At 71.8% G+C, this 53,400-nt stretch carries 50 protein-coding genes and 1 pseudogene; 31 read left to right on the top strand and 20 right to left on the bottom strand.

Features of this window, described 5'->3' with window-relative positions:
- The 5 genes from PKF00_RS41905 to PKF00_RS41885 all read left to right on the top strand — a co-directional run.
- Positions 1–269: carbohydrate-binding protein (locus PKF00_RS41905; RefSeq protein ID WP_369011200.1), on the top strand; the 269-nt coding region annotated here is incomplete at its 5' end.
- Between the two features lie 337 nt (positions 270–606).
- Entirely contained in the window at positions 607–2,922 is a 2,316-nt protein-coding gene (locus tag PKF00_RS41900) for a phosphoketolase family protein (RefSeq protein ID WP_271223350.1), read from the top strand.
- Positions 2,923–3,033: 111 nt separating this feature from the next.
- The gene (locus PKF00_RS41895) at positions 3,034–3,987 is read left to right on the top strand and encodes an LLM class F420-dependent oxidoreductase (RefSeq protein WP_271223349.1); all 954 of its coding nucleotides are present in this window, start codon (positions 3,034–3,036) and stop codon (positions 3,985–3,987) included.
- Positions 3,988–4,070: 83 nt separating this feature from the next.
- Entirely contained in the window at positions 4,071–5,252 is a 1,182-nt protein-coding gene (locus PKF00_RS41890; RefSeq protein ID WP_271223348.1) for a zinc-dependent alcohol dehydrogenase, read from the top strand.
- A gap of 81 nt (positions 5,253–5,333) precedes the next feature.
- Positions 5,334–5,807 carry a hemerythrin domain-containing protein gene (locus PKF00_RS41885; protein WP_271223347.1) on the top strand — a complete coding sequence of 158 codons (474 nt, stop codon included), beginning with the start codon at positions 5,334–5,336 and terminating at the stop codon, positions 5,805–5,807.
- A gap of 175 nt (positions 5,808–5,982) precedes the next feature.
- Here the strand turns inward: PKF00_RS41885 and PKF00_RS41880 are convergent, their stop codons facing one another.
- The 5 genes from PKF00_RS41880 to PKF00_RS41860 all read right to left on the bottom strand — a co-directional run bounded on the left by PKF00_RS41880 (position 5,983) and on the right by PKF00_RS41860 (position 11,284).
- Positions 5,983–6,270, bottom strand: a complete 288-nt coding sequence (locus tag PKF00_RS41880) for an iron-sulfur cluster assembly accessory protein (RefSeq protein ID WP_271223346.1) — start codon at positions 6,268–6,270, stop codon at positions 5,983–5,985.
- A gap of 81 nt (positions 6,271–6,351) precedes the next feature.
- Positions 6,352–7,740 carry an FAD-dependent oxidoreductase gene (locus PKF00_RS41875; RefSeq protein WP_271223345.1) on the bottom strand — a complete coding sequence of 463 codons (1,389 nt, stop codon included), beginning with the start codon at positions 7,738–7,740 and terminating at the stop codon, positions 6,352–6,354.
- Positions 7,741–7,843: 103 nt separating this feature from the next.
- Positions 7,844–9,103: a sensor histidine kinase gene (locus tag PKF00_RS41870; RefSeq protein WP_271223344.1), complete on the bottom strand. Its 1,260-nt coding sequence runs from the start codon at positions 9,101–9,103 to the stop codon at positions 7,844–7,846.
- Between the two features lie 86 nt (positions 9,104–9,189).
- Positions 9,190–10,371 (bottom strand): MFS transporter, encoded by a 1,182-nt coding sequence (locus tag PKF00_RS41865; RefSeq protein WP_271223343.1) that lies wholly within the window; start codon positions 10,369–10,371, stop codon positions 9,190–9,192.
- A gap of 154 nt (positions 10,372–10,525) precedes the next feature.
- Positions 10,526–11,284: a DeoR/GlpR family DNA-binding transcription regulator gene (locus PKF00_RS41860; RefSeq protein ID WP_271223342.1), complete on the bottom strand. Its 759-nt coding sequence runs from the start codon at positions 11,282–11,284 to the stop codon at positions 10,526–10,528.
- Between the two features lie 56 nt (positions 11,285–11,340).
- On the opposite strand from PKF00_RS41860, the gene PKF00_RS41855 reads away from it, so the two are divergent.
- On the top strand, positions 11,341–12,342 hold the full coding sequence (locus PKF00_RS41855; RefSeq protein WP_271223341.1) for a helix-turn-helix transcriptional regulator: 1,002 nt from the start codon (positions 11,341–11,343) through the stop codon (positions 12,340–12,342).
- 39 nt (positions 12,343–12,381) lie between these two features.
- Here the strand turns inward: PKF00_RS41855 and PKF00_RS41850 are convergent, their stop codons facing one another.
- On the bottom strand, positions 12,382–12,783 hold the full coding sequence (locus tag PKF00_RS41850; protein WP_271223340.1) for a VOC family protein: 402 nt from the start codon (positions 12,781–12,783) through the stop codon (positions 12,382–12,384).
- A 176-nt stretch (positions 12,784–12,959) separates the two neighbouring features.
- Between PKF00_RS41850 and PKF00_RS41845 the strand changes: the two genes are divergently transcribed.
- The 15 genes from PKF00_RS41845 to PKF00_RS41775 all read left to right on the top strand — a co-directional run bounded on the left by PKF00_RS41845 (position 12,960) and on the right by PKF00_RS41775 (position 29,695).
- Positions 12,960–13,520, top strand: a complete 561-nt coding sequence (locus PKF00_RS41845; protein WP_271223339.1) for a GNAT family N-acetyltransferase — start codon at positions 12,960–12,962, stop codon at positions 13,518–13,520.
- A gap of 624 nt (positions 13,521–14,144) precedes the next feature.
- Positions 14,145–14,603: a nuclear transport factor 2 family protein gene (locus PKF00_RS41840; protein WP_271223338.1), complete on the top strand. Its 459-nt coding sequence runs from the start codon at positions 14,145–14,147 to the stop codon at positions 14,601–14,603.
- Between the two features lie 149 nt (positions 14,604–14,752).
- The gene (locus PKF00_RS41835; RefSeq protein WP_271223337.1) at positions 14,753–15,985 is read left to right on the top strand and encodes an epoxide hydrolase family protein; all 1,233 of its coding nucleotides are present in this window, start codon (positions 14,753–14,755) and stop codon (positions 15,983–15,985) included.
- 279 nt (positions 15,986–16,264) lie between these two features.
- Positions 16,265–19,027, top strand: a complete 2,763-nt coding sequence (locus PKF00_RS41830; RefSeq protein WP_271223336.1) for an ATP-binding protein — start codon at positions 16,265–16,267, stop codon at positions 19,025–19,027.
- A gap of 153 nt (positions 19,028–19,180) precedes the next feature.
- Positions 19,181–19,879, top strand: coding sequence for a LysE family translocator (locus PKF00_RS41825; protein WP_271223335.1), 699 nt, complete (start codon positions 19,181–19,183; stop codon positions 19,877–19,879).
- Complete coding sequence (locus PKF00_RS41820) at positions 19,876–20,619, top strand: alpha/beta fold hydrolase (protein ID WP_271223334.1); 744 nt, start codon at positions 19,876–19,878, stop codon at positions 20,617–20,619. The genes PKF00_RS41825 and PKF00_RS41820 overlap by 4 nt, the downstream gene beginning before the upstream one ends.
- Positions 20,620–20,655: 36 nt before the next feature.
- A complete protein-coding gene (locus PKF00_RS41815; protein ID WP_271223333.1) occupies positions 20,656–21,534 on the top strand; it encodes a helix-turn-helix domain-containing protein in 879 nt (292 codons plus the stop codon).
- Positions 21,531–21,941, top strand: a complete 411-nt coding sequence (locus PKF00_RS41810) for a VOC family protein (protein WP_271223332.1) — start codon at positions 21,531–21,533, stop codon at positions 21,939–21,941. The genes PKF00_RS41815 and PKF00_RS41810 overlap by 4 nt, the downstream gene beginning before the upstream one ends.
- 90 nt (positions 21,942–22,031) lie before the next feature.
- Positions 22,032–22,379 carry a VOC family protein gene (locus PKF00_RS41805; RefSeq protein ID WP_271223331.1) on the top strand — a complete coding sequence of 116 codons (348 nt, stop codon included), beginning with the start codon at positions 22,032–22,034 and terminating at the stop codon, positions 22,377–22,379.
- Positions 22,380–22,523: 144 nt separating this feature from the next.
- Positions 22,524–24,005: a mannitol dehydrogenase family protein gene (locus tag PKF00_RS41800; RefSeq protein WP_271223330.1), complete on the top strand. Its 1,482-nt coding sequence runs from the start codon at positions 22,524–22,526 to the stop codon at positions 24,003–24,005.
- Positions 24,006–24,148: 143 nt separating this feature from the next.
- Positions 24,149–25,612: an extracellular solute-binding protein gene (locus PKF00_RS41795; RefSeq protein WP_271223329.1), complete on the top strand. Its 1,464-nt coding sequence runs from the start codon at positions 24,149–24,151 to the stop codon at positions 25,610–25,612.
- A complete protein-coding gene (locus PKF00_RS41790) occupies positions 25,613–26,548 on the top strand; it encodes a carbohydrate ABC transporter permease (RefSeq protein WP_271223328.1) in 936 nt (311 codons plus the stop codon). It begins immediately after the preceding gene.
- The gene (locus PKF00_RS41785) at positions 26,545–27,495 is read left to right on the top strand and encodes a carbohydrate ABC transporter permease (RefSeq protein ID WP_271223327.1); all 951 of its coding nucleotides are present in this window, start codon (positions 26,545–26,547) and stop codon (positions 27,493–27,495) included. The genes PKF00_RS41790 and PKF00_RS41785 overlap by 4 nt, the downstream gene beginning before the upstream one ends.
- A 7-nt stretch (positions 27,496–27,502) precedes the next feature.
- Positions 27,503–28,531, top strand: coding sequence for an NAD(P)-dependent alcohol dehydrogenase (locus PKF00_RS41780; protein ID WP_271223326.1), 1,029 nt, complete (start codon positions 27,503–27,505; stop codon positions 28,529–28,531).
- A 42-nt stretch (positions 28,532–28,573) separates the two neighbouring features.
- The gene (locus PKF00_RS41775) at positions 28,574–29,695 is read left to right on the top strand and encodes an ABC transporter ATP-binding protein (RefSeq protein ID WP_271223325.1); all 1,122 of its coding nucleotides are present in this window, start codon (positions 28,574–28,576) and stop codon (positions 29,693–29,695) included.
- Between the two features lie 27 nt (positions 29,696–29,722).
- Here PKF00_RS41775 and PKF00_RS41770 read toward each other — a convergent pair whose 3' ends face one another.
- The 3 genes from PKF00_RS41770 to PKF00_RS41760 form a co-directional block, all read right to left on the bottom strand.
- A complete protein-coding gene (locus PKF00_RS41770) occupies positions 29,723–30,880 on the bottom strand; it encodes an MFS transporter (protein ID WP_271223324.1) in 1,158 nt (385 codons plus the stop codon).
- 91 nt (positions 30,881–30,971) lie between these two features.
- A complete protein-coding gene (locus tag PKF00_RS41765; RefSeq protein ID WP_271223323.1) occupies positions 30,972–31,748 on the bottom strand; it encodes an SDR family NAD(P)-dependent oxidoreductase in 777 nt (258 codons plus the stop codon).
- Positions 31,749–31,776: 28 nt separating this feature from the next.
- Positions 31,777–32,244, bottom strand: coding sequence for a MarR family winged helix-turn-helix transcriptional regulator (locus tag PKF00_RS41760; protein WP_271223322.1), 468 nt, complete (start codon positions 32,242–32,244; stop codon positions 31,777–31,779).
- Between the two features lie 117 nt (positions 32,245–32,361).
- Between PKF00_RS41760 and PKF00_RS41755 the strand changes: the two genes are divergently transcribed.
- From PKF00_RS41755 to PKF00_RS41745, 3 genes are all read left to right on the top strand, one after another.
- Positions 32,362–35,622: an efflux RND transporter permease subunit gene (locus PKF00_RS41755; protein ID WP_271223321.1), complete on the top strand. Its 3,261-nt coding sequence runs from the start codon at positions 32,362–32,364 to the stop codon at positions 35,620–35,622.
- Between the two features lie 144 nt (positions 35,623–35,766).
- Complete coding sequence (purB, locus tag PKF00_RS41750) at positions 35,767–37,197, top strand: adenylosuccinate lyase (RefSeq protein WP_271223320.1); 1,431 nt, start codon at positions 35,767–35,769, stop codon at positions 37,195–37,197.
- A 69-nt stretch (positions 37,198–37,266) separates the two neighbouring features.
- Positions 37,267–38,016, top strand: coding sequence for a GNAT family N-acetyltransferase (locus PKF00_RS41745; RefSeq protein WP_271223319.1), 750 nt, complete (start codon positions 37,267–37,269; stop codon positions 38,014–38,016).
- Positions 38,017–38,091: 75 nt separating this feature from the next.
- Here the strand turns inward: PKF00_RS41745 and PKF00_RS41740 are convergent, their stop codons facing one another.
- Positions 38,092–38,586 (bottom strand): Lrp/AsnC family transcriptional regulator, encoded by a 495-nt coding sequence (locus PKF00_RS41740; protein ID WP_271223318.1) that lies wholly within the window; start codon positions 38,584–38,586, stop codon positions 38,092–38,094.
- A 114-nt stretch (positions 38,587–38,700) separates the two neighbouring features.
- Here PKF00_RS41740 and PKF00_RS41735 point away from each other — a divergent pair, with 114 nt between their 5' ends.
- From PKF00_RS41735 to PKF00_RS41725, 3 genes are all read left to right on the top strand, one after another.
- Complete coding sequence (locus PKF00_RS41735; RefSeq protein ID WP_271223317.1) at positions 38,701–39,114, top strand: DUF2000 domain-containing protein; 414 nt, start codon at positions 38,701–38,703, stop codon at positions 39,112–39,114.
- Positions 39,115–39,181: 67 nt separating this feature from the next.
- Positions 39,182–39,832, top strand: coding sequence for a LysE family translocator (locus PKF00_RS41730; RefSeq protein WP_271223316.1), 651 nt, complete (start codon positions 39,182–39,184; stop codon positions 39,830–39,832).
- A 119-nt stretch (positions 39,833–39,951) separates the two neighbouring features.
- Complete coding sequence (locus PKF00_RS41725; RefSeq protein WP_271223315.1) at positions 39,952–40,623, top strand: LysE family translocator; 672 nt, start codon at positions 39,952–39,954, stop codon at positions 40,621–40,623.
- Positions 40,624–40,697: 74 nt separating this feature from the next.
- On the opposite strand, the gene PKF00_RS41720 is transcribed toward PKF00_RS41725, so the two are convergent.
- A complete protein-coding gene (locus tag PKF00_RS41720) occupies positions 40,698–41,162 on the bottom strand; it encodes a MarR family winged helix-turn-helix transcriptional regulator (protein WP_271223314.1) in 465 nt (154 codons plus the stop codon).
- Positions 41,163–41,278: 116 nt separating this feature from the next.
- On the opposite strand from PKF00_RS41720, the gene PKF00_RS41715 reads away from it, so the two are divergent.
- A complete protein-coding gene (locus PKF00_RS41715; RefSeq protein WP_271223313.1) occupies positions 41,279–42,034 on the top strand; it encodes a DUF2071 domain-containing protein in 756 nt (251 codons plus the stop codon).
- Between the two features lie 85 nt (positions 42,035–42,119).
- On the opposite strand, the gene PKF00_RS41710 is transcribed toward PKF00_RS41715, so the two are convergent.
- The gene (locus PKF00_RS41710; protein WP_271223312.1) at positions 42,120–43,277 is read right to left on the bottom strand and encodes a hypothetical protein; all 1,158 of its coding nucleotides are present in this window, start codon (positions 43,275–43,277) and stop codon (positions 42,120–42,122) included.
- A 344-nt stretch (positions 43,278–43,621) separates the two neighbouring features.
- On the opposite strand from PKF00_RS41710, the gene PKF00_RS41705 reads away from it, so the two are divergent.
- Positions 43,622–43,894, top strand: a complete 273-nt coding sequence (locus tag PKF00_RS41705; protein ID WP_271223311.1) for a GlsB/YeaQ/YmgE family stress response membrane protein — start codon at positions 43,622–43,624, stop codon at positions 43,892–43,894.
- 195 nt (positions 43,895–44,089) lie between these two features.
- Here PKF00_RS41705 and PKF00_RS41700 read toward each other — a convergent pair whose 3' ends face one another.
- On the bottom strand, positions 44,090–44,896 hold the full coding sequence (locus PKF00_RS41700) for an SDR family NAD(P)-dependent oxidoreductase (RefSeq protein ID WP_271223310.1): 807 nt from the start codon (positions 44,894–44,896) through the stop codon (positions 44,090–44,092).
- A 265-nt stretch (positions 44,897–45,161) separates the two neighbouring features.
- Here PKF00_RS41700 and PKF00_RS41695 point away from each other — a divergent pair, with 265 nt between their 5' ends.
- A complete protein-coding gene (locus tag PKF00_RS41695) occupies positions 45,162–45,686 on the top strand; it encodes an O-acetyl-ADP-ribose deacetylase (RefSeq protein WP_271223309.1) in 525 nt (174 codons plus the stop codon).
- Between the two features lie 6 nt (positions 45,687–45,692).
- Here PKF00_RS41695 and PKF00_RS41690 read toward each other — a convergent pair whose 3' ends face one another.
- The 7 genes from PKF00_RS41690 to PKF00_RS41660 all read right to left on the bottom strand — a co-directional run bounded on the left by PKF00_RS41690 (position 45,693) and on the right by PKF00_RS41660 (position 52,491).
- Positions 45,693–46,535: an LLM class F420-dependent oxidoreductase gene (locus PKF00_RS41690; protein ID WP_271223308.1), complete on the bottom strand. Its 843-nt coding sequence runs from the start codon at positions 46,533–46,535 to the stop codon at positions 45,693–45,695.
- Between the two features lie 169 nt (positions 46,536–46,704).
- Positions 46,705–48,963, bottom strand: a complete 2,259-nt coding sequence (locus PKF00_RS41685) for a heavy metal translocating P-type ATPase (RefSeq protein ID WP_271223307.1) — start codon at positions 48,961–48,963, stop codon at positions 46,705–46,707.
- 30 nt (positions 48,964–48,993) lie between these two features.
- On the bottom strand, positions 48,994–49,950 hold the full coding sequence (locus tag PKF00_RS41680; RefSeq protein WP_271223306.1) for a DUF8832 domain-containing protein: 957 nt from the start codon (positions 49,948–49,950) through the stop codon (positions 48,994–48,996).
- Positions 49,947–50,159, bottom strand: a complete 213-nt coding sequence (locus PKF00_RS41675; RefSeq protein WP_271223305.1) for a heavy-metal-associated domain-containing protein — start codon at positions 50,157–50,159, stop codon at positions 49,947–49,949. The genes PKF00_RS41680 and PKF00_RS41675 overlap by 4 nt, the downstream gene beginning before the upstream one ends.
- A 74-nt stretch (positions 50,160–50,233) precedes the next feature.
- On the bottom strand, positions 50,234–50,515 hold the full coding sequence (locus tag PKF00_RS41670) for a metal-sensitive transcriptional regulator (RefSeq protein ID WP_271223304.1): 282 nt from the start codon (positions 50,513–50,515) through the stop codon (positions 50,234–50,236).
- Positions 50,516–50,626: 111 nt separating this feature from the next.
- Entirely contained in the window at positions 50,627–52,063 is a 1,437-nt protein-coding gene (locus PKF00_RS41665) for an MFS transporter (protein ID WP_271223303.1), read from the bottom strand.
- A gap of 146 nt (positions 52,064–52,209) precedes the next feature.
- Positions 52,210–52,491, bottom strand: coding sequence for a heavy-metal-associated domain-containing protein (locus tag PKF00_RS41660; protein ID WP_271223302.1), 282 nt, complete (start codon positions 52,489–52,491; stop codon positions 52,210–52,212).
- 654 nt (positions 52,492–53,145) lie between these two features.
- Here PKF00_RS41660 and PKF00_RS41655 point away from each other — a divergent pair.
- A pseudogene (locus PKF00_RS41655) lies at positions 53,146–53,400 on the top strand (hypothetical protein); the annotation flags it as partial.

Here is a 53,400-nt window from a genome sequence, read left to right as displayed (position 1 = left end):
TGAACGTGCGCACCGTCGGCAACGCCAAGGAGGCCACGTTCGACTTCGTGGCCAACTTCACCGGCACGCCGTCGCCGAGCCCCACGATCACCCCGACCGGGAGCCAGAGCCCGAGCCCGACCGTCGGCGGCACCTGGCAGGCCGGCGCGAGCTACCGGGCCGGCGACCAGGTCAGCTACGGCGGGTCGAACTACCGCTGCCTTCAGGCCCACACCGCCTACCCGGGCTGGGAGCCGCCGAACGTCCCCGCCCTGTGGCAGCGCGTCTGACGCGCTCGCGCGTCAGGACCGGCATCCGCTGACGGCGGGTGCCGGACACCCGGACCGGCGCACCGTGGGGTCGGTGCCGCGCGGACCGGGGCGTGGGGTGGTTGTGCCGCCCCCGCGGCGGCACCGGCCTCCGCTCGCCGTACGGGAACCTCGCCGTCACCGCGCCCGGCGGGCGTTCCGGTGGCCCGGTGAGGGAACGGGCCGGCGAGCCGAGGCCGGTGTCACGTCCATGGACGACGACGTCACGCGGGGATGTGACATCGGCCGCCTCCCTCCGCGACCGGCACGCGGGTCCTCCTCGACGGTTTGAATCCCTCTCCTGAGGAACTGTCGGAGTATGGACGCACTCGCGCACGTCGACGCCTACTGGCGGGCGGCGAACTACCTGTCGGTCGGGCAGATCTACCTGCTGGACAACCCGCTGCTGACCGAACCGCTGGCTCCCGAGCACATCAAGCCCCGGCTGCTGGGCCACTGGGGCACCACTCCGGGGCTGAACTTCTGCTTCGCGCACCTGAACCGGGTCATCGCCGAACGCGACCAGGACATGATCTACATCGCCGGTCCCGGGCACGGCGGCCCGGCCGCGGTCGCGCACGCCTGGCTGGAGGGCACCTACACCGAGACCTATCCCGCCGTCACCCAGGACGAAGAGGGGATGCGGCGGCTGTTCCGGCAGTTCTCCTTTCCCGGCGGGATCCCCAGCCATGTGGCGCCGGAGACGCCCGGCTCGATTCACGAGGGCGGTGAGCTGGGCTACAGCCTGGCGCACGCCTACGGTGCGGCGTTCGACAACCCCGGCCTGGTGGTGGCCTGCGTGATCGGGGACGGGGAGGCCGAGACCGGGCCGCTGGCGGCGAGCTGGCATTCCAACAAGTTCCTCGACCCGCTCCGGGACGGGGTGGTGCTGCCGATCCTGCACCTGAACGGCTACAAGATCGCCAACCCCACGGTGCTGGCCCGCATCCCCGAGGCCGAGCTGGTCAAGCTGATGGAGGGCTACGGCCACCGGGTGCACATCGTGGCGGGCGACGACCCCGCGACCATGCACGCCCTGATGGCCGAGACCCTGGAGGAGGTCTTCGCGGAGATCGCCGCCTACCGGGACGGGCGGGACGGCCGGCTGCCGATGATCGTGCTGCGCACCCCGAAGGGGTGGACCGGGCCGCGCGAGGTGGACGGGGTGCCGGTGGAGGGCACCTGGCGCGCCCACCAGGTGCCGCTGTCCGGGGTGCGCGACAACGCCGAGCACCGGGCGATGCTGGCCGAGTGGATGCGCTCGTATCGGCCCGAGGAGTTGTTCGACGCCCAGGGGCGTCCGGTGGCCGAGATCACCGCCACGGTGCCGGCCGGCGGCCGCCGGATGAGCGCCAACCCGCACGCCAACGGCGGTGAGCTGCTGCGGCCGCTGAGGCTGCCGGACTTTCGCGACTATGCGGTCGAGGTCAAGGCGCCGGCCGCCCAGGCGAGTGAGCCGACCCGGGTGCTGGGGACGTTCCTGCGTGATGTCATCGCCGCCAACCCGGACAACTTCCGGCTGCTGGGGCCGGACGAGACCGCCTCCAACCGGCTGCAGGCCGTCTTCGACGTCACCGGCCGGGCCTGGAACGCCGAGACGCTGGCGACCGACGAGCACCTCGCTCCGGGCGGGCGGGTGATGGAGGTGCTCAGTGAGCATCTGTGCCAGGGTTGGCTGGAGGGTTACCTGCTGACCGGCCGGCACGGCCTGTTCAACTGTTACGAGGCGTTCATCCACATCGTGGATGCGATGTTCAACCAGCACGCCAAGTGGCTGGAGGCGTCCAAGAAGATCGGCTGGCGGCGGCCGGTGGCGTCGCTGAACTATCTGCTGTCGTCGCACGTGTGGCGCCAGGACCACAACGGCTTCAGCCATCAGGATCCGGGGTTCCTGGACGTGGTGGTCAACAAGAAGGCCTCCGTGGTGCGGGTGTATCTGCCGCCGGACGCCAACACGCTGCTGTCGACGGCCGATCACTGCCTGCGCTCCCGCGACTACGTCAACGTGATCGTGGCGGGCAAGCAGCCGGTGCTGGACGTGTTCACCATGGACGAGGCCGTCGCGCACTGCACCCGCGGGCTGGGCATCCTGGAGTGGGCGGGCAACGAGGACGGCGGCGAGCCCGACGTGGTGCTGGCCTGCGCGGGTGACGTGCCCACCCTGGAGACCCTCGCCGCCGCCGCGCTGCTGCGCGAGCACCTGCCCGAGCTGCGGGTGCGGGTGGTCAACGTGGTCGACCTGATGCGGCTGCAGCCGCCGTCGGAGCATCCGCACGGCATGTCCGACGCCGAGTTCACCGCGCTGTTCACCCCGGACAGGCCGATCGTCTTCAACTTCCACGGCTACCCGTCGCTGATCCATCAGCTGACCTACCGGCGTGCCAATCACGGCAACCTCCACGTGCGCGGCTACAAGGAGGAGGGCACCACGACCACGCCGTTCGACATGGTCATGCTCAACGACATCGACCGCTTCCACCTGGTGATCGACGTGATCGATCGGGTGCCGCATCTGGCGGTGCGGGCGGCGGGGCTGCGGCAGCGGATGGTCGACGCCCGGTTGCGGGCGCGGGCGTACACCCGTGAGCACGGTGAGGACGTCCCCGAGATCCGCGACTGGACCTGGCCCGCCTGACGACCGGCCGTGCCGGGCTGCGGAGAACGGGGCCCGGCACGGAAATCCCGTTTGAGCCGTCCAGCACGGGTATGGAGAACGTCTCTGCAGCTCACGGCCGAGGAGGCGGCGATGACCAGGTTCGGATACTTCCTGTCCAGCGAGGAGCACGGCCCACGGGAGCTGGTACGGCAGGCCGAGCTGGCGGAGCGGGCGGGCTTCGAGGGGCTGTGGATCTCCGACCACTTCCACCCGTGGCTCGACGTCCAGGGCAACAGCCCGTTCGTCTGGTCGGTGATCGGCGCGCTGGCCGAGGCCGTCTCGCTGCCCGTCACCACCGCGGTCACCTGCCCGCTGGTCCGCGTCCATCCGGCGATCGTCGCCCAGGCCGCCGCCACCAGCGCCGTGCTGACCGGCGGCCGGTTCCGGCTCGGTGTCGGCACGGGGGAGGCCCTCAACGAGCACATCGTCGACTCCCGGTGGCCTCCGCTCTCCGAGCGCCTCGAGATGCTGGAGGAAGCGGTCGAGCTCATGCGCGAGCTGTGGAGCGGCTCGCTGGTGACCTTCCGCGGCGCCCACTACGACCTCGACACCGCCCGCCTCTACACGCTGCCCGACGAGCCGCCGCCCGTCTACATGTCCGGCTTCGGGGAGAAGTCGGTGCGGCTGGCGGGACGCATCGCCGACGGCTACATCTCCACGGGGCCGAGCGCCGAGATGGTGAAGCTGTTCCACGACTCGGGCGGCCAGGGAAAACCAGCCCAGGGCGGCCTGAAGGTCTGCTACGCCGCGGACGAGGCCGCCGCGCGCAGGACCGTCCACCGGCTCTGGCCCACCCAGGGCGTCAAGGGGGAGGCGGCCCAGCTGCTGCCGCTGCCCAGGCACTTCGAGGAGCTGGCCGAGACGGTCACCGAGGAGGAGGCGACCGCCTCGACGCCGTGCGGCCCCGATCCCGAGGTCCACGCCCACGCGATCAGGGAGTACGTCGACGCGGGCTTCGACGAGGTCTACATCGGTCAGATCGGCGGGGAGCAGGACGCCTTCTTCGACTTCTACGGGAAGGAAGTCCTGCCCCGGGTGCGCTGACCGCGGCCGCCGCGGCGCGGCGGGGCCGGACCCGAGGCCGCGACCGCCGCCCGGATCGTTCCATACCCGAACAGGAGAAGACGATGAAGGCTCTCACCTGGCACGGCAAGCGTGACGTACGGGTCGAGGAGGTCCAGGATCCCATGATCAAGGAGCCGACCGACGCGATCGTCAGGCTGACCACCACCGCGATCTGCGGCTCCGACCTCCACCTGTACGAGGTCCTCGGCCCGTTCATCGCCGAGGGCGACATCCTCGGCCACGAGCCGATGGGCGTCGTCGAGGAGGTCGGCGCCGAGGTCTCCCACATCAAGCCCGGCGACCGGGTCGTGATCCCGTTCAACATCGCCTGCGGACACTGCCACATGTGCGGGATGCGGCTGTTCGCCCAGTGCGAGACCACCCAGGTCCGCGACCACGGAATGGGCGCGGCCCTGTTCGGCTACACCAAGCTGTACGGCGAGGTTCCCGGGGCGCAGGCGGAGTACCTGAGGGTTCCGCAGGCCCAGTTCGGCCCGATCAAGGTCCCCGAGGGGCCGCCGGACGAGCGGTTCGTCTATCTGTCGGACGTGCTGCCCACCGCCTGGCAGGCGGTCCGCTACGCCGACGTCCCGGACGGCGGCACCGTCGCGGTCTTCGGTCTGGGGCCGATAGGCCAGATGGCCGCCAGGATCGCCAGGCATCTCGGTTACCGGGTGATCGGCGTCGACGGCGTCCAGGAACGGCTCGCCATGGCCCGCAGACACGGGGCGGAGGTGCTGGACGCCTCCGTGACCGGCGACGTGCCCGAGGCGATCCGCGAGCTGACCGGCGGGCGGGGGCCCGACTCGGTCATCGACGCGGTGGGCATGGAGGCGCACGGCTCGCCGGTCGCCAAGTTCGCCCAGACCGTGACGGGCGTCCTGCCCGACGTGATCGCCGCCCCGCTGATGTCGACCGCGGGCGTGGACCGGCTGGCCGCGCTGAACCAGTCCATCGAGACGGTGCGGCGCAGCGGCACGATCTCGGTCGTCGGCGTGTACGGCGGCATGGCCGATCCGATGCCGATGCTGAGGATGTTCGACAAGGGCGTCACCCTGCGGATGGGACAGGCTCACGTCAAGCGGTGGATCGACGACCTGATGCCGCTGGTCAGCGATGACGCCGACCCCCTGGGAGTCATGGATCTGGCGACCCACAGGCTTCCGCTGGACCAGGCCCCGAAGGGCTACGAGATCTTCCAGAAGAAACGGGACGGAGCGATCAAGGTCCTGCTCACCCCGTAGAGCGGGGAAGGCTCCGCGCCGCCCGCACCGTCCACGGAAACCCGCACAGAACTCATTGGTTACCCGAAAGAAAGGAAGCCCATGGACGCCATCGTGCTCCTGAAGGACGACCACAAGACCGTCGAGAAGCTGTTCAAGGAGTTCGAGAAGGCCGGAGACCGGGCGTACCGGAAGAAGCGGGAGCTCGTCGACCAGATGATCAAGGAGCTCACCACCCACGCCTACATCGAGGAGGAGATCTTCTACCCGGCCGCCAGGGCGGGCGTGCCGGAGACCGCCGACCACGTCCTGGAGAGCGTCGAGGAACATCACGTGGTGGTCTGGATGCTCTCCGAGCTCCGGGAACTCGACCCGGAGGACGAGCGGTTCGACGCCAAGGTGACCGTGCTGATGGAGAACGTGCGCCACCACGTCGAAGAGGAGGAGGACGAGTGGTTCCCGCAGGTGCGGGAGACCATGGGGCGCAAGGAACTGCAGGAACTCGGCGAGCGGATGGCGAACGCCAAGACCGAGGCGCCGGCCGACCCGCTCATGGTGGGCAGCGCGAGGAAGTGATCTCCGAGCCCGCTCCCCGTCCTGGACGGCGGGGAGCGGAGGTCACCGGCCGTCCGCCGTGCGGGGGCGGCCGGTGACGGGTGCGCTCCGCGCGTGAGCCCCCGGCTCGCGCGGCGGGCGGCACGGGGCCCCGGCCGTCCGACGGCCGGGGCCCCGCCGGGGGTTCACGCCCCCGTCACTGGCTCTGCTCGGTGACGAGAAACGCCACCGCCCCTCCCTCGTCGATGTCCGCGTCCAGGGACTTGTCGTCGAGCATGTCGGCCGCCGTCGGATCCAGGAAGATCCGAGCCCCGTCCGTCTCGACCACCTTGTCGTCCGTTTCCGGACCGTCCACGACCGACAGCAGCAGCGAGCCCGTGCCGTCCGTCTGGGACGAGATGCGGACGCCGGTGTCCGTCGAGTCCGCCACCTGAGAGCTGAGGTCCCGGATCACCTGGGCAGCGGTGTCCGTCAATGTAAGCATTGTGACTCCTTGTCGGGATCGGGGTTGGATTCTTCGCCCTTGCCCGCTCTGAAGTCGCCCAACCATGCTGCCCTCCGCTATTTACCCCCCTGCGCGCCCCCCGCGGAGCCGCTCGACGCGTTCGGCCGCCTTGCGCGCCGCGATCAGCACGGGGTCCCACACGGGGGCGAACGGGGGAGCGTAGGCCAGGTCCAGACCGGTCATGTCCTCCACCGTCATCCCGTGCCACACGGCCAGGGCCAGGGCGTCGATCCGCTTGGCCGCCCCCTCCTTCCCGACGATCTGCGCGCCGAGCAGCCTCCCGGTCCCGCACTCCGCGATCACCTTGGTCTTCATCCGGCGGGCGCCGGGGTAGTAGCCCGCGCGGGTGCTGGACTCCACGATCTCCTCGACCGTCTCGAACCCGGCCTCCGCGGCCTCGGCCGTCGTCAGGCCGGTGCGCGCGACCTCGTACTCGCAGATCTTGGAGATCGCCGTCCCCACGACGCCGGGGAAGGCGGCGTAGCCGCCGCCGATGTTGATGCCCGCCGCGCGCCCCTGCTTGTTGGCGTGGGTGCCGAGCGCGATCGCGACCGGGCGCCTGGAGACCAGGTGGAAGGTCTCGACGCAGTCGCCTGCCGCCCAGACGCCCTCGACCGGGGTGCGCATCCGGCGGTCGGTGCGGATTCCCGAGGTCTCGCCGACGGGGATGCCCGCCGCGGCGGCCAGCGCCGTGTTCGGACGGTTGCCCAGGCCGAGGACGACCAGGTCGGCGGGCACCTCCCGGCTCCCGGCGCGGGCGGCGGTGACCCGTCCGCCGGACTCGGAGAACCCCTCGACGCCCTCACCGAGGAACAGCTCGATCCCCAGGTCGCGCAGGGCCTCGGCGACCAGGGCGCCCATGTCCGGGTCGAGCGTTCCCATCGGCTGTTCGCCCGCGTCGACGAGCGACACCCGCAGGCCCCGCCGCACCAGCGCCTCGGCCATCTCCAGCCCGATGTAGCCGCCGCCGACCACCACGGCGTCGCGTGGGCGCGCCGACTCGACGGCCCGCAGCAGCGCGACGCCGTCGTCCAGGGTCTGCACGCCGTACACCCCCTCGGCCTGCGCTCCGGGCAGGTCCGGGCGGTGGGGCAGGGCGCCGGTCGCGACGACGAGCTGGTCGAACGGCTCCCGGTACCGGCCGCCGTCGCGGTGGTCGAGCACGGTCACCGCGCGCCGGTCCAGGTCGATCTCGACGACCTCGTTGCGCAGCCGCAGGTCTATGGCCAGCTCGTCGCGGAAGACCTCCGGCCGCCTGGCGACGAGATCCTCCACGTCGGCCACCTCGCCGCCCACCAGATAGGGGATCCCGCAGGCCGAGTACGAGGCGTGCCCGCTCTTCTCCAGCGCCACTATCCGCAGGTCGTCGGGGCCGCGCCTGTTCCGTGCCTGGGAGGCCGCGCTCAGCCCGGCCGCGTCGCCGCCGATCACCACCAGTCGTTCCGTCATCGTCGTCCCCTTCCCGGAAAGACGCCCCCGGCACCTGCTCCCGCCGGCATGCTCCCCGACGGGAAGGCGGCGGGCGGGAGCGGCCTCCCGGCGGACGCTCCGCTCAGCCCGCCGGTCGCCTGGCGGGCGGGGACGCGGGCTCCTCCCCGCTGCGCAGCGGCAGCCGCGCTCTCACCCGCCACTCCCCGTCGACGGCCCCGGCCTCCAGCCCGCCGCCGAGCAGCGTCACCCGTTCCCGCATGCCCGCGATTCCGCGTCCCCCGGCGCGGCGCGGCCGCTCCGCGAGCGCGTTGCGCACCTCCAGTTCGAGGAGGTCCCCCCGTACGGCCGCCACCAGCCTGACCGCGCCCGAACCGTGCCGCATCGCGTTGGTCAGCGCCTCCTGGACGATCCGGTAGGCCTCCCGTGACACCAGCGCGGGCAGCGCGGCCAGATCGCCGGCGATCTCGACGCCCGCACCGGTCGAGCGGACCAGTTCGGGCAGGTCGTCCAGGTTTCTGGACGGGCTTCTCGACCGGGCGTCGTCGTCCTCCTCCGCACGCAGCACGCCCAGCACGTGGTCCAGGTCCTCCAGCGCGGCCCGCGCCGACTCCTCGATCGCCGCCAGCGCGGTGCGCGCCGCCTCCGGATCGCGGTCGAGCACCCGTCCGGCCGCGCCCGCCTGGACGGTCACCACGCTGAGCGCGTGCCCGACCGAGTCGTGCAACTCGCGGGCGAGCCGGTTGCGCGTCGCCAGCCGCCGGGCCCGCTCCTCGAGAGCGGCCATCCGGTCGGCCGGCGACGGCCCGAGCAGCGCCGGGGCCAGCCGCGACAGCAGGGCCCCCGCGCCTGCCGCCGCGTACACCAGCAGCGCCAGCGTCACCGCGGCCGCCGCCGGTCCCCACACGCCGCTCCATCCGGCGGCGAAAGGCGTGCCGAGAAACCCGAGCCGGTCACCCAGCAGGGGCAGCAGGGCCAGCCAGACCGCGAACGGCACCAACGCCAGGGTCGTCCCCGCCACCACGGCCCCGATCCCGAGATGGAGGGTGAACCACGCCGCGGTGCGGCGGCGTTCCGGCCAGGTCCGTCCGGGACGCGCGGGAGGCGAGTCGATCCCGACGCCGAGGAGGCCCCGCGCGGCGGTCAGCTCCAGCGCGCGGATCGGCAGGAACAGCCCGGTCAGCGCGATCAGCGGAAGCACGCACGCGAAGATGACGGGTTCGGGGGACAGCAGGTCCTGGCGCCCCGGCTCCGACAACCCCAGCACCCCCACCGCCAGCGTGCCGACCATCATGTACGGCATGGCCAGCGCGCCGCCCAGAATCAGGCAGGTCCACCTGAGGTAGGTGACCCCGTCGGTCAACGGAGCCAGGAGGCGTCTCACCTGACCGATCCTCGCAGGGGCGGGACGGGGGCGCCTCCCGCTCAGGTGGGGAGTCTCTCTCCCCCCACAGGGGGAGAGATGTCAATTCACTTTGTAAAGGAAGCAGGTCGCAGGGCTGACGCGGCAAGCCCTACGAAAGCCGCCAGCAGGACGGGAAGGAACAGCGCGCGCGGCAGGCCGATCATCTCGGCGACACCGCCGATCAGCACGGGACCGCTCAGGAAGCCCAGGTAGGCCAGGCTCGCCACTCTGGCCAGCGCCTGCCCCGCCCGCGCCGGATCGCGGCGGCCCGCGGCGGAGAAGACCTGCGGCACGATGCAGGACAGGCCCGCGCCGAAACACCCGAAGCCGACGACCGCGGCGACGGGATGGCCGACCAGCAGCGCCGCCCCGAGCCCCACCGCGGCCAGCGCGCCACAGCCGCGTACCAGCGCCACCGGTCCCAGCAGGGCCGTCAGCCGGTCTCCTGCCAGGCGGCCGGCGGTCATCGTCGCCGAGAACGCGGCGTAGGCCGCCGCCGCGAACCCGGCCGAGCTGCCGAGGTCGTCGCGCAGGTGGACCGAGCTCCAGTCCGCCGCGGCGCCCTCTCCGATCATGGTGAAGGCGCCCAGCACGCCCAGCAGCAGCAGGCCGCCTCCCCCAGGAGGGGCGTCACCGGAACCTCTCTCCCGGCCGGGAGCCGCGGCGGGGGCGGCGGGGGCCAGCGCCCAGAGGGCGGCCCACAACGCCAGGACCTCGACGACGGCGGCCAGGGCGACGAAGGTGGCCGCGGGGCTGAACCCGGCGTGCGCGAACGCCCCGCCCGCGGCGGCGCCGAGGAAGCCGCCGATGCTGAACAACGCGTGGAAGGAGGACATGATCGGCCTGCCCGTCGCCCGCTCGACCTCGACGGCGTTGGCGTTCATCGCCACGTCGAGTGTGCCGTGCACCACGCCGAAGGCGAACAGCGCCAGGGCCAGCCCCGCCAGGTTCGGCGCGTGGGCGGGAAGGACCAGGACGACGCCCTGGGCGAAGGCCATCGGCAGCATCACCCTGACGCTGCCGTAACGGTCGATCAGCCTGCCGACCGCCTGCATGCCGGCGAGCGCTCCCGCCGCGATGCCGAGCAGTGCGAGGCTGAGCTGGCCGTCGCCCAGCCCGAGATCCTGTTTGATCGACGGGATCCGTGCCGTCCACGTGCCGATGGCCATGCCGGACAGCAGGAAGAGCAGGCAGACCGCGATCCGGGCGCGAAGGAGCGTCGGCCTTCCCGGGGTGGTGACGTGCATGGGCGGACTCCAGTCGGACGGCGCGCCGGGGCGGCGCGGGCGGGCCGCGCGCGTGGGCGGCGCGTGCGGGGGAGGCGCGCGGTCGGTTCGCGCCGAGGGCGTGCCCGGCCCGCGCACAGCCGATGCGCTCGGCCGGCGCGTTCGGCGGGTGTGTTCAGACGGTGCGGACGATGACGCCCGCCGCCGTGAGAGCGTCGTGTTCGGAGGGGGAGAGCCCGGTGTCGGTGACGACCGTGTCGAGGTGGTCGAGGGGGCAGACGGCGCCGAAGGCGGTGTGGGTGAACTTGCCGGAGTCGGTCGCGGCGACGACGCGGGTGGCCGAGGCGATCGCCGCCTGTTTGACGGCGACGTCGGCCAGGTCGTGGGCGGTGAGCCCGTGCTTGGCGGACAGGCCGCAGCAGCCGATGACCGCGGTGTCGAAGCGCAGGGAGCGGATGGCGTTCTCCGTCAGCGGGCCCGTGAAGCTGAGCTCGCCGGGGCGGACCTCGCCGCCGGGGAGCACCAGGCGGATCCGCGGGGCCGTGCTCAGCTCGGCCGCGGACTGCAGGGAGAGCGGCAGGACCGTCATGCGGCGGTCGCGGATCGCCCTGGCGACCTCCAGCCCGGTGGTGCCGCCGTCGAGCAGCACCGCCTCGCCGTCGACGAGCAGCGCCGCGACCTCCGCGGCGATCCGCCGTTTCGCCTCGACCGCCTCGCGCTCGCGGACCCCGAACGGGGGCTCCTCCCCGCGCAGCAGAAGGCTCACCGCACCGCCGCGCACCCGCCTGACCACGCCCTGCTGGGCCAGCTCGTCGAGATCGCGGCGGATGGTCATCTCGGAGACGGCGTGCTCGACGGCGAGATCCGTCACCGAGACGGCATCGTTGACGCGCAGCGCGGACATGATCGCTCTTATTCGATCAGAACCTTCCATGTGTTCATTTGAACATGAAAAATGTTAGTTCGGCAAACATGCGGGACAATGACCCCATGCGTGCGAGTCGTCTGCTGTCACTGCTGCTGCTCCTGCAGACCCGGGGGCGGATGACGGCCACCGAGCTGGCGCAGGAGCTCGAGATCTCCGTCCGTACGGTCTACCGGGACGTGGAGGCCCTGTCCTCCGCGGGGGTCCCGGTGTACGCCGACCGCGGGCCCGCCGGCGGATACCGGCTGCTGGACGGCTACCGCACCCGCCTCAACGGCCTGACCGCCGAGGAGGCGTCCTCGCTGTTCCTCGCCGGGCTGCCCGGCCCCGCCGCGCAGCTGGGGCTGGGGGAGGTCGCCGCGAACGCCGAGCTGAAACTGCTCGCCGCGCTGCCGCCGGAGCCGCGTTCCCACGCGGCCCGGATGCGCGAGCGCTTCCACCTCGACGTCCCCGGTTGGTACGGCGACGGGGACGAGGCGCCCTTCCTCGGCGACGTCGCCGAGGCGGTGTGGGACCAGCGCCCGATGCGCATGGTCTACCGTCGCTGGGGGCCGCGTGAGGTCGAACGCCTCACCCATCCCTACGGCCTGGTGCTCAAGGGCGGGGCGTGGTACCTCGTGGCGGCCGTCGACGGGGGAGACCCGCGCACCTACCGGGTCTCGAGGATTCTGGCGGCCGAGATCCTCGACGGCCGGTTCGAACGCCCCCAGGGCTTCGACCTGGCCACGTACTGGGCGGGCTACGCGGCGGACTTCCGCGCGCGCATGCACACCGGTGAGGCCCTGGTGCGGGTGGCGCCGGGCGCGGAGGGGATGCTGCGTTACGCCGTCGGCGCGGAGATCGTCGACGCGGCCCTGGCCGAGGCGGGCCCGCCCGACGAGCACGGCTGGACCGCGATGCGCCTGCCGACCGAGTCGACCAGACACGCCCGGTGGCTGCTGCTGCGTCTGGGGGCCGACATCGAGGTCCTGGAGCCGCCCGAGCTGCGTGCCCTGATGGCGGCCACGGTCGCCGAACTCTCCGAGCTGTACGGCGCGCCCTCCGGGGACGCCCAGGGAGAGCGCTGACCTGAGGAGGGCGCGGCCGGGCAGGAGGGGCGGACGGTCTCAGCGCACGGGCTGGCCGACGCCGAGGAGGTTCCCCTCGCTGTCGCGGAACCAGGCGGCTCTCTCTCCGACCCCCGCCGACGGGTAGTTCCCCTCGACGTAGGCGATGCCGTCGACCGTCCTGAAACCGGGGAGGTCGACCTCCTCGAACACCACGCCCCTGTCGCGCAACCGCTCGACCACGGCCTCGATGTCGTCGACCTCCCACGCCATCTGGGTGTGGTCGCCCGAGGGCGCGCCCGCCGACTCGAACAGCGCGAACCGCCCGCCGCCGCACCGGTAGAGCAGGCCGCCGGGACGCTCCTCGACGGGTTCGAGACCGAGCTTGTCCGCGTAGAACGCCCTCGCCCGGCCCAGATCCTGGGCCGGCAGCCGGGTCGCGACATGACTGTCGTTCAACATCTGACATCCTCCATGCCCGAGGGGCGGTGTCGGCTCCCGGCCGGGGCGTCCGGCACGGGCCCCCTGACCGACCCTGTCACGCCCCGGGCCGCCATGCCACGCCAGGGGCCGTCATGCCACGCCAGGGGCGTCAAAACACCTCGCCCGTCGTCCGTGGGGTGCCCTAATCTGTCCAGATGCTGAAACCGTCCTACCCGATCCGCACCGAGCGCCTGATCCTGCGCCCCTTCGCCTCCGGAGATCTGGACGAGCTGCACGCCATTCAGTCTCTTCCCGAGGTCACCCGCTACCTGTACTGGGAGCCGCGAGAGCTCGAGCAGGTCGCCGAGGCTCTGGAGACCAGAATGAAGCAGTCGGCGCTGACGGAGGAGGGGCAGGCGCTCGCCCTGGCGGTCGAACTGGCCGCGACCGGCGAGCTGATCGGTGACAGTGTGCTGTTCTGGCACAGCGCCCAGCACCGGAGCGGGGAGATCGGCTACGTCTCCCACCCCCGCCACCACGGCAGGGGATACGCGGCCGAGGTGGCCCACGTCCTGCTCGAACTGGGCTTCGACGGCCTTGACCTGCACCGGATAGTCGGCCGCCTCGACGGCCGCAACGCCGCCTCCGCCCGGGTCCTGGAACGCCTCGGCATGCGTCGCGAGGCGCATCTGGTGGAGAACGAGATGGTCAAGGGCGAATGGGTCGACGAGATCGTCTACGCGATCCTGCAGCGCGAGTGGCGCGCCCGTCGCTGACCCGCGGCCGTCCCGTTTCACCCCCACGGCACAGGACGAAAGAGGGTGCACTGTTCGATCTCGGCGGTGACATGCATTAGCGAATCCGGCATTCACTGCGGCACTACCTTGACGGAGCGCCGGGGCGTGGAAGCCCGATGAACCGCTGCCGACACCTGGTCAGACCTGCGAAGTGACTTCGTCCGGTGGCACCGAGCCGATCGAACGACTCCGCTGCGGGGACCAGAAGCCGCCGCGGCGATCTCACCGGCCTCAAGAGGCCGGGCTGCCGGCGCAGGCCACGGATGAACCGTTGCGAGCCGTCGGCCATCCGATCGGTTCTTCAGCCGATGCCGATCACCTTCGCCGGATCAGGCACCCGACAGAACCCGGGGGATCACCGGTCGACTCCCTGGGGTGACGCTCATCCCCGGCCGGGCGCGGTGGCCACAGGGAACGCGGCGGCGGTGGGCCCCGCATCCTCATGCCGGGTGCCACACCAGGGACCCGGCCAGTGACTCACCCTGGTCTTTCCCGCGCCCGGTCCGGCGAGGGTGGTCGATGTGGCCGCAGGGGCGGCGTCGCGGCTTTTGTGCGGCGCCGGCGGGATGTCCGTCCACATCACCGGTAGAGGAATGATCGATTATGGATGCCATCGAGCGTCTGAGCGTTACCGAGGAACTGCGTCGTCTGATGGCTCGCTACGTCCGTTACGCGGATCATCAGCGCTGGCAGGACCTGGCCAATCTGTTCACGCCAGACGGCACGTTCACTCCGCACAAGCCGGACGGATCGGTTTGGTTCCGCATGGAGGGCCGGGAAGGGATCGCCGCCACGGTCGGCGCCAGCGGCGGCCCCGGCGTCACCCTGGTCCACCACCTGTTCTCCGACGAGATCGACGTCGACTCGGCGACCGCCGCCCACGGCGTATGGGCGATGGAGGACATCATCACCCGGCCTGAGGACGCCGACGTGTCCGAGGACATCCCTTTCAGGGGCATGCACGGCTTCGGCCACTACCACGCACGCTTCGTCAAGACGAACGGTTCCTGGTACATCGCCGAGCTCAAGCAGACCCGGGTCCGCCTGGAATTCACCGGCTGACGCCGCCTGCGGCCTTCTCGCGCCTTGCCCGGCGGCCGGTCACACCCGGCCGCGGCGCGATCGGAACACCGGCAGGCGGCGGCACCCGTCTGCCGGACAGCGACTTCTCTTCCACCACTCTTCCACCATTACGCGAAAGCAGCCTTGCCGTGAGCGACAACAAGCCCAGCACGCTGGAACCGTACAAGATCGACGTCCCCCAGGAGACCTTGGACGACCTAAAGGACCGTCTGAGGAAGACCCGCTTCTTCGACGACCTGGACAACGAGGAGGAGTACTACGGGATCAGCACCGCCTACCTCAAGCCGCTCGTGGAGTACTGGGCGGACGGCTTCGACTGGCGTGCGCAGGAGAAGCGGCTGAACGCCTACGACCAGTACAGGGTCGAGATCGACGGCACGCCCGTGCACTTCTACCACGTGCGCGGCAAGGGCCCGAACCCGGTCCCGCTCGCCGTTCACTCCGGCTGGCCGTGGTCCAGCGGGTTCAGCCTCCCGCTCATCGGCCCGCTGACGGACCCCGCCGCCCACGGCGGTGACCCGGCCGACTCCTTCGACGTCATCATTCCCGACCTGCCCGGATTCGCCTGGTCCACCCCCGTCGGCAGAGGCGACCTGAACTACTGGAAGATCGCCGACATCATTCACAAGCTCATGACCGAGGTCCTGGGCTACGAGAAGTACGCCGCGGCGGGCTCCGACTACGGCGCTCTCGTCACCAGCGCGCTCGGCCACAAGTACGCCGACAGCGTCATCGGCCTGCACTACGGTCACGACCTGCCTCCGGGCCCGTTCGAGAACGAGCGGTTCTGGGACCTGACCGACGGCGCCAGGATTCCCGAGGACGCCACGCCGGAGCTGCGGGCGGGCCTGGAGAAATTCGTCAGCACCTACGTCTCCCACGTCGCGGTCCACATGCTCGACGCGTCGACCCTCACCCACGGCCTGAACGACTCCCCCATCGGCATGCTCGCCTGGCTCCTGGGGCGGTGGAAGAAGTGGAGCGACAAGAGAGGTGACTTCGACAGGAACTTCCCCCGCGACTTCATCCTCGCCGAGGCCACCGCCTTCTGGGTGAACCAGGCCATCGGCTCCTCCATCCGCATGTACCGCAACGCGACGCGCTACCCGTGGGTGCCCTCCCACGACCGCCGGCCCGTCGTCGAGCCGCCGGCCGGCTTCACCTTCCTCCTCGGCGACGCCTACCCGCCCGGCGTCAACACCGTCGAAGGGCGTATCGCCGCCTTCGAGAACGGCCCCACTCGCGGCTCCTTCAACGTGATCAACGTCAACGCCCACATGAAGGGCGGCCACTTCGTCCACTACGAGAACCCCGAAGCCTTCACCGACGACATCCGGGAGACCTTCCGAAAGCTGCGCTGACCATGTAGCCGGTGGGCCTCCTGCTCCGTTCCAAGAGCAGGAGGCCCACCGCCGTCCACCGGCGGCCCGTCTCCCGAGGCCGCTCACACCCCACACGCGATACGACGAACGCGCTCACTTCCTCCTCGGCGCCGTCACTCCGGCAGCTCTGGTCATCTGGCTCCGAACGCGATTCAAGAGACAACCCTCAGCCGAGGGCCGCGAGCACGGGTTGGCCGGTCGGCACGGCGCTCGGGACCGGGAGGCGGATCCGGAAAAGGGAAACGATAGCCTGATCGAGTGAGCGGAGATCCCCTACCTGGACTGCGTGGCCGGCACCGCGAACGCGAAACCCTGGGCCGGCTGGTGGAGGGCGTGCGGACCGGCCAGAGCGGGGTCCTGGTGCTGCGGGGGGAGGCGGGCATCGGCAAAACCGCCTTGCTGGATCATCTGTGCGACCGTGCGTCCGGGTGCCAGGTCGCGCGGGCGGCGGGTGTCGAGTCGGAGATGGAGCTGGCGTTCGCGGGTCTGCACCAGCTCTGCGCGCCGTTTCTGGACCGCCTGCCACAGCTGCCGGACCCGCAGGCGGATGCGCTGCGGACCGCTTTCGGCCTGCGGGGCGGGGCTGCTCCCGACCGGTTCCTGATCGGCCTGGCCGTACTGACGCTGCTGTCCAAGGTGGCGGAGGAACGGCCGCTCATCTGCGTGGTCGACGACACGCAGTGGCTGGATCGGGCCTCGGAGCAGGTGCTGGCCTTCGTGGCCCGGCGTCTGGCCGCCGAGTCGGTCGCGATGGTCTTCGCCGTGCGGGAGCCCGGCGACGACAAGAACCTCGCCGCTCTGCCGGAGCTGACGGTCCGCGGCCTGGGGCCCGACGATTCACGAGCACTGCTGGAGTGGGCTCAGCCCGGCCCTCTGGACGAGCGGGTGCGCGACCGGCTCGTGGCCGAAACGCGCGGGAATCCGCTCGCCCTGCTGGAGCTGCCGCGCGGTCTGCCGGTCGAAGAGCTGGCGGGGGGCTTCGGGCCGGCCAGGTGGCCGGAGGTCTCGGCCGGAATCGAGGAGAGCTTCCGCCGTCGCATCGAGGCGTTCCCTGACCAGACCCAGGCACTCCTGCTGGTGGCGGCGGCGGACCCGCTCGGTGATCCGCTGCTGCTGTGGCGCGCGGCGGACCGGCTGGGCATCGGGCCCGCGGCGGCGGATCCGGCCAGGACCGACGGGCTGCTGACGATCGGCGAGCGCGTCGTCTTCCGTCACCCCCTCGTGCGTACGGTGGTGTACCGGTCGGCCCAGGCGGCGGACCGGCGGGCGGCGCACCTGGCGCTGGCCGAGGCGACCGGCCGGGACACCGATCCGGCCCGTCGGGCCTGGCATCTCGCCGCCGCGGCGGAGGGCCCGGACGAGGAGGTCGCGGCGGAACTGGAACGCTCCGCGGGTCAGGCACAGGCCCGTGGCGGCCTGGCGGCGGCGGCTTCCTTCCTGCGGCGCGCGGTGACGCTGACGGCCGATCCGGCCCGGCGGGCGGACCGTGCGCTCACCGCCGCCGAGGCGAGCCTGCAAGCGGGTGTCTTCAATGCCGCGCTGGGGCTGCTGGCCACGGCAGAGGCCGTGCCGCTCGAGGACCTGCAGCGCGCCCGCGTGAACCTGCTGCGCGCCCAGGCCCAGTACTGGCAGAGCCGCGGCGGCGAAGGCCCCCTGCTGCTTCTGCGCGCGGCGGAGACGCTTGAGCCGCTTGATCCCAGGCTCGCGCGCAAGACGTACCTCGACGCCTGGAGCGCGGCGCTGTTCGCGGGTGCCATGACACGCGGCACGAGCCTGGCTGAGATATCGCGCAAGGCACTTGCCGCCCGCCGTCCTGAGGGTCCTCCGCAGGCCGCCGATCTTCTCCTGGACGGCCTTTCGCTCGCCCTCACCGATGGACGTGACGCGGCGGCGCCGCTCCTTCGGCGCGCGGCGGACAGCTTCGGCGACGGGAGCGCGGCCACGATCCAGGAGGTGGTTCGCTCCACCGCGGCGGCCGTGATGGTGTGGGATTACGAGGCCTGGGTCACCCCCCTGACTCACCAGGTCCGGGTCGCTCGCGAATCGGGTGCGCTCAGCGTGCTGCCCGTCGCCCTCGACGTCCTGGCCCAGGCTCTCTGCCTGGGCGGGGATCTCAGGGGTGCGGCCCTGCTGACCGCCGAAGCCGGTGCGGTCACTCAGGCGACGGGGTCACAGGTCGTCTCGTACGGAGGGATCATGCTCGCGGGTCTGCGGGGGCGCGAAGCCGAGGCCCGCAGGCTGATCAACGCGACGATCCCGGAAGCCACGGCCGCCGGGCAGGGGTGCGCGGTGCAGTACGCCCGGTGGGCCACCGCGATTCTCTGCAACGGCCTTGGCCGGTACGAGGAGGCGCTGACAGCGGCCCAGCAGGGCGGCGACGACGCGCCTGAGCTGTTCGTTTCCGACTGGACCACGATCGAGCTGGTCGAGGCGGCCGCCAGGGCCGGCCGTCCGGAGGCGGCACGCGCCGCCCTTGAGCGGCTCGCCGAGGGCACCGCCGCTGCGGGCACCGACTGGGGACTCGGCGTCGAAGCGCGCCTGCGCGCGCTGCTGAGCGACGGAGCGGCCGCCGATCGCCTGTACCGCGAGGCGATAGAAAGGCTGTCGCCGACGCGGGTGCGCCCAGAACTGGCCCGTGCGCACCTGCTCTACGGCGAGTGGCTGCGGCGCGCCAACCGCCGTGTGGCCGCGCGGGATCACCTGCGGCTCGCACTCGAGATGTTCGGTGAGATCCGCATGGACGCGTTCGCCGAGCGAGCCCGCCGGGAACTGGCCGCCGCCGGGGAACGGGTGCGGCGGCGCAGGGTCGACGCGTTCGACGAGCTGACCGCCCAGGAGGCGGAGATCGCGCTGCTTGCCGTAGCCGGGCGCAGCAATCCCGAGATCGGCGCCCAGTTGTTCCTCAGCCCGCGGACCGTCGAATGGCACCTGCGCAAGGTGTTCATGAAGCTCGGCGTGAGCTCACGCCGAGAGCTGGCCAGTGCGCTGAACGAGACCGGCCGCGCAGCCGAATCAGCATGAGCCGGATGAACAGGTCCACCAGCGAGTCGGCGCTCTCCGCCCGCCGCACGGATCCCCTCGCGTCTCCTCGTGGTCTGATTCGTCCGGTGAAGGCGGGCGGCGCGCCGGGTTAACCGATTGCGGGGGCCGGAGCCACCCGGGCACGATGACGACATGTTCCTTCTCGCCTTCGTCGGCTCCTGCTTCCTGATCGCCATGATCCCGGGGGCCAGCACCGCGGTGATCCTGCGGCAGACCCTGCGCGAGGGGCGCGGTTCGGGCATGGCCGCGACGCTGGGCAACGAGACGGGCATCCTGCTGTGGGGGCTCGCCGCCGCGTTCGGCCTGTCGGCGCTCGTCCTGGCCTCCGAGGTGGCCTACGACGTCATGCGGGTCGCGGGCGCGGCCTTCCTGGTCTTCATGGGGGTCCAGTCGCTCAGGAACGCCTGGCGGACGGGACGGGACAGCCCGGAACGGGACGGCTCCGGAGGGGGCGACGCGGGACCGGGCGGAGGGAGGGCCGCGGCCGTCGCCGGGCAGGAGACGGGCGGCGGGCCGGGGGAGGAGCGCGGCGGACGGCGCCGGTCCTACCTGCTGGGATTCAGCACCTGCCTGGCCAACCCGAAGGCGGCCGTGTTCGCGATGTCGTTCCTGCCGCAGTTCGTTCCCGGCGGAGCGAACGTGCCGCTGACGCTGACCCTGCTGGCGGTGGTCTGGGTGCTCGTGGACATCGTCTGGTACGCCGTGTTCGTCTGGATGGTGGCGCGCGCTAAGTTGATCTTCAACAGGGCGGTCGTGCGCCGCCGCCTGGAGGCGGTCTCCGGCGTGCTGTTGATCGGTTTCGGTCTGCGACTGGCGGTGGAGGCCCGATGACGCTGGTGTTCGACGACGAGGGCACGGGAAGCCCGGTGGTGCTGCTGCACTCCAGCGCCGCCGACTCGCGGATGTGGGACCCGCAGTGGGAGGCTCTGACGGCTCGCTTCCGGGTGATCCGTCCTGACCTGCGGGGATACGGCCGAACGCCGTACGCCGCGGAGAAGCCGTACTCCGATCCCGGCGACGTCGCCGAACTGCTCGCCGCCCTCGACCTGAGCCAGGTCGCCCTGGTCGGCTCCTCCTACGGCGGGCGCGTGGCGCTGGAGCTGGCGACCGCCCACCCCGGCCTGGTCACCCGGCTGGTGCTGCTCAACGCGGGCTGCGGGCTCGAGGCCACCCCCGACCTGGAGGAGTTCGGGGCCGAGGAGGACCGGCTGCTGGAGGCGGGGGAGGTCGAGGCGGCGGTCGGGCTGAACGTCCGGACCTGGCTCGGTCCCGAGGCGGACGAGACGACCCGCGCCCGGCTGGGGGAGATGCAGCGTCACGCCTTCGAGGCGCAGCTCGCCGCCGACCCCGAGCCGTCGCAGCTGGAGCAGGAGATCGACCTGGCGGTGGTGACGGCGCCGGCGCTGGTGGTGAGCGGGGCGCACGACCTGCCCTACTTCCGGGCGTCGGCTCGTCACCTGGCGGCCGCGCTGCCTTCTGCGACGCCGGTCGAACTGCCCTGGGCGGGGCACCTGCCCGGCATGGAGCGGCCTGAGGAGATCACCGCCCTCATCCTCGGTTTCCTCGCCTGATCCGCGTGAAGAAGGCTCGCCGGGAGGGAGCGCCGAATGGCCGAGAACGCCCCGGACGGCTCCACGGCCGAGTCCGTCGTCCGGAAGCCGCCGCCCGAGCTGCGGCCGTTCGTCGTCCGGTACACCGGTTACCGTGAGACGGGGATGCCGCCGGGCCGCCACCGCGGACTGCCCTCGCCGTACCTCACGCTGATCGTCACCCTCGACGACCCGCTCGTCCTCGCCGTGCGCTCCGACGGGCGGCCGGGCCCGGTCCGCTACGACGCGCTCGTCGGCGGACTGCACACCACACCCGCGCTGATCACCCATGACGGGTCCCAGTCCGGTGTCCAGCTCGCGCTGACCCCGCTGGGCGCGCGGGCCCTGCTCGGCCTGCCCGCCGGGGAGCTCGCCGGGGCCGACCTGCACCTGGCGGACGTGGCCGGGCCGCTGGCCGAGCGTCTGCGCGGGCGCGTGCTCGAGGGCGGAGGCTGGGCCGGGCGGTTCGCCGCGCTCGACGCCGTGCTGCTGGAACGCCTCCGCGCGGAGTCCGCGGTGCCCGCCGAGGTGGCGTGGGTCTGGGAGCGCCTGCTGGCGACCGGAGGCGTCATGCCTGTGTCCGAGCTGGCCCGCGAGGTCGGCTGGAGCGGCCGTTACCTGAGCCGGAGGTTCACGGCCGAGATCGGCCTGCGCCCGAAGGAGACGGCGCGGGTGGTGCGCTTCGACCGGGCGCGGCGGCTGCTGCAGCGGTCGGCCGCCTCAGGGGGCGGCCTCACCCTGGCGGAGCTGGCCGCCAGGTGCGGCTACTACGACCAGGCGCACCTGGCCAGGGAGTTCGGCGCGCTCGCCGGATGCCCGCCGAGCCGCTGGCTGGCCGAGGAGTTCCGAAACGTCCAAGCCATGGCCGCCGTCCTGGCGGAAGACTCGCAGGCATGACGGACAACACACCATCACCCCAGGTCTGGCCCGCCCTGCGCGCCCACGACGCCCGCGGCCTGATCCGTTTTCTCGTCGAGGCCTTCGGCTTCGAGGAGACCGTGGTCCACGGCGACGGCGACCGGGTCGACCACGCGGAGCTGTCATGGCCGCAGGGCGGAGGCGTCATGCTCGGCGGCGTGCGCGACTCCGAGGACGACGCGTGGCCGCTGAGCCCCGGCACGTTCGGGGCCTACGTCGTGACCGACGCCCCCGACGAGGTCTTCGCCAGAGCGGTCGCCGCGGGGGCGCGTCCGGTCCGCGAGCCGTACGACACCGACTACGGCTCACGCGACTTCGTCGTGCGCGACCCCGAGGGCAACCGGTGGTCCTTCGGCACCTACCGGGGACATCCGCGCAGGGGCTGACGCCTGTCAGGAGGGTGTTCACGGCGGCCGGTGCGCCGTGGCGCTCCCGGGGAGCCCGGGAGCGACGTCTGTTCTCACTCGGAGGTGTCGATGACTGTTCGCCGCGTCGTGCCCAACGTCCGGTCCGAGGCCGTGCGGGAGAGCCGGGACTTCTACGGCCTGCTGGGCTTCGAGGAGGTCATGAACCACGGCTGGATCATGACGCTCGCCTCGCCGTCCGCTCCGGCGGCGCAGATCAGCTTCATGGCCGCCGACAGGACCGCGCCGGTCACCCCTGACCTGAGCGTCGAGGTGGACGACGTGGACGCGGCCTACGCGGTCATGCGGGACGGTGGCGCGGAGATCGTGTTCCCTCCGCGGGACGAGGAGTGGGGCGTGCGCCGGTTCTTCGTGCGCGACCCCGGCGGCCGGGTGGTCAACGTGCTGGGCCACCGCTGACGCCCTTCGCACCCGGGCCGTGGAGGGGGGCTTACCGGGGGAAGGGGATGCCGTGCCGAAACTTTGGGTCTCCGGAACTGCCGGAGCCGGTCATGCTGGGCGTAGAGACGAAGCGGGAACGCCTCTGGGGAGGAGACCGGTGACGTGATCGCGCTGACGCAGGAAACAGCAGGAGCCCTTCCCGTGGAGGTCGCGGCCCCCTCCTACGACCGCTCGAAGCTCACGGTCGGCATCGTCCACTTCGGGGTGGGCGGGTTCCACCGCGCGCACCAGGCGATGTACGTCGACCGGCTGATGAACGACGGCCTGGCGCACGACTGGGCGATCTGCGGTGTGGGGCTGCTGCCCGGCGACGCGCGGATGCGGGACGCGCTGGCCGCCCAGGACGGGCTCTACACGCTCGTGCTGAAGCACCCGGACGGCACACGTGAGGCCCGCGTCATCGGGTCGATCGTCGAGTACCTCTTCGCCCCGGACGACCCGGAGGCGGTCCTCGAGAGGATGGCGGACCCGGGGGTGCGGATCGTGTCGCTCACGGTGACCGAGGGCGGCTACGCCATCCACCCCGTCACCGGGGAGTTCGACGCCGACGACCCCGGCGTCCGCGCCGACCTGGCGCGGGGCGCGGTCCCGGCCACGGTCTTCGGGTTCGTCGCCGAGGCGCTGCGCCGCAGGCGCGCCAGGGGGGTCGCCCCGTTCACCGTCATGTCCTGCGACAACATCCAGGGGAACGGGGACGTCGCGCGCCGCGCCTTCACGGCGTTCGCCAGGCTCGCCGACCCCGATCTCGCCGCCTGGATGGAGGACGCCGTCGCCTTCCCCAACTCCATGGTCGACCGCATCACCCCCGTCACCACCGACCAGGACCGCCAGGCCGTGGCCGAGCGGTTCGGCGTCGAGGACGCCTGGCCGGTCGTCTGCGAGCCGTTCACCCAGTGGGTGCTCGAGGAGGGCTTCCCCGCGGGACGCCCGCCCTTCGAGGAGGCGGGGGTGCAGGTCGTGGCGGACGTGGAGCCGTACGAGCTGATGAAGCTGCGCCTGCTGAACGCGGGTCACCAGGCGCTGTGCTACTTCGGCTACCTCGGCGGGTACCGCTACGCGCACGAGGCGGCGTCCGACCCCGCGATCGCGGCCTTCCTCCTCGACTACATGGACGTCGAGGCCACGCCGACCCTCATGCCGGTGCCGGGCATCGACCTGGACGTCTACAAGCGAACCCTCGTCGAGCGGTTCTCCAACCCCGAGGTGCGCGACACGCTCGCGAGGCTGTGCGCCGAGTCGTCGGACCGGATCCCCAAATGGGTGCTTCCCGTCGTGCGCGAGCGGCTGGCCCAGGGGGGCGAGGTCACCCGGGCGGCCGCCGTGGTGGCCAGCTGGGCGCGCTACGCCGAGGGGACCGACGAGGCGGGGGAGCCGATCGAGATCGTCGACCGGCTGAAGGACCGGTTGACGGCCGCGGCGAAGGCGCAGCGCGAACGTCCGACGGCGTTCGTCGAGAACCGGGACCTCTTCGGAGACCTCGCCGACGACGGGCGGTTCGTCGCGCCGTACCTCCGCGCGCTCGGGTCGCTGCACGCCGACGGCGCTCTCGCGACGGTGCGGGAACTCGTGCGGGAACGTCCGTGAGCCGGTGATTTTCACTCGCCGAATAAAGCCAAAACTTCGTATTTTTTTATAGAAAATATCACATATACGTTTACATTGTTATTTCTGCGAGATAAATCTGTTTTCGTTGCCCTTACCTGCGATGTCAGGAGGTGCAGTGGACAGTGGACTGCCATTCATCCCAGCCGAGCAGGCGCGACTTCCTTCGCGGAGCGCTGGCCACGGGGGCGTCGTTGACCCTGACCGCGGGCCTGAGCTCCTGCGCGTCACGGGGCGACGCGCCGCAAACCGTCGGCGTCGACCAGTGGCGCCAGTTCAGGGGCGCCACCCTGAACTTCATCTCGGAGAACACCGCCCCCACCGCGGCCATCGCCGCTGACCTGAGCCCGTTCACCGACCTGACGGGGATCAACGTCAACATCGTGACGCTCGAGCTGACCGCGCTGGTCCAGCGGGTCGCCCTGGACCTGGCCTCGGGGCGGGCGCAGTACCAGGTGATCTACGCCGACCCCTACCAGGTGCTCGCCCCCTACCAGCGGGGGCTGGTGGACCTGCGCACACTGCAGGCCGATCGGAACCTGCCCGATCTGCCCGGCGGCGTCGGGGACTTCATCCCCACCCAGCTGGACGCCGCGGGCCGGTTCGTCGAGCCGGGGCCGATCTACGCCCTGCCGTACGACGCGCCGACGATGATCTGGCAGTACCGGCGCGACCTGTTCGACAAATACCGCGACCGCATGGCGAACGACCTCGGGTTCGACCCGACCCCGGGCGGTGACAGAACCTGGGAGGAGTACTACGGGATCGCCCAGTGGTTCAACAAGAACGCCAAGGCGGACGTCCTGTACGGCACCGGGCACCAGGCGCGTCAGCACGACTCCCTGATGAACGACTTCAGCAACGTGCTCTGGTCGTACGGCGGCGACTACTTCGACAACGGCCGGCAGGTCGGGCGGATGGGGTCACGGGATCCCGGGCCGAGCAGGCTCGACTCCGCGGCCGCGATCGCCGGCGCCGAGTTCTACCAGCGGCTGCTCGCCATCGCCGACCCCGGCTCCACGACGTGGGACTGGGACGGCGTCGGTGCGGCGTTCCGCGGGGGCAGGCTCGCGATGTGCCCGAACTGGCACGAGTTCGCGGCCAGCAACGAGCAGGTGCTGCCCGGCAAGGTCGACTACGCGCCGCTGCCGAAGGGGCCCGCGGGCACGGCCAACATGTACGGCGGCACGGGGGTGGGGATCAGCGCGAACACGCTGTCCCACGAGCGCGGCGCGGCCTGGCTGTTCCTCGTCTGGGCGACCTCGCCGCAGACGCAGCTGACCAACCTCAAGAGCAAGGCGGGCGGGGGCACGCCCACGCGCACCTCGGTGTACGAACTGCCGGAGGTCCGCGCGGCCGAGAAGCGGCCCTCGACGATGCCCAACATGCTCACCGCCGCCGCGGTGCGGCAGGCCTGGCAACCTGACAAGATCGGGCTCCGCCCCAAGATCCCGATGTGGAACGAGTGCAACACCGCGATCTTCACCCAGCTGTCCCGGATGCTCACCGAGCGGGTCTCGCCCGAGGAGGCGATGCGCTCGATGAAGGAGCGGGTGGACCGGATCGTGGCACGAGGGTGGGTGGCCTAGATGACGCACGTCGCGGATTCCTCACCGGTGCTCCGCAGACCCGCGGGCCCGGAGAGTCTCGCCCCCAGGGAGCCGAGGTACGGCTTCGAGGGCAGGATGATGACACCCGGCCTGATCCTGCTGGCCGCGCTGTCGATCGTGCCCTTCTTCGCGTTGATCGCGATGAGCTTCTCACGGGTCCGGCTGCTGGGCGGGGTGCGGCTCGACGCGGTGGGCCTCGCCAACTGGGTGCGCTTCCTCACCGACGCCGACATGTGGATGTCATGGTTGCGCACGGTCGTCTACTTCGTGCTGACCGTCGGGCTGGAGATGGTCCTGGGGGTGGGCATCGCCCTGTGCCTGTACCGGGTGCTGCGCGGCCGCAACATCCTGCTCAGCCTCCTGCTGCTGCCGATGTTCGCCGCGCCGGTGATCGTCGGCCTGCTGGGCCGTTACCTCACCGACTCCACCTTCGGCCTGTACGCCTGGGTGCTGCGCTCCCTCGGCTACACCGGCGACATCCTGGGCAGCCCGACCAGCGCCTTCGCCGCCGTCGTGCTGATGGACGTGTGGGAGTGGACCCCGCTGATCGCCCTGATCACCCTGGCGGGCCTGTCGAGCGTGCCGCAGTCGGTGCGCGAGGCGGCCGCGGTCGACGGCGCACCGGCCTGGATGACGTTCCGGTACATCATCTTCCCGGCGATCTCCAACGTGCTGCTCGTCGCGCTGCTCATCCGTTCGATGGACGCCATCCGCTACTTCGACATCATCTGGGTCACCACGAACGGCGGCCCCGCGGACGCGACCAAGATCGTTCCCATCCGGCTGTACGAGACGGCGTTCCGCTTCTTCGACTTCGGGTACGCCGCCGCCATCGGTCTGGCGATGCTGGCCTTCTCGATCTTCATCGCCCGTACCTTCGTCAGGCTTCTGGACACCAGGGGGTTGACCCGATGAGCACCTCCATGACTCCACCGTCGTCCGCGCACCAGCGGACCACCGCCGACCAGGCCGTGCGGGGAAACGGGCGGGCGGTCACCGCCGCCCCGCCGGGAGTGCCGCAGTCCCCGCTGGAGGCCAGCAGCAAGCGCTCCCGGTGGACGGTGGCGATCCTGCTGGCCGTCGCCATGCTCTGGACGCTGATTCCCCTGGTGTGGATGCTGCTGTCGTCGTTCAAGAACCGCTCGGACGTCACCGCGGCCACGCCGCAGGTCCTGTTCGCGCCGACCCTGGACAACTACCGCAACCTGTTCAGCGGGCCGAACAACCTCGGGCCCTACATCTGGCACAGCGTGCTCGCCGCCGGGATCTCCGCGCTGCTCGCGCTCTTCCTGGGCGCGCTCGCCGGCTACGGCCTGGCCCGGACCAGGATGCGCGGCAAGAAGCACCTGGCCTTCTGGATCATCTCGACACGCATGGCGCCCATCGCGGCGATCGTGGTCCCGCTGTTCCTCATCTTCCGCGGGCTCGGCCTGATCGACTCCATTCCCGGTCTGGTGCTGGCCTACCTGACCTTCAACCTGCCCTTCGCCATCTGGCTGATGAGCGCCTTCTTCGCCGAGGTGCCCCCCTCCCTGGAGGAGTCCGCGCTCGTCGCGGGCTGCACCCGCTGGCAGGCCTTCCGCACGGTGATCCTCCCGCTGACCAAGTCGGGGCTGGTCACCACCTTCGTGCTGTGCCTCGTCTTCGCCTGGAACGACTACGCCTTCGCCGTCGTCTTCTCGGGGCCGAACTCCCAGACGCTGCCCATCGCCGCCTCCCAGCTGGTCACCCAGACGGGCATCGACTGGGGGCAGCTCACCGCGATCGGCACGATCGTGGTCGTGCCGATGATGCTCGCCGGTCTCGCCGTGCGCCGCTGGCTGGTCACCGGCCTCACCCTCGGCGCCGTCACCGGAGAGTAGGGGCGCCATGACCGGACCTGCCATGCGCGCGGCCGTACTGCACGGCGTGGGGAAGATCACGCTGGAGGAGCGGCCCAGACCCGAGCCGGGCCCCAGGGAGGTGCTGGTCCAGGTCGCGTCCGTCGGCACGTGCGGCTCCGACGTGCACTACTACGAGCACGGGAGGATCGGCGACTTCGTGGTCGAGTCCCCGCTGGTGCTCGGCCACGAGCCTTCGGGGACCGTGGTCGCCGCCGGGGCCGAGGCGGGACGGCACCGCGGGGGAACGCGGGTCTCGCTCGAACCGGGGGTGCCCGACTTCACCTGCCCGCAGTGCCGGGCGGGGCGCTACAACCTCTGCCCGCGGATGCGCTTCTTCGGCACCCCTCCGATCGACGGGGCCTTCTGCGAGTACGTCGCGGTGCGTGAGGAGTTCGCCCACCCCGTTCCCGACGCCATGTCCGACGACGCCGCCGCCCTGATCGAGCCGCTGTCCGTGGCCGTGTGGGCCTGTGAGAAGGCGCGGGTCGGACCCGGCGCCCGGGTGCTCGTCACCGGCGCGGGCCCGGTCGGGCTGCTCTGCCTGCAGGCGGCGCTGGCCTTCGGCGCGACCGACGTCATGATCACCGATGTCAATCCCGTACGGCTCGCGCTGGCCCGCGACCTGGGGGCGAGCGTCGCCCTCGACGTGGCGGAGAACCGCCTGGCGGACACCGCCTTCGACCCCGACGTGCTGCTCGAGTGCTCGGGGCACCCCGCCGCGACGGGGGAGGCCGTCAGGCAGGTGGGGCGGGCCGGGCGGGTCGTCCTCGTCGGCATGGGCGCGGACGAGGTCCCGCTGCCGCTGTCCCATGTCCAGACGCGTGAGCTGGAGGTGACGGGCACCTTCCGCTACGCCAACACCTGGCCCGCGGCCATCGCCCTGGCCTCCTCGGGACGCGTCCGGCTGGACGCCCTGGTCACAGGCCACTACGGCCTGGCCGAGGTGGAGCGGGCGCTCACCTCGGGCGCCCGCGACCCCGGGCTGGTCAAGGCGGTGGTCCGGCCACGGGAATGACCTCCAAGGAGACCCAGAGGAGACACGGAAGGAGACACGGCAATGGCCAAGGTCCTCTACGAGGAGGCGACGCGCGTCTACCCGGGAACCGAGCGGCCCGCGGTCGACGCCCTCGACCTCGACATCTCCGACGGTGAGTTCCTGGTCCTCGTCGGCCCCTCCGGCTGCGGGAAGTCCACCTCCCTGCGCATGCTCGCCGGACTCGAAAGGGTGGACGGCGGCCGCATCACCATCGGCGAGCGTGACGTCACCCATCTGCCGCCGCGTGACCGGGACATCGCGATGGTCTTCCAGAACTACGCGCTCTACCCGCACATGTCGGTGGCGGACAACATGGGCTTCGCCCTGCGGGTGATGAAGGCGCCGAAACAGGAGCGCGACCGCAGGGTCCGCGACGCCGCCCGGCTGCTCGACCTGGAGGAGTACCTCGACCGCAGGCCCAAGGAGCTCTCCGGCGGGCAGCGGCAGCGCGTGGCCATGGGACGGGCGATCGTGCGCGAACCGCAGGTGTTCCTCATGGACGAGCCGCTGTCCAACCTGGACGCCAAGCTGCGCGTGCAGACCCGCACCCAGATCGCCGCCCTGCAGCGCAGGCTCGGGGTGACGACGGTCTACGTCACCCACGACCAGGTGGAGGCCATGACGATGGGCGACAGGGTCGCCGTCCTCAAGGACGGGCTCCTCCAGCAGGTCGACACCCCGCTGCGCCTCTACCAGCACCCGGCCAACGTCTTCGTCGCGGGCTTCATCGGCTCGCCCTCGATGAACCTGGCCGAGTTCCGCGTCGAGGGGGAGGAGGCCGTTCTCGGCGGGACGCGGATACGGCTGAGCCGTGAGACGCTCGAGGCGCTCAGGAAGGAGGGCGGCGACCGTCTCGTCCTGGGCTTCAGGCCCGAGGCCGTCGACGTGATCGCCGAGACCGACGCCGACGCCGAGCACAGGACCTTCCCGGTCACCGTGACCGTCGTGGAGGAACTCGGCTCCGACGCCTTCCTCTACGGCCAGTACGCCGACGCGGCCCATCCCGCGCTCCTCGACCAGACCGTCATCGCCCGCGTCGACCCCAACGCCCCGCCTGCCAAGGGCGACCGGGTCAGGCTGCGGATCGCGCAGGGCAAGGAACGGCTCTTCTCCGCCGTCACCGGCAGGCGGCTGCCCCCCTGACACCGCCTGACACCGCCCGGACGGAGGTCACCGGGGCGGGCGCAGCGCTCCGGCGGAGACGGTCATGAACGCCGCGAGCAGCACGGGGATGCCCAGCGCGGCGGGCAGGCCGACGACCTCGGCCGCTCCGCCGATGATGGCGGGGCCCGCGACGAGCCCCGTGTAGCCGACGGTCGCGACCTGGGCGATGGACTCCCCGGCGCGGGCGGGGTCGTGGTTGCCCGCGGCGGAGAAGACCTGAGGGACGATCGTGGCCAGACCCAGCCCGAACAGGGCGAAACCGGCGATGGCCACGGGAACCCGGCCGACGAGCAGCGCGGTGGCCAGGCCGGCGGTGGCGAGGAGGCCGGAACAGCGGACCAGGCGGACGGGGCCCAGTCGCCGGACGAGGTGGTCTCCGGCGAAACGGCCCGCGGTCATGGCCAGGGAGAAGACGGCGAAGCCGAGGGCGGCGACACCCTGCGGCGCGCCGAGGTCCTCGAAGAGGTAGACGGCGGTCCAGTCGACGGCGGCGCCCTCCCCGACGAGCCCGGCGAAGGCGACGACGCCGATCAGCACGATCCAGCCGGACCAGCGCGCGCGGGCGGCCGGACGCGGGGCGTCCGCGGCCCGCGGGGGCAGGGGAAGCAGGTGGCGTCCGGCGAGGAGGGAGGCGAGAGCCAGGGTGATCCCCGTCGTCGCCAGGGTGGGGCCCGCCCCGAGGCCGAGCCAGGCGAACAGGCCGCCGACGCCCGCGCCGACGAGGCCGCCGACGCTGTACATGCCGTGGAAGGAGGACATGAGAGGGCGGCCGTACACGCGTTCGACCTCGACGCCGTGGGCGTTCATGGCCACGTCGAGGGAGGCGTTGACGAGGCCGTACAGGAACAGGACGGCGACGAGCAGGGGCAGCGTCGGCGCGTAGCCGGGCGGGATGACGGCCAGGCAGGTGGCGACGGCGGCCGGGGTGAGGACGCGCGCGCTGCCGAGACGGTCGGTGAGGCGTCCCGCGAAGCGCATGCCGACGACGAGCCCGCCGGTGAGGGCGAGCAGGCCGAAGCTGAGCTGGCCGTTGCTGAGACCGAGGTCGTTCTTCACCGCGGGGATGCGGGCGGCCCAGGCGCCTGAGACGGTGCCGAGCAGCACGAAGAAGAAGGACACGGCTCGGCGGGCGTTGACGGCTTGCAGGCTCGCGGCGTCACTCATGGCACCCCCGGGTCTGTGTGACATTCAACCACGTACGTCTTCCGTGCCCCTCCCGCGCCTCTCAGTGCCTCTCGGTGCCTTTCAGGGCCTCTCAGTGCACCGAGAAGCCTCCGTCGACGCAGACCGTCTGACCGGTGAGGTAGGCGCCCGCCTGGCCGGCGAGCAGTACGGCGATGCCCGCGAAGTCCGCGGGCAGGCCGTTGCGCCCGGTCATGGAGCGGGCGGCGAGGGCCTCGACGCGCCCGGGGACGGCCTGTGCCGGTTCGGTGAGAGGCGTCAGCACGAAGCCGGGGACGACGGTGTTGCTGCAGACGCCCCGGGCGGACCACGCCTCCGCCTGGGAGCGGGTCAGCCCGGTGATCGCGGCTTTGGAGACGCCGTACGCGCCGCTGTCGCCGAAGGCGCTGATGGACTGCTGGGAGCCGATGTTGATGATGCGGCCCCAGCCGCGCTCGGCCATGCGGGGACCGAAGTGCTGGCCGAGGAGGTAGGGGGCGGTGATGTTGACCGCCATGGTCTGCTCGTAGTCGTCGACGGTGAGCCGGTCCATGGGACGCCGGATGTTGTTCGCGGCGTCGTTGACGAGGATGTCGACGTCGCCGAAGAAGGCGGGGGCCTCCTCGCAGACGCGGGCGACGTCGGCGCGGTCGGCGAGGTCGGCGCTGACGGAGTCCGCGCGCACGCCGTGGGCGCGGAGGCGCTCGACGGCCTGGGCCAGTTCGGGCCTGCGGCGGGCGACGACGACGACGCGGGCGCCCGCGCGGCCGAGGGCCTCGGCGATGGCGTATCCGATGCCGGAGCTGCCGCCGGTGACGAGGGCGACGCGCCCGGTGAGGGAGAAGAGGCTGTCGAGGTACGCGGATGGCATACCCGTAGAACCTATCATCCCATCTTTTCTATGAGGAGCCTCGCGGATGGAGGGCGGTGGTCGCGGCCTCGATCCTGTTCATGACGGACAGCAGGTCGTGGAGGGTCTGCGTGTCGAGGCATCCGAGAAGGTGACGGAAGTCGGCGAGGCCCGCGTCGGCGATCCGTTCGACGAGGGTGCGGCCCCCGGAGGTCAGTTCGACGCGGCGGACGCGGCGGTCGTTGGGGTCCTCGCGGCGGGTGACGAGGCCGTGGCCGACGAGCCGGTCGACGATGCCGGTCACGGTGCCGAGGCCGACGCCGAGATGGTGGGCGAGATCCTGGCCCGAGGCGGAGTCCTGGTAGGACAGGATCATCACGACCTTGAGCTGGCGCATCGTGAGGTTGGAGTCGAACAGGGGAGAAGGGGCTCGACGTTCGGCGAGGAACCGTCCCAGGTCCCGCTGCAGCTCACTGATCCGGTTGATCAGCCGGTCGCGTTCGTCGTCCACACTCACCTCTCGCTTCCTGAGAAGGTTATCAGGATTGCCAACAAACGTTAAATATTCGTGCAAGGCGAAGTGTTAGTGTGGGGCAAACTTATCGTGACATTCCCCTTTTAGGAGTCCGCCCCCATGACCGCCCTGGCCAGGTTGAGTCTCGCCAACCGCAGCCTCGTCATCATGATCGCGGTCGTGTTGAGCGCGTTCGGCGCCTTCGCGATCCCCTCGCTCAAACAACAGTTGCTGCCCTCTCTTTCGTTCCCGGGGGCCTTCGTGGTCGCCCCCTATCTGGGGGCCTCTCCCGAGATCGTCGAGGAACAGGTCACCAAGCCGATCGAGGACAGCTTCCAGGGCATCGAGGGGGTCACCGAGGTGACCTCCACCTCTAGGGAGGGGATGTCGCAGGTCCAGGTGGCGTTCGAGTACGGCACCGACATCGACGCCTCGGTCGGCAAGATGCAGCAGGCGATCTCGCGGATCGAGTCCCAGCTGCCGGACGGGGTCGACCCCCAGGTTCTGGCGGGCGGCACCGACGACATCCCGGTGATGGTGCTGGCGGTGGCCGCGGGCGGTGACGAGCGCGCCACGGCCGACAAGCTCCGGCGGGTCGTGGTGCCGCAGTTGCAGGGCGTCGACGGCGTGCGCGAGGCCACGGTGACCGGCACGCGGGACGAGACCGTGGTGATCACCCCGGACAGCAAGGAGCTCGCCAAGCGGGGCCTCGCGCCGACGGCGGTGGCCGACGTGCTGCGCGCCAACGGCCAGCCGATTCCGGCCGGCAGCCTGACCGAGGACAAGGTGTCGCTGACGGTCCAGATCGGCAGCCGGATCGCCTCGATCGAGGACCTCGAGAACCTGTACATGACGCCCGCCGCCCCCGTCCAGGCCCCGCAGCAGGGGGCGCCGCAGCAGGGGCGCGCGGCCGCCGCGGCACAGGGGGCCATGGGCGCCAGGGGCGCCCAGCAGGCGGCGGCGCCTCCGGTGACCCCCAAGCCCCCCAAGCCCGTCAAGCTGGGCGACGTCGCGGAGATCGAGCGGTCGCTGGCGGAGAGGACTTCGCTGACGCGCACCAACGGCAAGCCGAGCCTGGGCGTCTCGGTGACCATGACGCCCGACGGCAACGCGGTGGCGATCTCCCACGCGGTGCGCGAGAAGCTGCCGGAGATGGAGAAGGCGGTCGGCGGCTCCGCCGAGATGACGGTGATCTTCGACCAGGCGCCGTACGTCGAGCGCTCCATCGAGGACCTGACCACCGAGGGCCTGCTCGGCCTGGCCTTCGCGGTGCTGGTCATCCTGATCTTCCTGCTGTCGGTGCGCTCCACCCTGGTGACGGCGATGTCCATCCCGCTGTCGGTGGTCATCGCCCTGATCGCGCTGTGGCTCGGCGACTACTCGCTGAACCTGCTGACCCTGGGCGCGCTGACCATCGCGGTCGGCCGCGTCGTCGACGACTCGATCGTGGTCCTGGAGAACATCAAGCGGCACCTCGGGTACGGCGAGGCCAAGCGGGACGCCGTGCTGGCGGGCGTGCGCGAGGTGAGCGGCGCGGTCACCGCCTCGACGCTGACGACCGTGGCGGTCTTCCTGCCGATCGCGGTGGTCGGCGGGATGGTCGGCCAGCTGTTCGCGCCGTTCGCCATCACCGTGACGGTGGCGCTGCTGGCGTCGCTGCTGGTCTCGCTGACGGTGATCCCGGTGCTGGCGTACTGGTTCCTGAAGGCGCCGGTGCTCAGCCCCGAGGAGGCCCGCGTGGTGCGGGAGAAGGCTGAGGCCAAGGAGCTGCGCAGCCCGTTGCAGCGGATCTACCTGCCGGTGCTGCGTTTCGCGACCAAGCGGCGGCTGATCACGGTCCTGGTCGGCATCGTGGTCTTCGTGGGGACGATGGGCCTGGCCGGACGCCTGGAGACCAACTTCCTCGACTCCTCGGGCCAGGACACCGTCTCCCTGAGCCAGAAGATGCCCCCGGGCACGGAGCTGGCCACGACGGACGCGGCGGTCAAGCAGGTCGAGCAGGTGCTGAGCTCGATCAAGGACGTGAAGTCCTACCAGGTCAACGTGGGCTCGAGCGGCGGGTTCATGGGCGCGGCCTCCGGCGGCGGAGGCGGAGACCACGCCTCCTACTCGGTGACGGTGGCGGAGGGGACGGACACCCCCACCCTGGAGAACACGCTGCGCAAGCGCTTCGAGGCGCTGAAGGACGCCGGTGAGATCACCGTAGGCGGTTCCCAGGGAGGTCCCGGCGGCGGTTCGACCAACCAGCTCCAGGTGATCGTGCAGGCGTCGGACATCGCGACGCTGCGGAGCGCGGCCGAGACGGTGCGCGGCGCGATGGCCGAGCTGGACGGACTGCGGGACGTCTCCTCCAACCTGGAGGCCAGCGCCAAGCGCGTCGAGGTCGAGGTCGACCGGAGGAAGGCGGCGGCCAAGGGGCTGACCGAGCAGCAGATCGGGCAGTTCGTGGCGCAGCGGTTCCGGGGCGCGCCGCTCGGCCAGGTCACCATCGAGGGGCGGACCAGCGACCTGATCCTGCGCAGCGGCGACGCCCCCGAGGACGTGGCCGCGATCGGCGGGCTGAAGCTGCCCACCGCGACCGGGACGGTCAAGCTGTCGGACGTCGCCAAGGTCTCCAAGGTCGACGGCCCGACGCAGGTGACCCGGATCGACGGGGAGCGCAGCGCGACGGTCTCCGGCACCGCGACCGCCAGCGACCTGGGCGGCGTCACGACGGCGCTGACCGCCAAGCTGAAGGGGCTCACGCTGCCCGACGGGGCCAAGTACACCATCGGCGGGGTGAGCGCCGACCAGAGCGAGGCGTTCGGCCAGCTGGGGCTGGCGATGCTGGCCGCCATCGCGATCGTCTTCATGATCATGGTGGCGACGTTCCGCAGCTTCGCCCAGCCGCTGGTGCTGCTGGTCTCCGTGCCGTTCGCGGCGACCGGCGCCATCGGGCTGCTGCTGGCCACCGGCACCCCGCTGGGCGTGCCCGCGCTGATCGGCATGCTGATGCTGATCGGCATCGTCGTGACCAACGCCATCGTGCTGATCGACCTGATCAACCAGTACCGGGAGCAGGGCTTCGACGTGATCGAGGCGGTGATCGAGGGCGGACGCAGGAGGCTGCGGCCGATCCTGATGACCGCGGTGGCGACGATCTTCGCGCTGATCCCGATGGCGCTCGGCCTGACGGGTTCCGGAGGGTTCATCTCCCAGCCGCTGGCGATCGTGGTCATCGGCGGCCTGCTGTCGTCGACGCTCCTGACGCTGGTGCTGGTGCCGACGCTGTACGTGATGCTCGAGCGGACCAAGGAGCGCTTCCGCCGCAAGCCCAAGGCGGGCCGGCACGAGGCCGAGCCCAACCCCCAGGGCGACGGCAGGCTGACTCCGGTCGGCTGACAGGGCGACCGCGCGCCGTCTCCCGGTTTCGAGGCGGCGCGCGGTCCTGGCCGGTGCTCGCGGACGGCGCCCGGCCGCCCGCCCGCGCGGGGAGACGGACCCCCGGGCAGGCCATGGCGGCCGGTCGCAATAGACTGAGGCAACGTGACTGCCAAGCCTCGCATCCCCAACGTCCTGGCCGCCCGCTACGCCTCGGCGGAGCTGGCCCGCCTGTGGTCTCCCGAGTACAAGGTGGTGGCCGAGCGCCGCCTGTGGCTGGCCGTGCTGGCCGCCCAGGCGCAGCTGGGGGTCGCGGTGCCCGAGGAGGCCGTCGCCGACTACGAGAAGGTCGTCGAGCAGGTCGACCTCGCCTCCATCGCCGAGCGTGAGCGGGTCACCCGCCACGACGTCAAGGCCCGCATCGAGGAGTTCAACGCGCTGGCCGGGCACGAGCACGTGCACAAGGGCATGACGTCGCGCGACCTCACGGAGAACGTCGAGCAGCTGCAGATCCGCGACAGCCTCGTCCTGGTCCGCGACCGGTGCGTGGCGCTGCTGGCGCGCCTCGGGGCACTGGCCGCCGAGCACTCGGGCACGGTCATGGCGGGCCGTTCGCACAACGTGGCCGCGCAGTCGACCACCCTGGGCAAGCGCTTCGCCTCGGCGGCGGACGAGCTGCTGGTGGCCTTCGCCAGGCTGGAGGAGCTCATCGCCCGCTACCCGCTGCGCGGGATCAAGGGTCCGGTGGGCACGGCCCAGGACATGCTGGACCTCCTGGGCGGCGACCAGGCGAAGCTGGCGCTGCTGGAGGACCAGGTCGCCGCGCACCTGGGGTTCGCGCACCGGCTGACCAGCGTCGGTCAGGTCTACCCCAGGTCACTGGACTACGAGGTGGTCACCGCGCTGGTGCAGCTGGCCGCCGCTCCCTCCTCGCTGGCCAAGACCATCCGGCTGATGGCCGGTCACGAGCTGGTCACCGAGGGCTTCGCGGAGGGGCAGGTCGGCTCCTCGGCGATGCCGCACAAGATGAACACCCGCTCGTGCGAGCGGGTCAACGGCCTGACCGTGGTGTTGCGCGGCTACGCCTCCATGGTGGGCGAGCTGGCCGGGGACCAGTGGAACGAGGGCGACGTCTCCTGTTCCGTGGTGCGGCGGGTGGCCCTGCCGGACGCGTTCTTCGCCTTCGACGGCCTCGTGGAGACGATGCTGACGGTGCTGGGGGAGTTCGGCGCGTTCCCCGCGGTCATCGCCGCGGAACTCGACCGTTACCTGCCGTTCCTGGCCACCACCAAGATGCTGATGGCCGCGGTGCGGGCCGGGATGGGCAGGGAGAGCGCCCACGAGCTGATCAAGGAGTACGCGGTGGCCTCCGCGCTGGCGATGCGCGAGCGCGGCGCGGGCAACGAGCTGGTCGAACGCCTGGCGTCCGATGAGCGCTTCCCCCTCGACCACGCCGCACTGCGGGAGCTGCTGGAGGAGCGGATCTCGTTCACCGGGGCCGCCGCCGGCCAGGTGGAGGCGGTCGTGGCGCGGATCGACGAGATCGTCGCACGCCACCCGGCCGCCGCGGGCTACGCCCCCGGCGCGATCCTTTAGGGCCGCGCAGGCCGTACTGAGCCCGGCCGTACTGAGCCCGACCGCCCACCGGATCCCCGCGGAGAGCGCATGGAGCTGACCCTCGCCAAGGACGTGGCCGCCGCCTGCCATGACGACACGCTGGTCGTGTGGGCGGCGCAGGGAATGCGAGGCGGGGTGCGGGCGTGGGCGCTGGGAGAGGCGGTCGCGGTCGCGAGCCCCGACCTCAACCGCCGCGACCGGCTGACCGTGCGCGGGCCCTCGGACCAGGTCGCCGCCCTGGTGCGGCTGCTGCTCCCCGACCTGGGGCCGTCGTACCGGCTGCTGTCCGACCGGGCGCTGATAACGGAGCTGGCCGGGCGGATCCCGGGAACCGGCCCCGTGCGGCCCTTCGAGTGGATGGACGCCGACCGGCCGCCCCCGCCCGCGGAGACCGCCCGGGAGGCCGACGGGGAAGCCGGATGGCTGCGCGACGCGGACGGGGAGGTCGCCGCCCTGCTGGCCGAGGCCGCCCCGTCCGCGTGGGCGGCCCCCGGTCTTCAGGGGATCCGCCGCTGGGCGGGGGTGCGCTCGTCCGGCGGGACGCTGGTGGCCACGGCCGCCGACGCCTGGTCCTGTCCGGAGGTCGGGTTCGTCGCGGGAGTGGCCACCGACCCCGCCCGGCGCGGCCGGGGATACGGGCGGCGGGTGTGCGCCTTCGTCTTCGGCGCGCTGGTCGCCGCGCACGGCAGGGTCGCGCTGATGGTGGACACCGACAACCACGCCGCGATCGCCGTCTACGAGCGGCTCGGCATGCGCGGCCGTCCTGTGGCGGCCCTCGCGCTGCCCGCGCGTCCCTGAGGCCCGGCGCCGCGGACGGCGCATCCGGACCCGCGAGGGCTCAGCCGGGGCGCGGGCCTCGCCGGGAGACGGGGCTCACCCGGGGTCGGGCAGCCGGGTGAGCACGGTGTTGTGGACCCGCTGGAAGATCACCGAGGTGCGGAAGCCGGAGATCTCACGGCGCTGGCTGAGCTGGTCCAGCAGGAAGGCGTGCAGGTGGTCCAGGTCCTGTACGGCGACGTGCAGCAGGAAGTCGTCGCCTCCGGCCAGCACGAAGACGCTCAGCACCTCGGGCAGGGCGCTGACGGAGTCCTTGAAGGTCTCGATGACGGCGCGGCTCAGCGGACGCACCTGGACCGAGACCATGGCCTGCACGCTCCGGTTGAGCGCGGCGTGGTCGATGTCGGCGTGGTAGCCCCGGATCACCCCGCGCCGGGTGAGCGTGCGGACACGCTCCAGGCAGGTCGAGGGAGCGATGCCGAGCCTGCGGGCCAGCTCCCGGTTGGACTGCCGGGCATCCGTTTGGAGAAGGCGGATGATCTCCGTATCAAGTTCGTCCATGGTCGGGATCCTGGCATTGGTTCCGGTCATACGTTCGCTCCTGAAGCATTTTTGCCGCCTGTATGACTACTTTCGTTGGCGTATCACCGGCACGGTGCCCGATTTCGGGCACCGTGCCCGCCGACGAGGGAACAGGGGAGAGACATGACCGGGACGACGAGGCTGGTGCTGGTGGTCCGCGAGGGGCTGGAACCGGCGTCGGCGGTGAACGCCGCGGTGGTGGTGGGGCTGAGCCTGGCCAGGCGCCTTTCCCACCCTCTCGGGGCGGACGGCAGGGACGCCTCGGGCCGGACGCACGCCGGGCTGGATCCGCATCCGGTGCCGGTGCTGACCGCCCCCGCCCCGCGACTGCGCGAGTTGCACGACAGGGCGCGGGCCCATGAGGACCTGATCACGGTCGGCTTCAACGAGGTGGCCCGCCGGGCCCGCGACTACGACGACTACCTCGACGCGCTGGCGGCGACGCCCGCCGACGACGTCGACTACGTGGCGCTGGCGGTGTTCGGCCCCCGCAACCGCGTGACCGCCCTGACCAAGCGACTGCCCCTGCACGCCTGAGGGTTTCGGGGCCATTTCGTGGAATTGGCCGTTCCCTCGCGGGAGGGGCGGCGGACAGGATTCGGGCATGGCATCGGTCAGCGCTTTCGTCGGCATCACGGTGGTCGCGCTCGGGATGGTTCTCACCCCCGGGCCCAACATGATCTATCTCGTCTCGCGTTCGGTGACGCAGGGACGCGGAGCCGGTCTCGTCTCACTGGCGGGCATCGCCGCGGGATTCCTGACGTACCTGGTCGCGACGGCCGCCGGCATCGCGGCGATCTTCGCCGTGGTGCCGGTCGTCTACACCGGGATCAAGCTCGCGGGCGCGGCCTACCTGCTCTGGCTGGCCTGGAAGGCGGTGCGTCCGGGAGGCGGGTCGGTTTTCGCACCGGGCGTGCTGCCGGTTGACCCGCCGCGCAGGCTGTTCTCCATGGGGCTGATCACCAGCCTGCTCAACCCCAAGATCGCCATTCTGTACGTGTCGGTGCTTCCCCAGTTCGTCGATCCGGCGCGTGGTGACGTCGTCTGGCAGAGCCTGAGCCTCGGCCTCGTCCAGACGGCCGTCTCGCTGTCGGTCAACGCCGTCATCGTGCTGACCGCCGGATCGATCGCGTCGTTCCTGGCCCGGCGTCCGCTGTGGGCGCGTGTGCAGCGTTATCTGATGGCGACCGTGCTGGCCTGGATCGCGCTGCGCATCGCCACCGATCGCTCGCGTGTCCTGGTCAGCGCGTCGTGAGAGCGCGCTGAGGGGGCTCGCCGCGAGGACGGCCTCGTCCGTCCCGCCGCGCGAGCGGTCCGGGACGTCCCCGTCGCATAGCCCGTGACGATGAAATATCGGGAATCTACACTTCTGGTGTGCTCGCTGCCCTGCTCGCCTTCACCGTCGTCGCGCTGATCCTCACCGTCTCCCCGGGCCCGGACACCGTGATCGTGCTGCGCACGACGGTCGCCTCAGGCCGCCGGGCGGGGTTCCTGGCCGGACTGGGGGTGAACCTCGGCTGTTACGCCTGGGGGGTGGCCACCGCTCTCGGCCTGACGGCGCTGCTGGCCGCGTCCGACGCCGCCTACACCGCCGTCAGGGTCGCGGGCGTCGCCTACCTGGTGTGGCTCGGCGCGCGGGCGCTGTGGAACGCCCGCCCCGGCGTCACGGCCGCGGGGGAGCGGGAGGAACCGGCGCTCCCCACGACGCCGACGCCGACGCCGACGCGGGCGGGGGCGCCCGCCGTCAGGGCGCTGGCCACCATGAGGACCGGCTTCGTGACCAACCTGCTCAACCCCAAGGTGGGGATCATCTACATGACCCTGCTGCCGCAGTTCGTCCCCGCCGGCGTTCCCGTGCTGCCCGCGACCCTGCTGCTGGTCACCGTGCACAACCTGCTGGGCATGGCGTGGTTCACGCTGGTGGTCCTGGCCGCGCACCTCATGCGGCGGGGGCTCGCCCGGCCCTCCGTCCGCCGCCGCATGGAGCGGCTGACCGGCCTGGTGTTCATCGGATTCGGCGTCCGCCTGGCGGTCGAGTCAGGCTGAGAGCCGGACACCCTGACCGGGGGCGGTGGTCTCCCCGTCTCCAGCCGGGCGGCGCGGCGGTTCCGGGCGGGACGTCAGCCGCCGAACCAGCCCGGCACGTCGAGCCTGAAGGCGTCGGGCGTGACGGCGCGCAGGTCGGCCTCCAGCGCGCGCAGCCGCTCCTCTCCCAGAGTCCGTGCCCAGCGGGCGCGAAGGTCGTCGAAGATGCGCGCGGACCGCACCAGGCTGTCGACGCCGCGCCCGGTGAGCCGTACGATCTTGCGCCTGGCGTCGTGGGGGTCGGAGCCGCGCTCCACGTAGCCCAGGTGCTCCAGGGTGCCGATCGTCTTGCCCGCCGCCTGCTTCGAGACCCCCAGGCGGCGGCCGAGCTCGACGGCCGTGACGCCGTCCGTGCCGATCGCCTGCATGACGAAGCCGTGCATCGGCCGCACATCGGGGTGTCCCTGGCGGGCGAGCTCGGCGTGAAGCTCGTCGATGAGAACCCGGAAACCGAGGAAGAGCCGGAGCGGGAGCTCGAAGCCGGGAGTGTCATCGGGCACGGCCGGCCCACTGGCTCGTTGTTTCGACAACCACATTGCCCACCTTAGGAGTTCTTCCCCGCTCTGTCATCCGCCGCCTCCACGGAGCGGACCCGGTTTCCCTATCCTCTGCTGTCATGACGTTCACCGGTACTCCGAGGCCGCGCCCGCGCTGGTACCACGCCCAGACGGAGCTGGACGACTTCGCGATCGTCAGCTACCGGGTTCCCGCCGCCGCGCTCGCCAGGCTGCTGCCCGAGGGGTTCGCCCCCACCGAGTTCGCCTTCACCGACGGCGGCCCGGCGGCGCTGGTGTCCGCCGTCGCCTTCCGCGACCGGGACTTCCACTTCAGGTTCTGCCCGCCGGCGAAGATCGACTGCGGTCAGATCAACTACCGGGCCTACGTCACCGCGGGCTCCCGGCGAGGAGTCTGGTTCTTCGGCACGAGCCTGGACCACCCGCTGGCCGCGGTGCCGAGGTGGCTGTGGGGCATGCCGTGGCGCCGCACGCGCATCGAGATCGACGCGGACTGGCGGGCCGCCCCCGCACGCTGGCGTCTGACCGCCGGCGACGCGCGCTGCGAGGCGGAGGAACTGGACGCGCCGCCCTCGAGGATCGACGGTTTCACCGGGGAGGAGCACTGGCGGGCCGTGCTCACCCATCCGACCGTCGGCTGGTATCGCCGCACCGACGGCCGGATCGGTTCCTACAGCATCTGGCACCCTCCGATGCTGCCCCGGCATCTCGCCGCGACGTCGGCGCGCTTCGGCGTCTTCGAACGGCTCGGCCTGACCGGGCCGGAGTCGGTTCCCCACTCGATCCTGGCCCAGCGGCACCTGCACTTCGACATCCACACCCCGCCTCGCGGGTTTCCCGGGGCTCCGCGCCTCTGAGGGCGCGGGCCGTCTCGCGCCGCCGGACGCGCACGGCGGCGCGAGACGGCCCGCCCGGGATCCGGCGCGGTGCCGGGAACGGCGGTCACGGCAGGCCGACCCGCGTCTTGTAGTCGTTCCACGCCGACACGCAGTAGGCGTAACGCCAGTCGTCCGGCCGCAGGTGGCGGCAGGCGTACGCGGAGGTGAGCCGGTCGCTGAGCGTGCTCGGGGAGCCGCCGGTCGAGACCGAGGAGCCGCCGCTGCCCGCCCCTGTCTGGCGAGGGACGGCAGGGGAGGCCGTGCCCGTCGTGCTCTCTCCCGCGCCGGAACCGGCGGAGGGGCCGCCCTGGCCTCCGTCGCCGGACCCGCCGTTCTGCCGGGGCCCGCCTCCTATCCGGGGCGCGGAGCGCCGGGGCGTCTCGGTCTCCGAGTGCCCCGCCCTGTGCGCCCTGTCTGATCTGTCGGACCTGTTCGAGCTGTCCGCCCTGTGCGCCCTGTCGGGCCCGCCGGTCCTGACGGCCCTGTCCGGCCACGCGGTCGTGGCTTTCGGCCGGTCAGGAGTCCTGGTCGTTTCGCGTGGCTCCCGCTCCGGCGCCCGCGTCCGCGCCTGCTCCTGCTCCTGACGGTGCCGGCCGGGCTTCTGGCGACTCCGCTCCTTTCGCGCCCGTCGCTCGCCTCGCTCTTTCCCGGCCTCCCGCGCGTCGCCCGCCCCGCGGCCCCGGGAGCGCTCCTCGGGCGACGACCCCCGCGCCCGGTCGTGGTGGGCGGCGGGTTTCGCCGAGGGGGCGGGCGTCGAGGCGGGCGCGGGGGCCGCGACCGGTGTGCCCGCGGACGCCGGGGGAGCCGTCGTGCCGTGGCCGCTCGCCCGGGGAGGGGCCTGGAGGGCGTCACCCGCGCCGGACGGCGACAGCGCGGGTGTCCATCCGGACGTCCAGACGCCGACCCCGGCGGCCGTGAGGAACCCGAGGATCAGCACGGGCCGCAGGAAGCGGTCGCGGGGAAGCTCCCGCCACGACCACTGCGGCGGGTCCTGCCGGGGCCGGGCGGGGCGGGGACGGAGCGGCGTGAGGTCGAGGCTGACCCACGATCCGTACGAGAAGGGATCCTCGGGGGTGCCGTACGAGGAGCCGGGACGCGGGTCGGCGGGGTCCGAGACGGGCGGGGGGTCGGGGACCGGATCCCCCGGCTCGCCGTACGGCCGTCTGCCCCGGGGGGCCGTGCCGGGGCGCCGGTCATGAGTGGGGTCGTGCTCAGCGCGCATCTCGCCTCCCGCGTCACATCTGACCTGATCAGCGTGCCCTGGATCACGTAGCGTATGTCGCTCGTGACAAGACTGTCTTACCGACCTGTTATCAGAAACAGCGGCTAAATCACTGGAAACGCGCCTAAAGCCAGCCGGTCGTTTCCCCACGCTGTACCTGCGTTTCCACCTGGGGTCCGGCGGCCGGCGGCCCGCCGGGAGCGGCGGGGCGGCCCGGGGCGCGCAGACGCCGAAGCGTCGCGAGCTCCCGGCGGGCCGCCGTCACCGATGGATCGTGGTGTTTATGTGTTTCCTCGGTATTTAGGGGCATACGCCTGGCAGCCGAGCAAGAGGGAGTATGGACCATGACAGTCACCGGCATCATCACCGCCATCGTCATCGGAGCGATCATCGGCGCCCTGGGCCGGTTGGTCGTTCCCGGAAAGCAGGGCATCCCCATCTGGCTGACCATCGTGATCGGAATCATCGCGGCTCTCATCGGCACCGCGATCGCCGGTGCGCTGGGCGTCGCGAACACCGGAGGAATCGACTGGATCGAACTGCTCCTCCAGATCGCCGTCGCCGCCGTCGGCGTCATCGCGGCGGCGAGCCTGTACGGCAGGCGCGGCCTGCGGTGACGGATCCGCGCCGCCGGCCCCGTTCCTCGGGCGGGCGGTGAGCGATCCCACGGCGGCCCCGGCCGGGAGTTTCCCGGCCGGGGCCGCCGCCGCGCACAGGACGTTTCGTCATGGCTCCCCGCCGCCCCGCACGAGCGGGCTGAGCGCCGCCGGGCCGCCCCCCGGCGGCTCGCCGGGTCCGCTCCGCCGGGTTCCTCAGACGGCCTTGAGGAACCCCGAGTCGACGACGAACTCCGCGCCCGTCGTGTTCGCCGAACGCGGCGAGACGAGCAGGGCGACCACGTCGGCCACCTCCTGCGGATCGGCGAGGCGGCCCGTGGTCAGGTTCATCATCTCCGGAGCGACCCTGTCCATCACGCTGTCCCTGTCGGTGCCCGCCTGGGCGGCGATCATGTCCGCCACCCCGCCCTCGTCGGTCCACCACGCGGTGCGGACCGGTCCGGGGGAGACCGTGTTCACCCGGACGCCTTTCGGGCCGAACTCCTCGGACAGCACCTTGGTGAGGTTGTTCATCCCCGCCTTCGCCGCTCCGTAGTCGACGTTGATGGGGGAGGGCTGACGGGCGTTGCCCGAGGAGACGTTGACGATCGCCCCGCCACCCCGCTCGAGCATCAGAGGCAGGGCGGCGCGTACGGCCCGCACGGCGGAGAAGAGGTTGAACTCGAACATCGCCCGCCACTCGGCGTCGGTGGCGTCGAGGAACGAGCCGCGCGGCAGGGTCACGCCGGGCGGCGGCCCACCGGCGTTGTTCACCAGGATGTCGAGGCCGCCGAACGCCTCGGCCGCGCGTGCCACGACCATGCCGGGCGCATCGGGGTCCATCAGGTCGGCCGGAACGTGGAGCAGGTCGGCGCGGGCGAGCGCCTCGAGCGCGGGGCTGCTCCGCCGGGAGGTCGCCACGACCCGGACGCCCTCCTCTAGCAGGGTCCGGGTCACGGCCAGCCCGATGCCCTTCGAGGCGCCGGTGACGACCGCGACACGGCCGGAAAGCTGCAGATCCATGGGGTTCCTTGTCGAAAGGCCGCGCCCGTGGGCGCGGGGGAGGAAGAGCCGCGTGCGCCGCTCACGGGGACTTCAACACCGTCGGCGCCGTGGAGGTTGCACCGTTTCCCACCTGTTTCGCCACCCCGGTTCCCCGGCGTCGCCGTCCGTCCCGACGGCCCGCGCGTCCGGGACCGGTTCGTCCCCGAGGCCGGGTCGTTCCGTCACACCGGGCCTGCGCCTCCCGGCGGACGCCGTACGGCGTTCCTGGGGCAGACTCGTCGGTATGAGGATCACACTGGTCCAGGGGGACATCACCCGGCAGGACGTGGACGCCGTCGTCAACGCCGCGAACTCCTCGCTGCTGGGAGGCGGTGGCGTCGACGGGGCGATTCACCGGCGCGGCGGTCCCGCGATCCTCGCGGACTGCAGGAGGCTGCGGGCCTCGAAGTACGGCAGAGGCCTGCCGACGGGTGAGGCGGTGGCGACCACGGCGGGCGAACTGCCGGCCCGCTGGGTCGTCCACACCGTCGGGCCGGTCTTCTCCGCCTCGCAGGACCGTTCCGAGCTGCTGGCCTCCTGCTACCGCGAGTCGCTGCGGGTCGCCGACGAGCTGGGAGCGGTCAGCGTCGCCTTCCCCGCGGTCTCGGCGGGGATCTACGGCTGGCCGCTGGACGACGCGGCCCGCATCGCGGTCGGCACCGTGCGGGCCGCGTCCACCCAGGTTGAGGATGTTCGGTTCGTGCTGTTCGGTCAGGAGGCGTATGACGCCTTCGAACGCGCCCTCAGCGGAGCCGAGGGCGCGCCGTAGGGCCCGTCACCACTCTCCCCGCGCCTCCGCCAGCGCCGCCTCGAAGGAGTCCATCTCCTGCTGGAGACGTTCGAGGCCCGCGGAGGGCAGCCAGGCCATCACGCGGTCCACACCGGCCTTCTCACACTCCTCCAGCACCGCGGGATCGGCGGGCGCCGACATGATCACCACCTTGATCCGCCGTCCCGCGTCCGCGGCCCGCCGCTGGAGGTCCCGCACGCGGTCCAGGACGCCGGGGGCGTAGTTCGGCAGCCAGCCGTCGGCGTACGCCAGCACCCGGTCGAGCACCCGCGGGCCCGTGCCGCCGACCAGCACCGGAGGGTGGGGCCGCTGGGAGGGCTTGGGCCAGGACGAGATCGGGTCGAACGACACGAACTCGCCGTGGTACTCGGCCTCGTCACGGGTCCAGATCTGCCGCATCGCCTCGATGTGCTCCTTCATCACCGTGAAGCGGCGCGCGGGGTCCACCCCGTGGTTGCGGATCTCGGGCTCGTTCCAGCCCGCCCCGACGCCGAACTCGAAGCGCCCGCCGGTGAGGCTGTCGATGCTCGCCACCGTCTTGGCGAGGCTGATGGGGTGGTGCTGGGGAACAAGACAGACGCCCGTCCCGACCCGCAGCCGCGTGGTGGCCAGGCCCGCGGCCGTGCTCGCGACGAACGGATCGTAGGTGTGGCGGTACCTGCGGGGCAGTGGGCCTCCGCCGGGGGGCGCGGGGGGCGCTCCCGTCGCCTGGATGTGGGTGTGCTCGGTGAAGAACAGCGCCTCGTGGCCCCGCTGCTCGACCAACTGGGCGAGCGGGCCGGGACCGACCGCGTCGTGCGTTGCGAAGTAGCCGAAACCAGAGTCCATTTCCCCAACGTATCCCGGTGCGCCCGGCGGCAGACGGGACAGCGGAGCAGGTGTCCCACGCCGGTCAGGCGGTCGACGCGGCACGGGGCGCGACGACGGGCGGGGCGCGCCCCACCGCGAGGGTGGTGGGTCGCGCCCCGCCCGTCATGCCGGCCTCCGCCGACTGAGGCTAGGTGAAACGGCGGAGCCTGAGGCTGTTGCTGACCACGAACACCGAGGAGAACGCCATCGCGGCCCCGGCGATCATCGGGTTGAGCAGGCCGAGGGCGGCCAGCGGCAACGCCGCGACGTTGTAGGCGAAAGCCCAGAACAGGTTGCCCTTGATCGTGCGCAGGGTGCGCCGGGACAACCGGATCGCGTCGGCCGCCACCCGCAGGTCACCGCGGACCAGGGTCAGGTCGGCGGCCTCGATCGCCGCGTCCGTGCCGGTTCCCATGGCCAGGCCCAGGTCCGCCTGGGCCAGCGCGGCGGCGTCGTTGACCCCGTCGCCGACCATGGCCACGGAGCGGCCCTCGGCCTGCAGCCGCTTGACCACGTCCACCTTGTCGGCGGGCAGCACCTCGGCGATCACCTCCTCGATGCCGACCTCGGCGGCCACGGAACGCGCGACGGCCTCGTTGTCGCCGGTCAGCAGCACCGGGGTCAGCCCCAGCGCGCGCAGCTCGGCGATCGCCTGGGCGCTGGTCGGCTTGACGGTGTCCGCGACGACGAGGATCGCGCGGGCCTGGCCGTCCCAGCCGACCGCGACCGCCGTACGGCCCGCCGCCTGCGCGGCCTCCAGCGCCCGCTCCAGCTCGATCGGCAGGTGCTGGGACCACTCCGCCAGCAGCCTGGGCCTGCCGACCAGTACGGCGTGCCCGTCGACGACTCCCTGGACGCCCAGTCCCTCGACGTTGGCGAAGTCCTCGGGCGTCGGCAGGTCCCCCACGCGTTCGGCCGCGGCCCTGGCGACGGCCTGGGCGATGGGGTGCTCCGAGGCGTGCTCGAGCGCTCCGGCCAGGCGCAGCACCTGCGCCTCGTCCTGGCCGTCGGCGGTGACGACCTGGACGAGCGTCATCCTGCCCTCGGTGACGGTGCCGGTCTTGTCCAGCACCACGGTGTCGACGGCGCGGGTGGACTCGAGCACCTCGGGCCCCTTGATCAGGATGCCGAGCTGGGCGCCCCGCCCCGTGCCGACCAGCAGGGCCGTCGGGGTCGCCAGGCCGAGCGCGCACGGGCAGGCGATGATCAGCACCGCGACCGCGGCGGTGAAGGCCGCGCCCGCGCCGCCGCCGGTGCCCAGCCAGAAGCCCAGCGTGGCCACGGCCAGCGCGATCACGATCGGCACGAACACGCCGGAGATCCGGTCCGCCAGCCGCTGCGCCTCCGCCTTGCCCGTCTGGGCCTGCTCGACGAGGTGGGCCATCTGGGCCAGCTGGGTGTCGGAGCCGACCCGGGTGGCCCGCACCAGCAGTCTGCCGCCCGCGTTGACGGTCGCCCCGGTCACGGCGTCGCCGATCCCGACCTCGACCGGCACCGACTCGCCGGTCAGCATCGAGGCGTCCACCGCGGAGGAGCCCTCCTCAACCACGCCGTCGGTGGCGATCTTCTCGCCGGGCCGCACCACGAACAGGTCGCCGACCCTGAGCTCCCCGGCGGGAACGCGGACCTCGCGTCCCTCACGCAGCACGGCGACGTCCTTGGCCCCCAGCTCCAGCAGGGCCCGCAGCGCGGCGCCCGCCCGGCGCTTGGAGCGGGCCTCGAAGTAGCGGCCCGCCAGGATGAACGCCGTCACGCCCGCGGCGGCCTCCAGGTAGATGTTGCCCGAACCGTCGGTGCGCTGGATGGTGAACGCGAACGGGTGGACCATGCCGGGGGTGCCCGCGGTGCCGAAGAACAGCGCCCACAGCGACCAGCCGAGGGCCGCCAGGGTGCCGATGGAGACCAGGGTGTCCATCGTGGCGGCGCCGTGGCGCAGGTTGGTCCAGGCGGCCCTGTGGAAGGGCCAGCCGGCGTAGACCACGACCGGCGCGGCGAGGGTGAGCGACAGCCACTGCCAGTAGGTGAACTGCAGCGCCGGGATCATCGCCATCGCGATGACCGGGACGCCCAGGACGAGGGAGACGACGAGGCGGAGCCTGAGCGGGGCCAGCTCGTCGTGCGGCTCCTCGCCGGACGCAGGCCCCGCCCCGTCCTGGCTCGGCGGGGCGGGGAGCGTCGCGCTGTAGCCCGCCTTCTCCACCTCGGCGACCAGGGCCTGCGGGTCGACGCCCTCGGGGAAGGAGACCTTCGCCTTCTCGGTGGCGTAGTTGACCGTCGCGGTCACGCCGTCGAGCTTGTTCAGCTTGCGCTCGATGCGGTTGGCGCAGGACGCGCAGGTCATGCCGCCGATCGAGAGCTCGATCTCGCCGCCCGCGGCCGGTGGCCTGTTGTCGGTGAGGGGGGACATCGCCATCTCCTTTCTCGCGTCGTACCCGCGTCAGTGCGTGTGCTCGCCGTGCGGGCCGGACTCGGGGCCCGGTGTCGCCGCGCCGGGCGCGGCCTGGCCCGCGCGCACGGTGAAGTCCGCCGTGCGCACGACTCCCGCGTGCTGGAAGTCGAGGAAGAGCCGGTAGTCGCCGGAGCTGGGCACCTCGGCGTAGAAGGTTATCCCGGGTCCCGGGGCGGTCCTGCCGTCGCCGGGCTCCCCGTCGGGGTGCACGTGCAGGTAGGCCAGGTCTCCGCCGCGCAGCGCGACCAGGTGCCCGTAGGCGCCGAGGTAGGGCTGCAGGTCGGTGACGGGCCTGCCGTCCTTGGCGACGCTCAGGGTGAGCCTGCTCGACCTGCCGGGGACCAGGTCGCCGTCGAGGGTGACGGTGTAGCCGTCCACGGTCGCCGTACGGCTCGCCCGGGGCAGCGCCTTCGGCGTGTAGTCCCCGGGGGCCCGCAGGTCGGCGCCCAGGGTCAGCCCTTCGCCTCCCTCCGGGGCGAAGTCGGCGAAGGCCCGGTAGACGCCCGCCTCCGGCAGCGTCAGCCGTACCGACCACACGCCGTTCCCCGCCTCCTGGGGGTGCAGGTGCTGGAAGTCGGCGAGGTCGCGTGAGACCACGATGAAGTGCAGCTTCTTGTCGTGCTTCACCTGGTAGCCGGTGACCGGTCCGCCGTCGGGGCCGGTGACGGTGAAGCGGAAGTCCGTCGCCCTGCCCGGTTCGACCGTCGTGGTCTCCGGGGTCAGGGTGTAGCCGTTCTGGGACACCTGGAGTCCTCCTGGGACGGATGCCCCGCTCCCGGCGGGGGCGGGGGTCTGTGTCGTGGTGGTCGTGTGGGCGGCGTCGTGCGCCTCGGCCGTCTCCGGCCTCAGCCCGGCGGCGCCGGCCGCCTGGCCCGCGCCGAGGGCCGTACCGAAGACCACAGCGATGCCGAGGAGGTAGGTTCCCAGCCTGGCGGGTGTGTTCATGACGGATCGACCACTTCGTATCCGGCCGCCTGGACGGCGGTTCTGATCTCGTCGTCGCCGACCGGGCCCCGGCTGCTCACCGTGACCAGTCCGGTGGCGAGGTCGACGTCGACCCCGGTGACGCCGGGAACCTCCCCGACCTCCTCCTTCACCGAGGTGACGCAGTGGCCGCAGGTCATGCCCTGGACGGTGTAGGCGGTGGTGGTCATCGTGGCCACTCTTCCTTCCCTGTGCCTTGCCTTGTGCCTTGTGACGGTCTCGTCCGACGGCGTCCTGCCGCCGGTCAGGAGCGGACCAGGCGCGCGATGGCGTCGGACGCTTCCTTGATCTTGGTTTCGGCCTCGGCCCCGCCCCTGGCGGCGGCGTCGGCGACGCAGTGCGCCATGTGCTCTTCCAGCAGGGAGAGGGCGAAGGACTGCAGCGCCCGGTTGGCGGCCGACACCTGGGTGAGGATGTCGATGCAGTACTTGTCCTCCTCGACCATGCGCTGCAGGCCGCGGATCTGGCCCTCGATCCTGCGCAGCCGCCGGAGGTGGTCCTGTCTGGTCTCGGTGTAGCCGGCCATCTCCCCGCCTTCGCTCGTTCGCGTCTCACCTTCCATAACACCATACCCCCCTATGGTATTCCGCCGGTATTCGGGCGCCTGGGGCGTGCCGGGGCACGCCCCAGGGCGGGGCTAGGAGTGAAGCGGGGAGGCCGTCTCAGGCTCCGCGGCCGCGGGGGCGGCGGGTGCCGGCCTTCGCATGAGCAGCAGGGCGAGGGCGGCGCCCAGGGCCGCGACGGCTCCGGCGCCGACGAACGCGGCCTGGAATCCGTCGGTGAGCCTGTGCGGGTCGCCCAGCTCGGCGGCCCCGCGGGAGGTGGCGACCGCGGTCATGACCGCCAGGCCGATCGCCGAGCCGACCTGGTAGGTGGTGTTGACGATGCCCGAGGCCAGACCGCTCTCCTCGGGGCGCACTCCGGACATGGCCGACATCATCGCCGGGATGTAGGCCAGCGACATGCCGACCGCCGCGACCAGCGAGGCGGGCAGGACGTCGACGGCGAAGGAGCCGTCCGGCCTGGCCAGGGAGAGCCCGGCGACGCCCGCGGCCAGGACCGCCAGCCCGATGACGATGAGCGGCTTGGCTCCGAAGCGGCCGAGCAGCCGCGCGGTCACGCCGACCATGAAGATCATGATCGCGACGGTCATCGGCAGCAGCGCGGACCCGCTGGGGAAGGCCCCGTAGCCGAGGACCTGCTGGAGGTAGAGGTTGAGGAAGTACCACATCGGGATCCACGCCCCGCCCAGCAGCGCCATCGCCAGGTTGGCGGTGGCCAGGCCAGGAGTGCGCCAGACGGCGAGAGGCATGAGGGGCTCGCGGACGGTGCGCTGGATCACCAGGAACAGCGCCAGCAGCGCGATCGCTGCGGCCAGTTCGAGGATCGTGGCCGCCGAGCCCCATCCCTGTTCCGGAGCCCGCACGATGGCGTAGACGGCGAGTGCCACCCCGGCCGTGACGGCTGCGGCGCCGAGCAGGTCGATCGAGCCGCGCCTGCCCTCCGCCCGGGGGAGCAGGCCGGGGACGGCCGCCACCGTGGCCAGGCCGATCGGGACGTAGACGACGAAGACCCACGGCCAGCTCAGCCACTCGGTGATGACGCCGCCGAGGAACACCCCCGCCGTGCCGCCCGCGGGCGCCGCCGCGCCGTACAGGGCCATGGCCTTGCCCAGCTCACGCGAGTCATGCGCGAAGAGCGTCATGAGCAGGGTCATGGAGGCGGGGGCGATGAGCGCCCCGCCCAGGCCCTGTACGGCACGGCCCGCGATCTCGACCCAGGCGGAGCCGGCCGCCGCCGCGACGATCGAGCCGGCGACCAGGATGACCCAGCCCGCGGTGAAGACCCTGCGGGCGCCGAGCAGGTCGGACAGCCGGCCGCCGAGCAGCAGCAGCCCGCCGAAGGCGATGACGTAGGCGTTGAAGACCCACTGCAGGCCGCCTTGGGAGAAGCCGAGGTCGCGCTGCATGTCAGGCAGGGCGACGCCGATGATGGAGGTGTCCATGATGACCATGAACTGCGCGGTGGCGAGCACGGCGAGCGCCTGCCATCTCCGCGGGTTGACGGCGTTCATGCCGTACTCCTGATTCTTACGCGTCCGTGCCGGAGTGGCAGGATGCGGGGTGGGACTGGGTGTGATTCGAGTCGAGCCGGGCCCACGGTGGGCGTGCACGCCAATGCACGCCCACCACCCGTTCGCCGGGACTCTCCCGGGCTGTTTCAGGAAGCCGTCACAGGTGAGGCGTCGGCCAGCGTGTAACCCGCCCGGCCGACGGCCGCGCGGATCTCGTCGTGGGACACTCCCGCCCCGCTGACGGTGGCCGCGCCCGTGGCCAGATCGACCGAGACGCCGGTCACGCCGTCGACCTTGCCGATCTCCGCCGAGACGGACGAGACGCAGTGGCCACAGGTCATTCCGTTGACGGTGTAGACGTTCGTGTCACCGGCTCCCGCCTGGGCGGAGACGCCGCCTTCGGTGCCGCACGCACATGCCGTGCACATGGGATTCTCCCTTCCGTGTACCCCGGTGGGGTATCGATGCGACCGTAATATACCCCCAGGGGGTTAAATTCCTCAAGAGGGTTCGCCCATGCGGCGCGATCCGCGTCGCCCTCGTGGCGCGGCGGGCGCCGTGCTTTGGGGTCGCCTCCCCGCCTCCGCTTCCCGTGGCCCGCGTCCGCGGAGGGCCCCTCCCGGCGACGCCTCGCACAGAAATGAAATCCATTCCTGGTCTCCTTCGGGGCGGATGCGTTCCGTGGCGAGTCGTATGACGCCCCCGCCGTCCGGGATGGGAAGGACGATGGGGAATCCGGGTGTCCGCATGGCGTCCGGGGGATATTTGCGTGCGATGCGTCGATCAATGCGTGGTGAATCGGCGGAAAGGTTCAGCCGGAAAGGGTGTTCCGGTGGGGTGTGCATCAACAAGGAGAGGTGACGGTGGGTAGTCGCTTAATTCCCTTGAGTTATTGTTGATTGGACAGGTAATCATAGGTAATTGAGGCTTTTGCCTATCTGGGGTGACCCTTTCAAGGTCTTTCTCATTAGCGTGGAACTTAAGTCCACGCCGTGTGGGCGTCTTTCTGAGGCGCCTATTCGGTGCTCCAGCGACCCGGGTACCGCCAGGGCGCAATCATCACGACATGGAGTTGATCACTCATGGTCAAGCAGATTCTCGCTGCCGGCGCAATGGTGGCCTCCACCCTCATCGTCCCCGTGACGATGTCGGCCGACATCGCCAGCGCCTCGACCAGCGGCTCCCAGACCGCCTCGTCCGCATCCTCGAAGCTCGTTCACCCCTGTAGCCAGTGCTGGCGGCGGCGCCGCGGCGGTGGCGGCGGCGGTGGCGGCGGCGGTGGCGGCGGCGGTGGCGGCGGCGGTGGCGGCGGCAACACCGGTGGCGGTGGCGGCGGC

Origin of the sequence: Streptosporangium carneum, from assembly GCF_027922005.1 — a bacterium.
GTDB lineage: Bacteria > Actinomycetota > Actinomycetes > Streptosporangiales > Streptosporangiaceae > Streptosporangium > Streptosporangium carneum.
The sequence above is the reverse complement of the archived record's forward strand: the minus strand, read 5'-3'. Positions and strand labels throughout refer to the sequence as shown.

What these genes read in the sequence shown, in the direction of transcription:
- PKF00_RS41840 (WP_271223338.1), top strand. Translation starts at nt 14,145, where the DNA reads ATGGATGCCATCGAGCGTCTGAGCGTTACCGAGGAACTGCGTCGTCTG.
- PKF00_RS41715 (WP_271223313.1), top strand. Translation starts at nt 41,279, where the DNA reads ATGACGTTCACCGGTACTCCGAGGCCGCGCCCGCGCTGGTACCACGCC.
- PKF00_RS41675 (WP_271223305.1), bottom strand. Translation starts at nt 50,159, where the DNA reads ATGACCACCACCGCCTACACCGTCCAGGGCATGACCTGCGGCCACTGC.
- PKF00_RS41660 (WP_271223302.1), bottom strand. Translation starts at nt 52,491, where the DNA reads ATGTGCACGGCATGTGCGTGCGGCACCGAAGGCGGCGTCTCCGCCCAG.
- PKF00_RS41670 (WP_271223304.1), bottom strand. Translation starts at nt 50,515, where the DNA reads ATGGCCGGCTACACCGAGACCAGACAGGACCACCTCCGGCGGCTGCGC.
- PKF00_RS41860 (WP_271223342.1), bottom strand. Translation starts at nt 11,284, where the DNA reads ATGGAAGGTTCTGATCGAATAAGAGCGATCATGTCCGCGCTGCGCGTC.
- PKF00_RS41815 (WP_271223333.1), top strand. Translation starts at nt 20,656, where the DNA reads ATGGCCGAGAACGCCCCGGACGGCTCCACGGCCGAGTCCGTCGTCCGG.
- PKF00_RS41785 (WP_271223327.1), top strand. Translation starts at nt 26,545, where the DNA reads ATGAGCACCTCCATGACTCCACCGTCGTCCGCGCACCAGCGGACCACC.
- PKF00_RS41790 (WP_271223328.1), top strand. Translation starts at nt 25,613, where the DNA reads ATGACGCACGTCGCGGATTCCTCACCGGTGCTCCGCAGACCCGCGGGC.
- PKF00_RS41685 (WP_271223307.1), bottom strand. Translation starts at nt 48,963, where the DNA reads ATGTCCCCCCTCACCGACAACAGGCCACCGGCCGCGGGCGGCGAGATC.
- PKF00_RS41880 (WP_271223346.1), bottom strand. Translation starts at nt 6,270, where the DNA reads ATGCTTACATTGACGGACACCGCTGCCCAGGTGATCCGGGACCTCAGC.
- PKF00_RS41770 (WP_271223324.1), bottom strand. Translation starts at nt 30,880, where the DNA reads ATGAGTGACGCCGCGAGCCTGCAAGCCGTCAACGCCCGCCGAGCCGTG.
- PKF00_RS41825 (WP_271223335.1), top strand. Translation starts at nt 19,181, where the DNA reads ATGTTCCTTCTCGCCTTCGTCGGCTCCTGCTTCCTGATCGCCATGATC.
- PKF00_RS41755 (WP_271223321.1), top strand. Translation starts at nt 32,362, where the DNA reads ATGACCGCCCTGGCCAGGTTGAGTCTCGCCAACCGCAGCCTCGTCATC.
- PKF00_RS41820 (WP_271223334.1), top strand. Translation starts at nt 19,876, where the DNA reads ATGACGCTGGTGTTCGACGACGAGGGCACGGGAAGCCCGGTGGTGCTG.
- PKF00_RS41680 (WP_271223306.1), bottom strand. Translation starts at nt 49,950, where the DNA reads ATGAACACACCCGCCAGGCTGGGAACCTACCTCCTCGGCATCGCTGTG.
- PKF00_RS41865 (WP_271223343.1), bottom strand. Translation starts at nt 10,371, where the DNA reads ATGCACGTCACCACCCCGGGAAGGCCGACGCTCCTTCGCGCCCGGATC.
- PKF00_RS41890 (WP_271223348.1), top strand. Translation starts at nt 4,071, where the DNA reads ATGAAGGCTCTCACCTGGCACGGCAAGCGTGACGTACGGGTCGAGGAG.
- PKF00_RS41875 (WP_271223345.1), bottom strand. Translation starts at nt 7,740, where the DNA reads ATGACGGAACGACTGGTGGTGATCGGCGGCGACGCGGCCGGGCTGAGC.
- PKF00_RS41700 (WP_271223310.1), bottom strand. Translation starts at nt 44,896, where the DNA reads ATGGATCTGCAGCTTTCCGGCCGTGTCGCGGTCGTCACCGGCGCCTCG.
- PKF00_RS41740 (WP_271223318.1), bottom strand. Translation starts at nt 38,586, where the DNA reads ATGACCGGAACCAATGCCAGGATCCCGACCATGGACGAACTTGATACG.
- PKF00_RS41810 (WP_271223332.1), top strand. Translation starts at nt 21,531, where the DNA reads ATGACGGACAACACACCATCACCCCAGGTCTGGCCCGCCCTGCGCGCC.
- PKF00_RS41710 (WP_271223312.1), bottom strand. Translation starts at nt 43,277, where the DNA reads ATGCGCGCTGAGCACGACCCCACTCATGACCGGCGCCCCGGCACGGCC.
- PKF00_RS41845 (WP_271223339.1), top strand. Translation starts at nt 12,960, where the DNA reads ATGCTGAAACCGTCCTACCCGATCCGCACCGAGCGCCTGATCCTGCGC.
- PKF00_RS41805 (WP_271223331.1), top strand. Translation starts at nt 22,032, where the DNA reads ATGACTGTTCGCCGCGTCGTGCCCAACGTCCGGTCCGAGGCCGTGCGG.
- PKF00_RS41690 (WP_271223308.1), bottom strand. Translation starts at nt 46,535, where the DNA reads ATGGACTCTGGTTTCGGCTACTTCGCAACGCACGACGCGGTCGGTCCC.
- PKF00_RS41765 (WP_271223323.1), bottom strand. Translation starts at nt 31,748, where the DNA reads ATGCCATCCGCGTACCTCGACAGCCTCTTCTCCCTCACCGGGCGCGTC.
- PKF00_RS41705 (WP_271223311.1), top strand. Translation starts at nt 43,622, where the DNA reads ATGACAGTCACCGGCATCATCACCGCCATCGTCATCGGAGCGATCATC.
- PKF00_RS41695 (WP_271223309.1), top strand. Translation starts at nt 45,162, where the DNA reads ATGAGGATCACACTGGTCCAGGGGGACATCACCCGGCAGGACGTGGAC.
- PKF00_RS41665 (WP_271223303.1), bottom strand. Translation starts at nt 52,063, where the DNA reads ATGAACGCCGTCAACCCGCGGAGATGGCAGGCGCTCGCCGTGCTCGCC.
- PKF00_RS41850 (WP_271223340.1), bottom strand. Translation starts at nt 12,783, where the DNA reads ATGTTGAACGACAGTCATGTCGCGACCCGGCTGCCGGCCCAGGATCTG.
- PKF00_RS41885 (WP_271223347.1), top strand. Translation starts at nt 5,334, where the DNA reads ATGGACGCCATCGTGCTCCTGAAGGACGACCACAAGACCGTCGAGAAG.
- PKF00_RS41775 (WP_271223325.1), top strand. Translation starts at nt 28,574, where the DNA reads ATGGCCAAGGTCCTCTACGAGGAGGCGACGCGCGTCTACCCGGGAACC.
- PKF00_RS41900 (WP_271223350.1), top strand. Translation starts at nt 607, where the DNA reads ATGGACGCACTCGCGCACGTCGACGCCTACTGGCGGGCGGCGAACTAC.
- PKF00_RS41895 (WP_271223349.1), top strand. Translation starts at nt 3,034, where the DNA reads ATGACCAGGTTCGGATACTTCCTGTCCAGCGAGGAGCACGGCCCACGG.
- PKF00_RS41730 (WP_271223316.1), top strand. Translation starts at nt 39,182, where the DNA reads ATGGCATCGGTCAGCGCTTTCGTCGGCATCACGGTGGTCGCGCTCGGG.
- PKF00_RS41735 (WP_271223317.1), top strand. Translation starts at nt 38,701, where the DNA reads ATGACCGGGACGACGAGGCTGGTGCTGGTGGTCCGCGAGGGGCTGGAA.
- PKF00_RS41855 (WP_271223341.1), top strand. Translation starts at nt 11,341, where the DNA reads ATGCGTGCGAGTCGTCTGCTGTCACTGCTGCTGCTCCTGCAGACCCGG.
- PKF00_RS41780 (WP_271223326.1), top strand. Translation starts at nt 27,503, where the DNA reads ATGACCGGACCTGCCATGCGCGCGGCCGTACTGCACGGCGTGGGGAAG.
- PKF00_RS41745 (WP_271223319.1), top strand. Translation starts at nt 37,267, where the DNA reads ATGGAGCTGACCCTCGCCAAGGACGTGGCCGCCGCCTGCCATGACGAC.